60 protein-coding genes and 1 pseudogene (2 of these 61 cut by a window edge) are annotated in these 56702 nt (G+C 53.4%); 40 read left to right on the top strand and 21 right to left on the bottom strand.

Annotation, left to right across the window (positions count from 1 at the left end):
* From HB664_RS16335 to HB664_RS16280, 12 genes are all read left to right on the top strand, one after another.
* Positions 1-1167, top strand: partial view of a DUF2213 domain-containing protein gene (locus HB664_RS16335; protein ID WP_219939818.1) — the 3' portion only. Its footprint begins 222 nt before the window's first position; only the last 1167 of its 1389 coding nucleotides appear in the window; its start codon lies off the left edge, out of view; the stop codon is at positions 1165-1167.
* 3 nt (positions 1168-1170) lie between these two features.
* Positions 1171-1611, top strand: a complete 441-nt coding sequence (locus HB664_RS16330; protein ID WP_219939817.1) for a hypothetical protein — start codon at positions 1171-1173, stop codon at positions 1609-1611.
* A gap of 11 nt (positions 1612-1622) precedes the next feature.
* On the top strand, positions 1623-2699 hold the full coding sequence (locus tag HB664_RS16325) for a major capsid protein (RefSeq protein ID WP_219939816.1): 1077 nt from the start codon (positions 1623-1625) through the stop codon (positions 2697-2699).
* A 9-nt stretch (positions 2700-2708) separates the two neighbouring features.
* Positions 2709-3110 carry a hypothetical protein gene (locus HB664_RS16320; protein WP_219939815.1) on the top strand — a complete coding sequence of 134 codons (402 nt, stop codon included), beginning with the start codon at positions 2709-2711 and terminating at the stop codon, positions 3108-3110.
* A 2-nt stretch (positions 3111-3112) separates the two neighbouring features.
* Complete coding sequence (locus HB664_RS16315) at positions 3113-3493, top strand: hypothetical protein (RefSeq protein WP_049047691.1); 381 nt, start codon at positions 3113-3115, stop codon at positions 3491-3493.
* A complete protein-coding gene (locus tag HB664_RS16310; RefSeq protein ID WP_219939814.1) occupies positions 3493-3771 on the top strand; it encodes a hypothetical protein in 279 nt (92 codons plus the stop codon). The genes HB664_RS16315 and HB664_RS16310 overlap by 1 nt, the downstream gene beginning before the upstream one ends.
* Entirely contained in the window at positions 3768-3941 is a 174-nt protein-coding gene (locus HB664_RS16305) for a hypothetical protein (protein ID WP_219939813.1), read from the top strand. Before HB664_RS16310 ends, HB664_RS16305 begins: the two co-directional genes overlap by 4 nt.
* Positions 3941-4291 carry a hypothetical protein gene (locus HB664_RS16300; protein ID WP_219939812.1) on the top strand — a complete coding sequence of 117 codons (351 nt, stop codon included), beginning with the start codon at positions 3941-3943 and terminating at the stop codon, positions 4289-4291. The genes HB664_RS16305 and HB664_RS16300 overlap by 1 nt, the downstream gene beginning before the upstream one ends.
* Positions 4292-4687: 396 nt before the next feature.
* Complete coding sequence (locus HB664_RS16295; protein ID WP_219939811.1) at positions 4688-5128, top strand: HK97 gp10 family phage protein; 441 nt, start codon at positions 4688-4690, stop codon at positions 5126-5128.
* Complete coding sequence (locus HB664_RS16290; protein ID WP_213388953.1) at positions 5125-5508, top strand: hypothetical protein; 384 nt, start codon at positions 5125-5127, stop codon at positions 5506-5508. Before HB664_RS16295 ends, HB664_RS16290 begins: the two co-directional genes overlap by 4 nt.
* 63 nt (positions 5509-5571) lie before the next feature.
* Positions 5572-6315 (top strand): Ig-like domain-containing protein, encoded by a 744-nt coding sequence (locus HB664_RS16285; protein ID WP_219939810.1) that lies wholly within the window; start codon positions 5572-5574, stop codon positions 6313-6315.
* Positions 6316-6372: 57 nt separating this feature from the next.
* Positions 6373-7044, top strand: a complete 672-nt coding sequence (locus HB664_RS16280) for a DUF6246 family protein (protein WP_219939809.1) — start codon at positions 6373-6375, stop codon at positions 7042-7044.
* Between the two features lie 16 nt (positions 7045-7060).
* On the opposite strand, the gene HB664_RS16275 is transcribed toward HB664_RS16280, so the two are convergent.
* Entirely contained in the window at positions 7061-7351 is a 291-nt protein-coding gene (locus HB664_RS16275; protein WP_219939808.1) for a hypothetical protein, read from the bottom strand.
* A gap of 112 nt (positions 7352-7463) precedes the next feature.
* On the opposite strand from HB664_RS16275, the gene HB664_RS16270 reads away from it, so the two are divergent.
* From HB664_RS16270 to HB664_RS16240, 7 genes are read left to right on the top strand one after another with little or no spacing between them, the layout of a single operon-like run.
* Positions 7464-10406, top strand: coding sequence for a tail protein (tape measure) (locus tag HB664_RS16270; protein ID WP_219939807.1), 2943 nt, complete (start codon positions 7464-7466; stop codon positions 10404-10406).
* Between the two features lies 1 nt (position 10407).
* Positions 10408-10905, top strand: a complete 498-nt coding sequence (locus HB664_RS16265; protein WP_219939806.1) for a hypothetical protein — start codon at positions 10408-10410, stop codon at positions 10903-10905.
* Positions 10905-11375 (top strand): hypothetical protein, encoded by a 471-nt coding sequence (locus tag HB664_RS16260; protein ID WP_219939805.1) that lies wholly within the window; start codon positions 10905-10907, stop codon positions 11373-11375. Before HB664_RS16265 ends, HB664_RS16260 begins: the two co-directional genes overlap by 1 nt.
* Positions 11368-11805, top strand: a complete 438-nt coding sequence (locus HB664_RS16255) for an NlpC/P60 family protein (RefSeq protein ID WP_219939804.1) — start codon at positions 11368-11370, stop codon at positions 11803-11805. Before HB664_RS16260 ends, HB664_RS16255 begins: the two co-directional genes overlap by 8 nt.
* Positions 11747-14230 (top strand): host specificity factor TipJ family phage tail protein, encoded by a 2484-nt coding sequence (locus HB664_RS16250; protein ID WP_219939803.1) that lies wholly within the window; start codon positions 11747-11749, stop codon positions 14228-14230. Before HB664_RS16255 ends, HB664_RS16250 begins: the two co-directional genes overlap by 59 nt.
* A 57-nt stretch (positions 14231-14287) precedes the next feature.
* The gene (locus tag HB664_RS16245) at positions 14288-16255 is read left to right on the top strand and encodes a GDSL-type esterase/lipase family protein (RefSeq protein ID WP_219939802.1); all 1968 of its coding nucleotides are present in this window, start codon (positions 14288-14290) and stop codon (positions 16253-16255) included.
* A gap of 43 nt (positions 16256-16298) precedes the next feature.
* A complete protein-coding gene (locus HB664_RS16240; RefSeq protein ID WP_219939801.1) occupies positions 16299-18218 on the top strand; it encodes an acyltransferase family protein in 1920 nt (639 codons plus the stop codon).
* On the opposite strand, the gene HB664_RS16235 is transcribed toward HB664_RS16240, so the two are convergent.
* Positions 18212-18895 carry an SGNH/GDSL hydrolase family protein gene (locus HB664_RS16235; RefSeq protein ID WP_219939800.1) on the bottom strand — a complete coding sequence of 228 codons (684 nt, stop codon included), beginning with the start codon at positions 18893-18895 and terminating at the stop codon, positions 18212-18214. The genes HB664_RS16240 and HB664_RS16235 overlap by 7 nt on opposite strands.
* Before the next feature lie 116 nt (positions 18896-19011).
* On the opposite strand from HB664_RS16235, the gene HB664_RS16230 reads away from it, so the two are divergent.
* From HB664_RS16230 to HB664_RS16215, 4 genes are all read left to right on the top strand, one after another.
* Entirely contained in the window at positions 19012-19329 is a 318-nt protein-coding gene (locus tag HB664_RS16230) for a hypothetical protein (RefSeq protein WP_219940860.1), read from the top strand.
* A gap of 179 nt (positions 19330-19508) precedes the next feature.
* On the top strand, positions 19509-19928 hold the full coding sequence (locus HB664_RS16225; RefSeq protein ID WP_219939799.1) for a translesion error-prone DNA polymerase V autoproteolytic subunit: 420 nt from the start codon (positions 19509-19511) through the stop codon (positions 19926-19928).
* 2 nt (positions 19929-19930) lie between these two features.
* Positions 19931-21199, top strand: coding sequence for a Y-family DNA polymerase (locus tag HB664_RS16220; RefSeq protein WP_219939798.1), 1269 nt, complete (start codon positions 19931-19933; stop codon positions 21197-21199).
* Between the two features lie 128 nt (positions 21200-21327).
* Entirely contained in the window at positions 21328-21840 is a 513-nt protein-coding gene (locus tag HB664_RS16215) for a DUF4431 domain-containing protein (RefSeq protein WP_219939797.1), read from the top strand.
* 38 nt (positions 21841-21878) lie between these two features.
* Here the strand turns inward: HB664_RS16215 and HB664_RS16210 are convergent, their stop codons facing one another.
* The 3 genes from HB664_RS16210 to HB664_RS16200 all read right to left on the bottom strand — a co-directional run bounded on the left by HB664_RS16210 (position 21879) and on the right by HB664_RS16200 (position 25123).
* Positions 21879-22562: an SOS response-associated peptidase gene (locus HB664_RS16210; protein ID WP_219939796.1), complete on the bottom strand. Its 684-nt coding sequence runs from the start codon at positions 22560-22562 to the stop codon at positions 21879-21881.
* A 548-nt stretch (positions 22563-23110) separates the two neighbouring features.
* Positions 23111-24007, bottom strand: coding sequence for a benzoate transporter (locus HB664_RS16205; RefSeq protein ID WP_182383729.1), 897 nt, complete (start codon positions 24005-24007; stop codon positions 23111-23113).
* A 174-nt stretch (positions 24008-24181) separates the two neighbouring features.
* Entirely contained in the window at positions 24182-25123 is a 942-nt protein-coding gene (locus HB664_RS16200) for a VirK/YbjX family protein (RefSeq protein ID WP_064672718.1), read from the bottom strand.
* 166 nt (positions 25124-25289) lie between these two features.
* Between HB664_RS16200 and pphA the strand changes: the two genes are divergently transcribed.
* Positions 25290-25934: a protein-serine/threonine phosphatase gene (pphA, locus tag HB664_RS16195; protein ID WP_033145837.1), complete on the top strand. Its 645-nt coding sequence runs from the start codon at positions 25290-25292 to the stop codon at positions 25932-25934.
* A 34-nt stretch (positions 25935-25968) separates the two neighbouring features.
* Here the strand turns inward: pphA and HB664_RS16190 are convergent, their stop codons facing one another.
* The 4 genes from HB664_RS16190 to yebS form a co-directional block, all read right to left on the bottom strand.
* Positions 25969-26208: a YebV family protein gene (locus HB664_RS16190; RefSeq protein ID WP_008500472.1), complete on the bottom strand. Its 240-nt coding sequence runs from the start codon at positions 26206-26208 to the stop codon at positions 25969-25971.
* 106 nt (positions 26209-26314) lie between these two features.
* Positions 26315-27712: a 16S rRNA (cytosine(1407)-C(5))-methyltransferase RsmF gene (gene rsmF, locus HB664_RS16185; protein WP_375156388.1), complete on the bottom strand. Its 1398-nt coding sequence runs from the start codon at positions 27710-27712 to the stop codon at positions 26315-26317.
* Positions 27713-27834: 122 nt separating this feature from the next.
* The gene (locus HB664_RS16180; protein ID WP_219939794.1) at positions 27835-30468 is read right to left on the bottom strand and encodes a PqiB family protein; all 2634 of its coding nucleotides are present in this window, start codon (positions 30466-30468) and stop codon (positions 27835-27837) included.
* The gene (yebS, locus tag HB664_RS16175; protein ID WP_023312213.1) at positions 30437-31720 is read right to left on the bottom strand and encodes a membrane integrity lipid transport subunit YebS; all 1284 of its coding nucleotides are present in this window, start codon (positions 31718-31720) and stop codon (positions 30437-30439) included. The genes HB664_RS16180 and yebS overlap by 32 nt, the downstream gene beginning before the upstream one ends.
* Before the next feature lie 132 nt (positions 31721-31852).
* On the opposite strand from yebS, the gene HB664_RS16170 reads away from it, so the two are divergent.
* The 4 genes from HB664_RS16170 (at position 31853) to htpX (ending at position 36276) form a co-directional block, all read left to right on the top strand.
* Positions 31853-32350 carry a GAF domain-containing protein gene (locus HB664_RS16170; RefSeq protein WP_008500476.1) on the top strand — a complete coding sequence of 166 codons (498 nt, stop codon included), beginning with the start codon at positions 31853-31855 and terminating at the stop codon, positions 32348-32350.
* A gap of 96 nt (positions 32351-32446) precedes the next feature.
* Positions 32447-33133: an RNA chaperone ProQ gene (gene proQ / locus HB664_RS16165; protein ID WP_014884292.1), complete on the top strand. Its 687-nt coding sequence runs from the start codon at positions 32447-32449 to the stop codon at positions 33131-33133.
* A 19-nt stretch (positions 33134-33152) separates the two neighbouring features.
* A complete protein-coding gene (gene prc, locus HB664_RS16160; protein WP_029741991.1) occupies positions 33153-35201 on the top strand; it encodes a carboxy terminal-processing peptidase in 2049 nt (682 codons plus the stop codon).
* A 193-nt stretch (positions 35202-35394) separates the two neighbouring features.
* Positions 35395-36276 (top strand): protease HtpX, encoded by an 882-nt coding sequence (gene htpX / locus HB664_RS16155; RefSeq protein ID WP_014884290.1) that lies wholly within the window; start codon positions 35395-35397, stop codon positions 36274-36276.
* 50 nt (positions 36277-36326) lie between these two features.
* Here the strand turns inward: htpX and HB664_RS16150 are convergent, their stop codons facing one another.
* Positions 36327-37700 (bottom strand): MFS transporter, encoded by a 1374-nt coding sequence (locus HB664_RS16150; protein WP_219939793.1) that lies wholly within the window; start codon positions 37698-37700, stop codon positions 36327-36329.
* A 179-nt stretch (positions 37701-37879) separates the two neighbouring features.
* On the opposite strand from HB664_RS16150, the gene kdgR reads away from it, so the two are divergent.
* Positions 37880-38671, top strand: coding sequence for a DNA-binding transcriptional regulator KdgR (kdgR, locus tag HB664_RS16145; protein ID WP_023312208.1), 792 nt, complete (start codon positions 37880-37882; stop codon positions 38669-38671).
* Between the two features lie 67 nt (positions 38672-38738).
* On the opposite strand, the gene HB664_RS16140 is transcribed toward kdgR, so the two are convergent.
* Positions 38739-38978, bottom strand: coding sequence for a YobH family protein (locus HB664_RS16140; RefSeq protein ID WP_033145832.1), 240 nt, complete (start codon positions 38976-38978; stop codon positions 38739-38741).
* Between the two features lie 161 nt (positions 38979-39139).
* On the opposite strand from HB664_RS16140, the gene mgrB reads away from it, so the two are divergent.
* The 7 genes and pseudogenes from mgrB to rlmA all read left to right on the top strand — a co-directional run bounded on the left by mgrB (position 39140) and on the right by rlmA (position 44371).
* Entirely contained in the window at positions 39140-39283 is a 144-nt protein-coding gene (gene mgrB / locus HB664_RS16135) for a PhoP/PhoQ regulator MgrB (RefSeq protein WP_006175995.1), read from the top strand.
* Between the two features lie 74 nt (positions 39284-39357).
* On the top strand, positions 39358-39648 hold the full coding sequence (locus HB664_RS16130) for a YebO family protein (RefSeq protein ID WP_008500484.1): 291 nt from the start codon (positions 39358-39360) through the stop codon (positions 39646-39648).
* A 21-nt stretch (positions 39649-39669) separates the two neighbouring features.
* Entirely contained in the window at positions 39670-40659 is a 990-nt protein-coding gene (locus HB664_RS16125) for an MBL fold metallo-hydrolase (RefSeq protein WP_033145831.1), read from the top strand.
* A gap of 525 nt (positions 40660-41184) precedes the next feature.
* Positions 41185-41329, top strand: a pseudogene (locus HB664_RS16120) (DUF2627 domain-containing protein).
* 13 nt (positions 41330-41342) lie between these two features.
* Positions 41343-41552, top strand: coding sequence for a transcription antiterminator/RNA stability regulator CspE (gene cspE / locus HB664_RS16115; RefSeq protein ID WP_001062678.1), 210 nt, complete (start codon positions 41343-41345; stop codon positions 41550-41552).
* A gap of 219 nt (positions 41553-41771) precedes the next feature.
* Positions 41772-43490 (top strand): peptidoglycan glycosyltransferase FtsI, encoded by a 1719-nt coding sequence (gene ftsI / locus HB664_RS16110; protein ID WP_032658506.1) that lies wholly within the window; start codon positions 41772-41774, stop codon positions 43488-43490.
* A 65-nt stretch (positions 43491-43555) separates the two neighbouring features.
* The gene (rlmA, locus tag HB664_RS16105; protein WP_033145829.1) at positions 43556-44371 is read left to right on the top strand and encodes a 23S rRNA (guanine(745)-N(1))-methyltransferase; all 816 of its coding nucleotides are present in this window, start codon (positions 43556-43558) and stop codon (positions 44369-44371) included.
* Here rlmA and mntP read toward each other — a convergent pair.
* The 5 genes from mntP to manX form a co-directional block, all read right to left on the bottom strand.
* The gene (mntP, locus tag HB664_RS16100; RefSeq protein ID WP_196354253.1) at positions 44368-44934 is read right to left on the bottom strand and encodes a manganese efflux pump MntP; all 567 of its coding nucleotides are present in this window, start codon (positions 44932-44934) and stop codon (positions 44368-44370) included. The two genes, rlmA and mntP, sit on opposite strands and share 4 nt — an antisense overlap.
* Before the next feature lie 398 nt (positions 44935-45332).
* On the bottom strand, positions 45333-45791 hold the full coding sequence (locus HB664_RS16095; protein ID WP_219939792.1) for a DUF986 family protein: 459 nt from the start codon (positions 45789-45791) through the stop codon (positions 45333-45335).
* 54 nt (positions 45792-45845) lie between these two features.
* Positions 45846-46697 carry a PTS mannose transporter subunit IID gene (locus HB664_RS16090; protein ID WP_006810994.1) on the bottom strand — a complete coding sequence of 284 codons (852 nt, stop codon included), beginning with the start codon at positions 46695-46697 and terminating at the stop codon, positions 45846-45848.
* Positions 46698-46709: 12 nt separating this feature from the next.
* Positions 46710-47510 (bottom strand): PTS mannose transporter subunit IIC, encoded by an 801-nt coding sequence (manY, locus tag HB664_RS16085; protein WP_008500490.1) that lies wholly within the window; start codon positions 47508-47510, stop codon positions 46710-46712.
* A 46-nt stretch (positions 47511-47556) separates the two neighbouring features.
* Positions 47557-48522, bottom strand: coding sequence for a PTS mannose transporter subunit IIAB (manX, locus tag HB664_RS16080; RefSeq protein ID WP_039263635.1), 966 nt, complete (start codon positions 48520-48522; stop codon positions 47557-47559).
* A gap of 266 nt (positions 48523-48788) precedes the next feature.
* Here manX and HB664_RS23010 point away from each other — a divergent pair, with 266 nt between their 5' ends.
* Positions 48789-48998, top strand: coding sequence for a hypothetical protein (locus HB664_RS23010; protein ID WP_375156342.1), 210 nt, complete (start codon positions 48789-48791; stop codon positions 48996-48998).
* Positions 48986-50545 carry a CNNM family cation transport protein YoaE gene (gene yoaE, locus HB664_RS16075; protein WP_033145827.1) on the top strand — a complete coding sequence of 520 codons (1560 nt, stop codon included), beginning with the start codon at positions 48986-48988 and terminating at the stop codon, positions 50543-50545. The genes HB664_RS23010 and yoaE overlap by 13 nt, the downstream gene beginning before the upstream one ends.
* 6 nt (positions 50546-50551) lie before the next feature.
* Here the strand turns inward: yoaE and HB664_RS16070 are convergent, their stop codons facing one another.
* The 4 genes from HB664_RS16070 to pabB all read right to left on the bottom strand — a co-directional run bounded on the left by HB664_RS16070 (position 50552) and on the right by pabB (position 55740).
* A complete protein-coding gene (locus HB664_RS16070) occupies positions 50552-52150 on the bottom strand; it encodes a cyclic diguanylate phosphodiesterase (RefSeq protein ID WP_219939791.1) in 1599 nt (532 codons plus the stop codon).
* A 130-nt stretch (positions 52151-52280) separates the two neighbouring features.
* Positions 52281-53645, bottom strand: coding sequence for an L-serine ammonia-lyase (gene sdaA / locus HB664_RS16065; RefSeq protein ID WP_039263633.1), 1365 nt, complete (start codon positions 53643-53645; stop codon positions 52281-52283).
* 184 nt (positions 53646-53829) lie between these two features.
* Positions 53830-54408 carry a CoA pyrophosphatase gene (locus HB664_RS16060; protein WP_023312196.1) on the bottom strand — a complete coding sequence of 193 codons (579 nt, stop codon included), beginning with the start codon at positions 54406-54408 and terminating at the stop codon, positions 53830-53832.
* A 6-nt stretch (positions 54409-54414) separates the two neighbouring features.
* On the bottom strand, positions 54415-55740 hold the full coding sequence (gene pabB, locus HB664_RS16055; RefSeq protein WP_058841382.1) for an aminodeoxychorismate synthase component 1: 1326 nt from the start codon (positions 55738-55740) through the stop codon (positions 54415-54417).
* 61 nt (positions 55741-55801) lie between these two features.
* On the opposite strand from pabB, the gene HB664_RS16050 reads away from it, so the two are divergent.
* Positions 55802-55993 carry a YoaH family protein gene (locus tag HB664_RS16050; protein WP_033145823.1) on the top strand — a complete coding sequence of 64 codons (192 nt, stop codon included), beginning with the start codon at positions 55802-55804 and terminating at the stop codon, positions 55991-55993.
* A 6-nt stretch (positions 55994-55999) separates the two neighbouring features.
* On the opposite strand, the gene HB664_RS16045 is transcribed toward HB664_RS16050, so the two are convergent.
* On the bottom strand, positions 56000-56344 hold the full coding sequence (locus tag HB664_RS16045) for a RidA family protein (RefSeq protein ID WP_008500498.1): 345 nt from the start codon (positions 56342-56344) through the stop codon (positions 56000-56002).
* A gap of 133 nt (positions 56345-56477) precedes the next feature.
* Here HB664_RS16045 and HB664_RS16040 point away from each other — a divergent pair, with 133 nt between their 5' ends.
* Positions 56478-56702, top strand: the beginning of a protein-coding gene (locus tag HB664_RS16040; protein WP_039263631.1) for an ATP-dependent DNA helicase. 1686 nt of this gene lie beyond the right edge of the window; 225 of the gene's 1911 nt are visible here — the first part of the coding sequence; the start codon lies at positions 56478-56480; its stop codon lies beyond the right edge, outside the window.

Below are 56702 nucleotides of genomic sequence, written 5' to 3'. Positions count from 1 at the left end.
AAGCATGTATCGGCGCGCGATGTCCGGGCAGTGAATGAATACCACGTCGGGGCCTGGCTGCAGAACGTCAGCCACAAAGACGGGAAGGTGACGGGCGACATGTACGTTAACCGCCAGTACGCCGAGTCGAGCGACAAGGGCAAGCGCCTGATCAACCGCCTGGATGAAATGCTGGCCGGCACCAATTCCGACCCTATCCACATTTCCACCGGCCTGCTGTATTCCGGCATCGCTGCCAACGGCGAGTCGAAGGGCAAGAAGTACAACGAGATCGCCACCAACATGATGTTTGACCATGTGGCGGTGCTGCTCGATGAGCCTGGTGCCGGTACGCCGGAAGAGGGCGTGGGCATCTTCGTTAACTCAGAAGGTGATGAGCAACAGATTGAAGTTGCCCGCCTGGCTGACGGAATCGACTGCACCCGCGACGGGTTGCTCAACAAGACCAAATTTTTCTTCACCAATGCCTCCAACTTCTCTTTCGACGACATCTCCCGCGCTATCAGCGACAAGCTGCGCGAGGGCGACACGAAAGATAAGTGGCTTTGGCCTGAAACGGTGTGGCCGGACAGCTTCATCTACCGCAATGACACCAAATACCTGAAGCAGAAGTACCTCATCGATGACGACGGCAAGGCCGTGTTCGTCGGCGAACCTGTAGAAGTCGTGCGCAAACCCACTGAGTACGAGATTAAAACCAACGGAGAGAACGATCCGATGAAAGAACTGATTATCAATGCGCTGCAAGCCGCTGGTAAGCCGACTGAAGGCAAGTCCGACGCCGAGCTGATGGACGCATACAACCAGATGAAGGCCGAAGAGGCCACCGCCAAGAAAAAAGGCGATGAAGAAATCGACCCTGAAACCGGCAAGCCCAAGAAAAAAGAGCAGGCCACCAATAACGAAGAGATGCCAGCGTGGGCGCAGAAACTCGCCGATCGCGTGGATGTCGTTTTCAACAGCCTGAGCGCTAACGCCGACAAAGAGAAAGGCGAAAAGCGCGCCGCTGTGAAACTGGCGATGAACATGAGCGATGAAGAAGTCGCAGATCTGGACGGCAAGGCGCTCGATGCCATGTACGCCAAGTGCCAGACATCTTTCGGCCTGAACGGTGCATTCCGCCACCAGGCAACCAATACCCAATCAGTCAGCGAAATGCCGGAGTAAAAAATGGCTAAAGACGGAAAACACGTAATTCATGCGGGCGGTATCTTCGCAAATCCACAGCTTCACCGTGAAGGTGCTGCAGCCGCTGATACGCCTCCAGGTACGATTGGTTTCTTCGACAACACCACGAAGAAATTCACCGCCTCCGTGGATGGTAATGAAGCCGCGATCCTCTACGTAGCCAACTATGACTACCTGCGTTGCAAAACCGTAGACGACGTCATCAAGGCTGGCGACTGGGTTGTTGCTTTCCACCCAACCCCAGGCGTTTTCTTCAACGTTCCCGCTGCAGCAGGTACTTACACAAAAGGGCAGCCGCTCTCTGTGGCCAACGGTCGTGTTAAAGCTGTCGGTACTGATGAATCGGTCCGCTGCTTCGTAGAAGAAGACCGCTCATACACCATTGCAACGGCAGGTGACCTCCTGCGCGTGGTCATTAAATAAGGAGCACCTGAATGTTTGTATTTTCCACTAAGCAGGCGACCGAAACCGGGAACCTCGAAGCCAACATGGCTCAGTTCAATGAACTGACGTTCGCTCGTAATTCCAGCGCTCAGGCCGTGGCAGACTTTATTGCTCGTACCCGCGTTCGCGGTGAAGCGGCAAATGCCCCGGTACTGGATGCGGTAAACGCAGTCGACGATATCCGCCGTCTGTACAAGGCCTATGACCAGACTGTGCTGAAGCAGTTCGAGCCGAACACTGAGTTCACGCTGCTGAACGACCTGATGCCGCTGTCTCGCTCCGTTCGTCTTGAAGAGTCTGTGTACGAGTATGCTCGCACCGGCGGCCGTGGCTGGGCGCATACTTCCATGTCCGGTCAGATTGGTGCCGCGCTGGATGCGAAGTCTTACACCTTCGATGGCACCATGGTGCCGATCCACGACAGCGGCTTTAAGTTCAACTGGCGTGACCCGGTATTCAATAAAGGCTCCGCGCTCTCATCACTGGCTGATGCTCAGGCCGGATCTGTTGATGATGTGCGTCGCCAGTATGTCGACTACATCTGGGAAGGTTTCCGCGATGCGGCCGGTAACTACATCAAATTCGATGACAAGACCTGGAAGGGTTTACGTCACGATGAGCGTGTGGCGCAGGTGACACTGACCGTTAACTTCGCAACAAGCACCGACCCGAAAGCCATGCGTGCTGCGGCGATCGCCCTGCGTGACGTCCTCAAGCTGCAAAACATGCAGTACGGGCAGCAGACGTGGTACGTCTCCAGCGAAATCATGTCCAACTGGGAACAGTACTTCGATGTGAACTCTCTCCGCACAGTGCTGGAGGAGATCTCCAAACTGTCAGGCATCGAGGCAATCAAAGAAGATGCCGAGCTGACCGGAAACGAAATCGTAATCGTGCCGCTGCAGGCTGGCGTGATTGCTCCTATCGTCGGCCAGGCGTTCGGTACCGTCGCTGATCCGCGTCAGTTCTACAACTCAGATTACGTTTGGCGTACCTGGGGCGCTGCTGGCCTGATGGTCAAGCAGGACATCAACGGTCACTACTCTGTTATTCACGCTTCGAGCTAAGGAAACAACATGGCACTCGTAAAGGTATTGGTAGCAAACCTCTTTGCCGGTGCCAGCCTTCAAAAGCTGGAGGCTGGACAGGTTTATGATGTTGATGACTCGATCGCTGAAAAGTGGATTGAGCAGGGCAAGGTAGAGAAATCCACCGAGAAGAAGGGTGAAAAGCTCGTCTTTGAAGTGGCGACACCTTCTGTGCCTGTGGCATCCGGTGCATCCGATTTGCAGTCAAAACTCAATGATGCCCTTGAGCAGCTGAAGCATGCCCAGTCAGGCGCTGATGCAAAAGACAAAGAGCATGCTGATGCCATTGAGCAGCTGAAGCAGGCGCATGCTGCTGAGCTGGAATCGGCGAACAAACGCGCTGAAGAGGCAGAAAACGCACTGGCGGAAGCAATCAAGAAGGCGAAATAACCATGGCTGATCCAATCACAGCGGCAGACGTGCAGGCGTTCCTCGGTGAATTGGGTTACTCCATCCCGGGCGCGCTGCTGGATCCGATTCTCTGCGTGGTGAACAAGATTATCCCGTGCCTCGAGGGCGCGGGTTATGACGAGTGCACCGCTAAGCTGATCCTGATGTACGCGGCCGCGCTTATGGCTACGTCGTCCGGCGCGCGCCGCATCAAATCACAGGGTGCGCCGTCTGGCGCGTCCCGCTCGTTTGAATATGGTGACGACAGTATCACCTGGTTGCGCGACTCGCTGGCCCGTCTCGATACCAGCGGATGCACCGGTGAGTTGCCGATCAGCGCAGGTAATAGCGTCGGCCTGTTCATGGTTGTAGGAGGGTGTTGATGCTTGAAGCGAAACAAATTGTCGAACTGCTCAACCAGCTATTCACCACGGACCCTGTGGCTGCTGCTGGCCTGGTAAATCATCGAGTGGTATGCAACGACGCATTTCTCGAAAGCGATATTCCATTCGTCTGCTCTCAGTCTCGCGATGGCGTCATCACCATGGGTGTTGTCGGTTTTATGAATGCCATGACTAAGCCGGGAGCTGGGCGAGCCGCGACTGTGTATGACGATGACGGACAGCTTACCGGTTTCACAGTGGTAGGTGTATTGTCATGACGTACAAATCAGTTAAGCACGGCCTTCCGCGTGCGTTTACCCGCGTCTGGGTGATGACCGACACAGGGCGGGAGACTACCGGCTACGTTAAGTCGGACGGCGAGTGGCATATCAACTGCGAGCGCATCCGGGCGACTGGCGCGAAGGTGCTGCGCTGGAGGGATGGCTGATGTCATCGGTAGCGAACTGGAGCTATACAGCCACGGCGACCATCTGGCGAAAGCTGGAAGGCAATGACGAATACGGCGATCCGCTTGGCTATGCCGAGCCTCAGCAAATCCTCTGTGATTACGAGGGCGGGCTCAGTAAGAAGTTAGTCAGTTTGGGCGGTGAAATCGTCGTGAAAAATACCGTCTGGACGGAGTTCGCGCTGGCGGCCGCGGGGGATTACCTGCTGATTGGCGTCTCGACCGAAGCCGACCCGGTTGTAGCCGGTGCCGATGAGGTGCGGCAGGTTATCCGTTACGCCGACACGTTCGAGCGCCTCGCGGATGATTACGCCATCCTGACGGGAGTTTGATAAACCTGTGCAATAATGGCCCAAAACATTAAATGGAATGACAGGTGATGGGCTTTCAATTTTGGTTCACGGTGTGCGCAATTTTTCTGACATGCCCCTTTATGTTTGTTCAGTCGATAATCTTTTTGCGACGAGGTGTCTACACCAAAACCTTTAAGGGGACGATGCGGAAGGAGTATATCCGCAAAGACACTAAACCTATTGAATTCTGGTTCAGCGTTATTGCTCAAATGATGATGAGCGCTGCAGTGCTTGGATTAGGTTTCTGGTTTTTAGATGACCTACCTGTCTTTCATAGTTGGTACACAGAAATTCGCGCAATGCTCCCTTTTTGATTCATCATTAAATGATACTAAACCTCGCTCAGGCGGGGTTTTTTATTGCCTGGAGACAACCATGGGTATCAAAGTGAAGGGCATCAGCCGGGCGAAGAAGCACCTGAACGATGTCATCAACGACGTGAAGGGGCGCAAGGTAATTCGCGCATTGCAGTCGGCGATGATGCTTATCGGTACCCGTGCGGCCTATTACACCCCGATCGACACCTCTACGCTGATTAACAGCCAGTTCCGGGAGATCGACGCTGGCGGCGTTCTCATCACCGGGCGAATCGGCTACTCTGCCAACTATGCCGCGTACGTTCATGAGGCGTCAGGAAAGCTGAAAGGCCAGCCGCGCGCGCACTTTGGTACTACTCGTGCCGGGCAGCAGTTCGGCGGCGGGACCGGAACGGGCAACTACTGGGATCCGCACGGTGAACCGCAATTCCTGACCAAAGGCGCGATTGATGAGCGCGACAATGTCGACGCAGTGATGCGCAAGGAGCTTTCGCTATGACACCCATGATGCACGAGCGGGTGCGCAATATGTTCGGCGATGCCGGGCTAACGACAGGCTTCACGGTGCAGCAGTTGATGTACGACGACCCGGACGACCTGTCGAAGGCGATCATGGTATTCAGGCCAAATGGCGGGTCGAATATTCGAACTGACCTCGGATCTGAATATCACGTCCTGGTCGACGTCGTAGGCGCAAAAGATAAGCGCAAAGACGCACTCAATGCCGTGCAGCGCATCGTCGATTACGTCCAGGCCAACCCCATGGCTGACGAGTGCGTCGGCTACATCCAGAACATGGGCGCAATTCCCGCGCCGGTGCTCACAGAAGAAGGGCGAATAGTCTTCCGACTCCAGTTCGCCTGCACTTACGGCGAATAGCCATTCCCAACCAAATAACCCGCTTCGGCGGGTTTTCTTTTATACGTCAAAGAGGAGTTTCACATGGCTAATTGCCAGAACTCGAACGAGCGCCTGTTCGGCGGTGCGGTCGTGCTGGAAGTCGCCGATGGCTGCCCAGACGTCAAGCCACTCGAAGGTGAGTGGATGGCGCTGGCCGCTGGTACGTCGAAGGGCTTCGACTTCAACCCGAACTCGGTTACCTCTGATGCGGATGACGGCGGCGGCTATGTCGAGACCATCATCACCAACAGTGATTTCACCCTGAGCTTTGAGGGTGAAGTGCGCAAGAAGGACAAGCTGGATCAGTACGGTGTCGGCAAATTCATCAAGTATTTCGCTGACGAGCTGAAGGCCAAGCGCCAGCCTGGGATCTGGGTACGCATGGATTACGGTCCGGTCGAATTCGTCGGCTACATGAACATCACGGCGCTGAGCTCTGACGGCGGTACCAACGACATCGTCACTTTCTCCACCGAGTTCAAAGTCGGCGATGCAACCACCATTGAAGTGAACGAACTGATTGCTGTAGCAGTGACTGGCGTAACGGTAACTCCGGCGACCAGCACCGGTACGGCGGGCGGCACCAGCACCTTCACGGTGAATATCGCACCAACCGGCGCAACCAACAAAGACTTCACTGTAGCGACTACCGACGCGACCAAAGCAACGGCCACCGCCTCCGGCAACACCGTTACCGTGACGCGTGTTGCCACCGGCAGCGCGCAGATCATCATCAACACCGAAGATGGCAACTTTGTGGCCGTGCATACGGTTACCGTTACCTAACGGACATTCCAAAGGGCGGCGTGCTGCCCTTGATAATGACCGTTTACTGGAAGGCCTATGACCGCTTTAACCGATATTGGCGAACTCTCTATCAGCGACAGCCGAGAAGGCGGGATAGATTACCTGCTGCGACCTTCATTCGAGGCCATGACCAGGATCGGCACTCCGGAAGAGATTGTGCAGGCGTACGCCACCATCCACGGCAATGATTTCGCTCAGCTCATTGAGGTGTGCGCAGGCACGCTGGGGCGTTTTCCTGACTGGCTATCTCCATCATTCAACCGCGCTGCTGAGAAGCTGTTATCAACGAGCATGCTGGTGCTGCAGGCGTGCTGTGAAGAGGACCTGACGCCGATGATCGGAGAGTGGAAGGGTTGGCGGCATTGCGTCGTCTACCGACCCGGGCAAATGCCGAAGAACGACATCATCGTGCTGGCGCAGCACCTCATGCAGCACGGCGTCGTAGGCAAAGCTAAAGTTCGCCAGCTGCAGCGTCACGAAACAGGCGCCAGAACGAACGAATTTAAAGCCTTCGACTATATCAGTGCAGCGCGCAGTCACTTTGAAATGAACCGCGCCGAAGCCTCTCAGTTAACGATGACCGAATTCCAGATGCTGCTGGCCGCAAAATACCCGGACCAGAAAGGTTTCACTCGCGAAGAGTACGACGCTGTGGCAGATGCTTATCTTGCCCGAAGAGCTCAGAGGGCAAGACAAGTAACTCAATAGTAGTGAGGTTTGAAATCTATAGTCTTTTAGGTGGCAAGCTTTCCGCAAGATTATCATTAATTAACGAATCGCTTATTTCTTCATGTTGTTGAACTGATGTTAACATTCTATCTATTTTAACTATTAAATCTCTTACTATTGGGAAGTTTTTATCTTTTTTATCTACCTTCTTGAATTCTATTCTGGACTTAGAAAAGTCTTCGATTATTTGATCATAATCACCGCGCGAGAAACCAGCCCCATTGTTCTTGGTTAAGCTTATTCTATGTTCGATGTTCTTTAATTCATTAACTAAATTGTTAATCATGTTATGCCTCTCGTTGTATATCTTCTAACTTGAAATTGAAAACACTGATTACCACTCAAAATACTTTATAAAACATTCCATAAACAGGAAAGATAATTATCTGGAGAATGAAATGGCAGGTGAGAAGAACGCCGGTAGCATCGTTTATGAAATCAGCGCCGACGTTGAGCCGCTGCTGCAGGGTGGAAAGCAGGCCATTGATGCTCTGGACAAACTGGATGCTGCAGCCCAGCAGTCCGGAAAGGGGATGGACAACCTCGATCAGAGCGCGTCCCATACCGGGTCCGCGTTTACTGAACTGGCTGGTTATGCCAACTCCATGGACAACCAGCTTCGCAAGCTGAATACCAACGTTAGCGGCATCGCCCGCGCTATGGAAGAAGCACGCAGCGGTACCGGAGGCGCGAGCAGTGAATTCAGCCGTGCCGAATCCATCATCGAGGCGCTGGGTAACCAGCTGGCTGTGCTGGACGAAGCGCAGGAGAATGGCGCGCGTAGTGCCGCAGTCCTGGCTGCACAGTTGCGCGCAGGGTCGAAAGCGACAGACGAAGAAAAGCAAAAGATCGGCGAATTGACCGGGCGACTATTCGATATGAAAGGCGCTGCTGACACATCGATGGGCAGCAACAAGGGCTGGAAGTCCAGCATGCAGCAGGCCGGATATCAGGTTCAGGACTTCATCGTACAGGTGCAGGGTGGGCAGTCTGCGCTGGTGGCTTTCGCGCAGCAGGGATCACAGCTTGCTGGGGCGTTCGGGCCGGGCGGAGCTGTAGTTGGTGCGGTAATTGCGTTAAGCTCAGTTATCGCTGGCGTGCTGATTACTTCGCTGAATGGCGGTAAGAACGCCATGGATGCGCTAAAAGACGCAGCTGAAGCGATGGATAAGGTCATTACCGTCTCTCAGAATGGTGTAGCCGCCCTGTCAGATAAGTATGCCAACCTGGCAAGAACTAACGCAGAGGCAGCAACCATCCTGAGAAATCAGGCAATGATTGAATACAACGCTGCCATTGCGAAGATCCCTAAATCAATCAACGATGCGTCAAACTCTATTGTTGGCTTCACCGATAAGCTGAAAACGTCATTCGTAGGCGGTATCGCGTCGATTGACGAATTCAATAAAAACCTTTCGACCGTCGGCGTAACTGCAGACACCTATTCGAAAGCTATGGAGCAGGCAAGGAATGCAGGGGCGAAATTCACTGTCAATGCAAACGCCATTCAGAACACAGTAACAACGCTCGCAGATAAATTTGGCGTATCTGAGCAGCGCGCATTCGAGTTGAGCAAGCAACTCTCCGAGGTTGCGAAAAACCCAACGCCTGAAGCGCTCCAGAGACTGGTCCTTGAACTCCAGAGCACCGAAAGCTCGACTAAATCCGGTGCCGATGCAATCAGAACTTTCCTTGGGCCACTAACCGAACTCGTACGCGTTGCTGGTGAAGCACAGATCAATCTTTCTGGTATGAAAAAAGAGATCGACAACCTGACCTCCGGCCAGAAAAACCTGATCAAGCAGTCTGAGAGAAACCTTGCTCTGTCGAAACTACAGGGCGAGGCCCGCGCGCGGCTGCAGGCGCAATACGCCGCCGAAGATGCCGGGTTTGCGAAGGATGATCCGCACGCCAAGCAGATGGAAGATGATGCTGCCGCTACGTACAAAAATACGCAGGCGCAGAAGACGCTTCAGTCTGAGCAGAAGAAGGGAGCTTCCCAGGCTGATTCTATTGCCCAGAAGCTGGCGAACCTCAAACAGCAGTCAGAACTGGCGGCAGACTCAACGAACAAGCTGAGCCGAGAACAGGCCATTCTGGCTGCGCAGCAGTCGCTTGGGAAAGGCGCCACCAAAGAGCAAATAGCTCTGGCCGGTCAGTATGCGGCTAAAAAATGGGACACTGCCAACGCTATTAAGGCTGAAGCTGCAGCCCAGAAGCTTCTCCCTGAAGCGGCTGAGAACGCCAGTTACAAACAGGATGTTGAGGATCTGAATACGGCGCTGGCTGCGAAGAAAATCAGCCAGGAGCAGTATAACCAGACCTCAGAAAGACTGGCGGCAACGCACCAGGCTAACCTTGCGAAAATTCAGGCTCAACAAGCTGTAACGCCACAGCAGGAGGCTGTCGGCGGAGTTGACCCTGTCCAGCAACTGGCTAACGAGAACGCCAAGAAACTTGCGCTTATTCAGGCATACGAGCAGCAGGGACTGATAACTCACCAGAACGCCATGGCATTGCGTGCTGCAACTGACACGCAGTATGAGCAGGCGCGCATCGCTGCCCAGTGGGAGATTTTCCGCAACCAGAGTATGGGTAATGAGTTGCTGGCCGCGAGCTTTGACTCTCTCTCAGGCAATGCATCAAATGCCTTTACCGGCATTCTGACTGGAAGCATGTCGGCGCAGGAGGCTATGCAATCTCTCGCCAGCAACGCCCTGAATAGCCTGATAAACGGCTTCGTTCAGATGGGCGTCGACTGGGTTAAATCTGCTGTGATGGGTGCTGCGGCGCAAACCTCTGCGATTGCCACCACCACTGCGGCGCAAACTGCTGGTTTAGCGACAACTACTGCGGCAAGCACCGCGGCGGCAACTACCACGATGGCAGTCTGGACGCCGGCGGCAGCCGTTGCCTCAATCGGTTCTTTCGGTGGTGCCGCGGCGATCGGTATTGCGGCCCTGATTGCTGCTATGGCGATGGCTGGCGGGATTGCTGGGAAGCGCAAGAACGGCGGGCCGGTATCTGCGGGCCGTACGTATCAGGTAGGTGAGGGCGGAATGCCTGAAATCTACCAGGCGTCGAACGGCAGCCAGTACATGATCCCTGGCGACAACGGGAAGGTCATCAGCAACAAGCAGATGAATGCCGGTGCAGGCGGTAGTTCAGTGCCAGTCACTATCAACATTCAGAACTATACCGGTGCAACTGTCGACGCCCAGGCGACCCAGAACGGTAATGGCGTGACGATCGATATGATTGTTGCCGACATTAGCCAGGGTGGGCGCATCGGGCAGGCCATCCAGCAGAATCATCAGGCACCACGCAAAGCAAGGGGATAACATGCCAATTCCGTACCCTGACTGGCTGCCTTTGGCACAGAAAGGGAAATCACCCACTACAGATACCGGGTTTCGCGTCGACCAGCCGACGGTCGGCGCGCCGGTATTCCAGAAATTAACCGACGACCTGAAGACGTCATTCTCGTTGACGTGGATTTTCAAAACCAGAGACCAGCACCGGGCCTTCATGCAATGGGTGCGTAGCCCCAACTATCTCGACAACTGCAATCAGTGGTTCACGATGCCGCTTGGCACCGGGACCGGCGATACAGGAGTTGAGGTGCAGGAATTACACTTTATCTCCTGGCCGTCATGGTCACAGTCCGGGTCCATTTTCACGTGGAGCGGTGATGTCGTTGCTCGCGAGCTGGTTAACTCAGATGACGAGTTTGACGACATCATCATTGAGCTGCCGCCACCATGGGCCTCATGGCTGGATATCGTTGTCACTGGCTATCCTGACGGGCGAGACCCGGAGAGCTTACCGAAGGTGCCATAATGCCGACGCTCAGAGAATTTCAGAGCCGAAGGCCAAACCGAATCCTGTATGAAACTATCACGTTTTACAGCCCGGTCTTTGGCTATATCAGGCTCGTTAATAACCAGATTTTCCCCAAAACGCTCGGCGGGCAGGTCTTCACGCCTTGCCGCATGGAGTTAACCGAAAGCCAGCAGAGCAACACGCCGATCCTCGACAGCACCGTCAAATTTGGCCGGCTGGCGCAGGACTTCAAGCAACAGCTCAAGCAGTGGAAAGCCTACTCGCGCGTCACGCCCATATCCGCAACCTATCAGCAATTTGACGCAGCCGATATGTCCACGGCCATCAAGTCGTGGACGCTCTACGTCAGCGACTGTTCGATGGACGACAAGGACGTGACCTGCAGCCTGACGCGCGTGAACCCGCTTAATCGTAACGTCGGGCGGCTGTACACAGTCGAAGAATATCCGGGGCTCCAGAATGCTTAAAGACGAATTCATCTCGCGGGTTGAGGGCATCCCCTGGAGTAACCGCGCCTGCAGCTTTGACGCTGCTGACTGCTGGGGCCTGGTGGTCCTCTATTACCGCCACGTTCTGGGGATCGAAATTCACCAGACGGTGGATTACGAATCCGGTCGCGACTTCATGACGTGCTATGACGCTGATGTCGTCTTTTGGCGGCGTGCTGACACGTTCACCGATGACGGGATCTTCGTCGCCTGGGTTGGCAGCCAGCCTGTGCATGTCGGCCTGATTGTTGACGGCCGTGCGCTGCACAGTCGCGGGGAAAATGGACACGTCCGGTTCGACGCCATCCGGACAATTCAGAAGCTATTCACCAGAGTGGAGTTTTACACCTATGCCGGTAATCGAGATTCAGCGCGTTCCGGGGATGCCAAAGGACCGGGCGATTGTTAAAGCAGGCACGGTATTTTCAGAATGGCTCGAGCAGGAAAGTTTTCACCGAGATATCCGCATTAACGTTAACGGCAAAGAACTGCAGCCAGATGATGAGCTGCAGTTTGCACTTCAGGACGACGACAGGGTAATCATTTTCGACCAGCCAAAAGGTGGGGGTCTTGTCGGCACTCTGCTAAACCCGCTCGAGCATCTGAATCCGATCAAGTTCACACAAAAAGTATTGTCTTCGCTGATGCCGAAGCCAAACACTAACGCCGGCGGCGGGAACAGTAAGACCTCACCGAATAACAGCCTGAAGGGGCAGACTAACATCGCGCGCAATGGCGAGGCGAAGCCGGACAATTTCGGCCAGGTCCGCTCTTTCCCTGATCTGGCTCAGGAGTCGCTCTTTGAATACATCAGCAACCTGAAATACATCACTGAGCTGATGGTGTTTGGCCTGGGGAAGTACGATGTAACGTCTGTTCGTTTCTCGGAGTCGAATCTTGGTTCTATGGCCGGTGCCAGCTACACCATTTACCAGCCAGGTGATGTCATACCGGTGGTGAATGAGGGATATCAGTTCGACGATGTCGACGGGCAGGAAGTACCTGGCCTGAACGAAAGCAGCGATTTCCCGATTGAAACAGCAACGGCAAACACTGTCATTAGTGGCGTTTATGCCGGTGGACAGATTGCGATGAAAATCCTTAAACAGGCAGACTTCGACTATTTCGCCGATCTGACTTTCCCTTATCCGGTAACGTTCACCATTAACGTGACGTATCCGATCACCGGCGGAACCCGCACTGAAGACGTCACGCTTTCCGGTAGACTCATCAGTTTTGCTGAGACGAACGACGGCGCCGTTGTTAACCCGAAATATTACTACACGTTCACATTCGACAACCTGAATGGCCCATCCATTCCGATCCAGGATGCTACTATCAACACGACGAAGTTCATTCTGAACGATAATGCCGCGCTGATCGTCGGTCCGTTCTTCTCGCCGATACCATCAAGCCAGCTGTGGCTGCATACCCAGTCCGGGCTCGGCGGTAACAGCGAAACGAACTGGGTGGTCAACATCTGGAAAGTCGACAATGACAACAACATGATCCCCGGAACAGAGCAGACGTTCACGTACCGGCAGACGACGCCACACGACTACATGTCGGAGACGTTTAACAGAACTGACAAGCTCACCCCGGCTGGTGGCTTTGGGCGCTATGCGATTACCTTTAAGAGGACAGATAACAGCAGCGACGCGAGCAAACTGCAGGTCGAAGAGATTCATGCGGTAAACGTCAGGACTAACGTCGTTCACGCTGAAGATTCTCTGGTAATGGTGAAGGTCCGGGCTACCGAGAACGCCACGAGCGGGCGTGACAGAAAGTACAACGCGCTGATCACCCGCCACGTCATCAGCTACAACATGACGACGCAGCAGGTCGACTACACGCTCAGGCCATCACGTAAATTCGCTGATATCGCGCTGTTTAACTGGCTGGTCGTCGGGCAGCAGCCTGAGTCGAGCATTGATATTTATGGCCTGTACCAGCTCCAGGCTCAAATCGACGCTATTGACCCGCGGCTGGGGTATTTCGATTACACCTTTGACGATGAGGATGTGTCGCTCGGTTCGCGCATGGAGACCATCTGTGACGCTGCCAGCGTCTCGGTTTACGATGACAACGGCGTGCTGTCATTCACCAGAGACAGCAAAAAGTCATCTGCGGCCACGATATTCAACCGCTCAAACACCAAACCTGATGGTTACTCGCTCTCCTACGACATGACGCTACCTGGCGGCTATGACGGCGTTGAAGTGCAGTATCGCAACCCTGACACCAATAAGCAGGACTTTGTCCGGTACCGGATATCCGGCAATTCCATCATTGAAGGGTCTCCAGCCAAAGCGAAGAAGTTCGAAATGCTTTACATCAGGAATCGCTTTCAGGCCGACGAGCGCGCGCTGCGCGAGTGCAAGCGGCTTATCTACTCCCGCATGACCATGCAGGTTATGGCCATGGCTGACGGAGAGTGGGTAAACATTGGCGATATGGTTCAGGTGCCAGACACATACGACACCAACCAGCAGGCAGGTTATATCGTGTCGCGGGTCGGGAATGACTTCGAGACGAGTGAACGCATCAACTTCTCCGGAACCATGTTTGTGCAGGTCACGGACTCATCCGGCGCCACCACTGCGCGATACCCGGCTTCTCCGCGTGCTGATACTGCGTTCGGCTTTATAGCTGCTATTCCTAATATCGATCTCAACCTGTTTGATGGTGTCGACGTCCAGTCTCCTTCACGGTACGTCATCGCCACCTCTCAGGAGCTCGATGCAGGGCAGTGGACTATCACGGCAAAGCAACCAGACGGAAAGGGCAGCACTGCATTAACCCTCGCTGAGTATAGCGATCTGATTTATCAATAAGACCCATCCCGATCACCTCAACCCGGCCATTGCGCCGGGTTTTTTTATGGAATCAATATGGCTACGCAACCAACCAATCTCCCTGTTCCAAGTGAATCACCTCGCGACCTGAAATTTAACGCGGGGAAAATTGACGAATACGTCACCTCAATGGGCTGGACATACACCGATCGCTTTGGGCAAAAACACTACACCATTGAGGGAATGAACTATCTTTCTCAGCAGGCAATGGCGGCGTACGGTTACGTGATCCTGACCGGGAAGACATTTACCACCGGCGCGACCCTCAACAACCCTAACGAAGTGCTGCTCAATACTGCCGACGGAGAATATTACAAATGGACCGGTTCGTTTGCTTCTGGTGGGAAGGTCGTACCTGCTAACTCAACGCCAGCAGGTACCGGTGGCATCGGACCAGGTGCGTGGATTGGTGTTGGTGACGCATCATTAAGGGCTGCGCTTGCTGCACCTGGCGGCGTCAATCTGGTGAATGGGGCGGCAAAACAATCTGATTTACTGGCCCTCACAGGCAGAGTCACGGCCGTTGAGAATATTGTCTATTATCGCGGGAAAACCGCAGCCACATTAGGGAAGATCCTCCAGGCTGGAACGGCATTAAAAATTAAGGGGTTTGGTGACTCAACAATGAAAGGTGCACGTTCAGGCGATGTTAACAACGTCAGCCCTAACGAACCGATGAAAATGCTGAAAGAAGCGTTGCTGCTAATCACAGGCGTTAATTGCACCGTCACTAATTATGGCATTAATAGTACAACTCTTTACGACATGATGAGAGGAACGGATAACCCGGATGGGAAGACCTATGAGCAAAGACTGACTGAATCAGCATGCGATATTGTTTATTGCAACCATGGGATCAACGATAACCAGACGGGAAAAGATATTTTAACCTATCGACTAGACCTCATCGATTTTGTAAATATTTCAAGAAAAAATAATGCTGTCCCTGTTCTTGTAACGCCAAACCCGAACGTTCCAATACTAACCGGCACTCCAGCAAACAATAGAAGGCTTAAATTATTTGTGGATGTGATGCGTCAGGTTGCGAGGGATATGTGCGTAGACCTGGTTGATCAGCATGAGTTGTTCAATCAGTCGACCAATGTTATCAGCCCAAGCGTGTCTTTCCCGGACGGCGTGCACCCATCCGATGCCGCATATCGGCAGGCTGGTTATAACCTCGCGATGCCTTTGACTACCTATCACGAGATTTCCAATGCTGGCGATAATGCAGGACTCGACGGAAGCCAGTTTTTTACGAACTCAACGAATTACACGATTACAGAGCATGGATCGAGATGTGGTCCCACCATGACAATGACCAAGGAATCGTCAGTGACCGGGTTGAACTATCCGGTTAAATTCGTTAAGGGTCAGAAGGCAATTCAATTAAATCAGCTGCAATGGACAGGCGCATGCATTGCATCTGTTACAGACAATTCTGATTCAATGGGGATTATTTATCCTCAGAAGCAGTACGGCGGACCGGACTTCAACTGGGATTCAACCACTAAGTTTTACCGTCCAATGTATGCAGGGTTGCATGTAATAGGCATTAACTTACAGCAAAGCGCATCCATTGGTAATGACATGACATTTTCAGGAGTAATATTACCAACGCTTAATATTGCCTCAACCACGACTCGGAATAATAAAAATTATTCCTCAGAAATGATCGGTCTTGGCGATGCTATTTGTTTCAATGCTGCAATGAGTGATGGAACAGAAATCATTCTCAGCGACTTCAATGGGGTTAAGGCCGCATCAGTCAAGCTTACGTCAGGAACATTGAGGCTAGGCCTGTTTTTAAATGGATCTGAGACGCAGGGTGTTAATCTTGGTACTGGCGTTACGGCGGGTACATTTGCCATTCAGTTCATAGTAAATTCAACAGGGATTCAGTGTGATGTTGGCATCTTGACGGCTACTTTAACAACAGTCACCAACCTGCCAAATCTCAAACTTTTCAACTCAGGGATTCCGTTTGTAATAAGCAAGGCTTAATGTGGTAATATTCACTCACCACAAATAATCTAAGCCTGATTTCATGAATTTTCGTTATGATATCAACGGACTGCGTGCGTTTGCAGTATTCGCTGTAGTCCTTTTCCATTTTAACCCAACTTGGTTGCCTGGCGGATTTGCGGGCGTCGATGTGTTTTTTGTTATATCTGGTTATTTAATGACCAGAATAATTGTTGGCAGATATGATACAGGAAAGTTATCAGTCTGGGGATTTTACCTTGATCGAGGTCGACGAATAATTCCTGCGCTGGCATTTCTGTGTGCTGTGTTGATGGCTTATGGCATCTGGAAGTTGTCACCGATTGGCCTGACACAGTTAGCTAAACACACAGTTGGTAGCCTGTTGTTTATCTCTAACGGAATGTATTGGCTGGAGTCAGGATACTTTGATGCCTCCTCACACACAAAATGGCTGCTTCATACCTGGTCTTTGTCGGTGGAGTGGCAATTTTATCTTATTTATCCTTTCATCATTCTCGGTCTTGTCAGATATTTAGGTCGGAATCGTCTCGGTGTAGGGTTAATAGGCGTATGTGGATTGTCGTACGCATTGTCCATTCTAACCCCTGAATCGCATCAAAGTTCGGCGTTTTATCTGATCCATACGCGTGCGTGGGAGATGGTGGCAGGTGGGCTGGTTTGCCTTTACCCTTTGGGCCTAACCGCAAAACGAGCAAAATTTGTCGAGTTGACAGGGTTTATTCTGGTTTTGGCGTCTTATCTTTTAATGAGCGAGCGTGTTGCGTGGCCGGGGTATATGGCACTGATTCCTGTTCTCGGTGCCAGCATGATTCTTGCTGCAAATAGGCATGACTCCATCCTCACCAATAACAGGTTTGCGCAGTTCCTCGGAACGACATCGTATTCTATTTACCTGTGGCATTGGCCCGTCGTCGTATACATGCTTCAGAATGAAATTTCTGGCGCTTCGGCTTCGCTATGCGGCATCGTAGTATCCATTATGCTTGGATGGATATCGTATACACTGGTAGAAAACAGACTTCGCGGCGACAAATCTCTCAAATTGAAGGCGTCTTTCGCTCGTCGGCACGTTCTGGCAGCAGCATTCAGTGTTGTTCTGGCATCAGGTTTATTTGTTTATCAATCTGAAGGTCTTCCATCTCGCTACGATGGAAAAATTAATGAACTGACCAAGATTAAGGATGTTTACTCCTTCTTTGAGATACCTGCTGTCTGGAGAAATGGCGTGTGTCATTCATCTCCTATCGGTATGAGTGAGCAGGAAAGGATCCGCCAGTGTGCAGAGACAGGTAAACACAAAATATTCTTGTGGGGTGACTCGTATGCAGCGGCCCTATACCCTGGACTGAAAGCTCTTCAGAAAGAAACCAAGAAATCATTCTCCATCGAACAGTTTACCGACGGTAATGGTTCACCATTCTTTACTAACCTGTCGCTGGCCGATAACAAGAAAGACCTGATTACAACGAACGAGGAAAAACTACAGATTCTGGCTGCCATCAAACCGGAGAAAGTTGTAATCACATGGATGGTTTTAGGAAGTAACACTATTCAGGACCCAGCGCAGGCTGTCGCAGGAATAAAAGACACTATTGCCAGAATTCGCCGGGCTTCACCGGCAACAGAGATCATAGTTATCGGACCGGTACCTCAGTGGAACGAGAATCTTGTAGCAATTATGTTGAAGTACTGGGACCAGTTTGGCACATACCCTCCAAAATACATGGAGTATGGACTCAATAAAGGTATGTTTGCTTGGGATGAACTGCTCAGTAAAGAACTAAAAGCGGATGGGGTCGAGTATATCTCAGCGATGAAAGAGCTTTGCAATGACCAAGGCTGCGTTACTCGAGTGGGAGAAGATGCTCATTCTTTAGCTGCAGCTGACTGGGGCCATCTAACCCCAGCCGCCTCACGATACTTCATCGAGCGTATAAAGGATAAGTTACTGCCTCAATAGGGGGCGCGATAGTAATAGTTGACAGGGAAGTCAGCCATTTTCTTATTAATTTCTATCTTCCATAAGGTGTAACCCACGGCATTCAGATGGATGCCATCGCTGATCGAGAATTCCTTCTTAAGACCTTCCTTCCCGACCATTCCCTCTGGCATGGGAATCACCTGACAGTTTATATATTTTGCGCAAGCAGTATGGATTTTTGCATTAGCGGATGCGAAGTCAGATGAAACGGTAAGGTTCATAGTCCTGTTAGGGACGAACGTCTCCATAACAAATAGTTTCTTTGCTTTGGGGGCCGCATAGTCGATAACCTCCATTAACTCATCACCAAGGTCCCATCCAGACTCTCCTTGCAAGAAGTTATTGGCTCCCACTGAAACGAGAATTCCATCGTAACTTTCGATAGGCGTCTCCCGTATTCTTTTGAAAACGCCATGGACAGTATCGCCACCGATCCCCAGGTTAACGTAACTCATATGCATTCCATTAGGGTTTAAGCCCTGAATGATGGAGTCACCAAAAAATAAATAATTCTTTGGTGTTGCCTGCGATAATCTCATGTTATTGATTTTATTTGTTATACCGAAAAAACTAAGCTGTCCCTCATCAATTCTGTATGCAGATTCTGCGTGACTGAAAAATGGCATAAGCGCCAGTAATAATGCTGTTTTTTTCACGGTAACCCCTTTTTTTGAGGGAGATTTTAGCATCCGCAGCGTAGCAATACGACAGTTGATAAAAATGCATCCCGCAAATATGCTGTATGCATATGCAGTATTTTCAGGGGTGAACTATGCGACTCCAATCTTCAACAGTAGACACGCATGCCGCCGTTGTTGAGACAGCAGAGCCTTTTCTTGCCGCATCAGCGAGCATTGTTGAAACGCAGGAAGGCTATGATGTAGTTGAGATTGCAACGCGTTTTGAGTGCGGAGACACATTGCTAATTTGGTTTTGCGGCCGCCAGCAGCACGCGTATTGGGCAGGTGACGCTCTCATTACTGATGATGGAGAGGTCATAGAAGGCGAGGCGCTTGATGATGTTCGCCTTGTTGGTGTAGTTACGCACACCATTCACCCAGTATCTTTAGACGAAAACCCCTTCATGTAGTATCCAAAGTGAGCGATCGACACTCATCCTTCTGAAATTTACAAATACCAAAAAACTAATAGCGTTGCAGGCTTAGGAACGAAGCGGCTAGGAAGTAGCCAAACATAAACAAGAGGCCATCTTGATCAGCACCTCAGTTAAAACTACTGTATATAAAAACAGTATTAGAGGTATGCATCATGGAGTTCATCAGACCGGCAGAATTACGCGAAATTATTGCTATCCCGCTGTTCAGCGATTTAGTGCAATGCGGGTTCCCGAGCCCTGCCGCTGATTACGTTGAGCAGCGTATCGATCTCAATGAGTTGCTGGTGTCCCATCCCAGCTCGACGTATTTCGTAAAAGCCGCTGGCGACTCGATGATTGAGGCTGGGATCAGCGACGGCGATCTGCTGGTGGTGGATAGTTCCAGGACCGCTGAGCACGGTGACATTATCATCGCCGCGGTTGAAGGGGAGTTCACTGTTAAACGCCTGCAGCTGCGCCCGACAGTCCAGCTCATTCCAATGAACAGTGCTTATTCACCGATCATCGTTGGCAGCGAGGATACGCTTGATGTGTTCGGTGTCGTGACTTTCATCGTCAAATCGGCGAGCTGAATATGTTTGCGCTCTGTGATGTGAATTCGTTCTACGCATCATGCGAGACGGTGTTCAGGCCAGATCTGAGAGGACGGCCGGTTGTCGTTCTCTCGAATAACGATGGCTGTGTAATCGCACGCAGCGCCGAGGCCAAGGCCGCCGGAATTACAATGGGTGAGCCGTTCTTCAAGCAAAAGGAGCTTTTCCGGCGCGCAGGAGTTGTGTGCTTCAGCAGCAACTATGAGCTGTATGCTGATATGTCGAACCGGGTGATGACCACGCTGGAGGAGATGAGTCCAAGAGTCGAAATTTACAGTATCGACGAAGCTTTTTGCGATCTGACAGGCGTTCGCAACTGCCGTGATCTAACAGAGTTCGGCAAGGAGATCCGCGCTACCGTTCTGAAGCGCACGCACCTGACTGTCGGGGTTGGAATCGCGCAGACGAAAACCCTCGCTAAGTTGGCAAACCACGCCGCCAAGAAATGGCAGCGCCAGACCGACGGGGTGGTCGATTTGTCCAATATCGATCGCCAGCGTCGCTTGTTGGCTATCGTCCCTGTAGAAGACGTCTGGGGCGTGGGCAGGCGCATCAGCAAGAAGCTCAAAGCTATGGGCATCAAAACAGCTCTGGACCTCTCTGAGCAGAGTACCTGGATTATCCGCAAACACTTCAACGTTGTGCTGGAAAGAACAGTGCGCGAGCTGCGCGGCGAGCCATGCCTCGATCTGGAGGAGTTTGCACCGGCAAAACAGGAAATCGTCTGTAGTCGTTCGTTCGGCGAACGCGTTACTGAGTACGAACAGATGCGCCAGGCCATTTGCAGCTATGCGGCACGTGGCGCCGAAAAGCTTCGCGGCGAGCATCAGTACTGCCGCTTTATCTCTGCGTTCGTGAAAACATCACCCTTTGCCCTGAATGAGCCATATTACGGCAACAGTGCCTCAATGAAACTTCTCACTCCTACACAGGATTCTCGCGACATCATCAACGCCGCAGTAAAGTGCCTGGACAAAATCTGGAAAGACGGACACCGTTACCAGAAAGCCGGCATTATGCTGGGTGACTTTTTCAGCCTGGGCGTGGCCCAGCTAAACTTGTTTGACGAGAATGCTCCGCGGGCCGATAGCGAAAAATTGATGGAGGTTCTCGATCATCTCAACGCGAAAGACGGGAAAGGAACGCTTTATTTTGCCGGGCAGGGCATACAGCAGCAGTGGCAGATGAAGCGTGAAATGCTTTCGCCGCGATACACCACACGTTACAAAGACTTGCTTGTCGTTAGGTAAAAACTTTAATTTTGTTAAAATCGCATTTTTTCCAAATGTGATTTTCATCTTGGATACACAATATAGTGTTGTTAAGATGAAGTTACCTAAAAAAATTTAGTAATTCTTTTCGACGGACTGTGATAGAGATGAAAGTAGTCGATTTTTTATCAAGTGACATTTGGCAAGGACTGAGTGTTTTAGTCCCTATAGCCATTTCGTTAGGTGCGATTCTATACTCAAAATTTCTTTTCAGAAGAGGTTTTCGAACTAAAAATTCTCGCTTTAAAGGCAAACAAAATCTTCCAAAAGATTTGTATGAAGGCCAAAATACAACGCTTTACGGTAAGGTTAGGGAAGAGGTTTTTCCAGGCCCTCCAAATTATGAGTCTATTAATGATGGCGATGAGCCACAGTTTTACTGGATTCTGTATGTAAATGAACCTATTAAGCTGGCGGGGCGAAGCATGGAAGATGATTCGCTTTATGAAAAAGGATCATCTTGTATGTTCCAGTTATGTCTTACACGCGAAATTTATGATAAACGATTAGATATCCTTAACAAATATGTTAGTGTTCAAGGAGAGATTTTTTTAGGTCATACAGGCCATCATAAAACCAAAGCACTTTTGGATGTAAACACTATAAAAGTTATTAAATAATCAGCATCGCAGTTGGGCTTTTTTTTAAATTCTTGGTATTAGCGATTGTCCCTTATTTGATGTTGTATTAATTCAACTCCTTGGTTGTTTGGATTTCCCACGGCACGCGACACTGCGTGCCAGATAAACTTGTCGGCAGGCACCGTACCGTCGGCTGCTACCTCTTCAGCCTCTTTCCCGCCAATATCCTGCCGCATCCATTCGCGCGCCGCTTCAGGTGACAGAACCAGCGGCTGGCGGTCGTGAATATCAACCAGGCCTTTGTCGGCTGCGGACGTCACAATGAGAAACCCCTCAGCTTCATCACCTCGTTCGAAAGGCGTGCTGCCGATTGCTGCCATGAATATTGGCTGGCCGTCGGCGCGGTGAATGAAGTAGGGCTGTTTTTTGTCGCCTTCCTTCTTCCATTCGAACCATCCGTCGGCAAAGCATATTGCCCGGCCATGCTGCCAGAGAGGCTTAAACATTCGGCTTGTGGCTGCCGTCTCGACACGCGCGTTAATCAGTGGCTGCTTATCCCACCACCCGGGCGCGTAGGACCAGAGAACCGGATCGAGATGCAGCTGCTCGTCTCGTTCGCTTAAAAGCAAAACTTTGGTACCTGGCGCGACGTTGTACCGGCCAATAGGTTCCGGGTCGTATGAGATGTCGCGATCGGCTTCATCGGCCAGGTAGGCCAGATATTCTTCACGGGGTTGGGCTTGTGCAAAACGTCCACACATAGAAACCTCCAGTCAGTCAGACTGAAAGTATAGGGTAGGGAGAAAAAACAGGTGCGCACCGAAACGTTATGATTTTGAAACAGGGGCATGATGATGGAAGTCATCGAGGCGGTAAAGTGGGGCGTTGCGAAACTGGAAGGAGCTACGCAAAGTTGGGGGTGGGTATGGATCGAACCGATCCCGAAGTTCACTCGTCGCCCACTCGAAAAACGTGGCAACGGTTTGATCTTGAATGGATGTATTGGTAAGCATTGAAACCCGTATTTAACGGGTTTCTGATGTGTAAGTGCTTGAATGGTATCAAGAAAGACTGATTGTAGCGGAAACAGGAATCGTATTCGGTCTCTTTTTATCTGTATGTTTTTCAAAGCATTGTTCGGTGTTGATTCTAAATCACCCGAAACTTTCTCGAACATTCCATATCCTGTCTAAACCATAACATACTCAGGACCGCGTGCGTCCAGGGTTTTTTGGGATCTTTGTTAAAATTTTGTGGCCGAGCGACCGCTGAGCAAACGCCTTCTGGCGAGCAAAAGGGCAGCTCTAAGCTAAATAATGAACGCGCTGAATTTGTCTTTGTGGCGGACAATGTACTCCGGGAAGTTATCAACCGTTAGCTCTTGCTTGATTAACGTCCTGTCCCGCCCCCAGATATCTTCCGCATTTTTAATGACCTTCATGATGTGTTCCGGGTTGTTAAACTCAGGAAGATCGTATTCAGTATGGGATATGGTCGACATTTTTTCTGAGATGCGCTCGGGTGTCATTACCCACGAGAAGTGCCAGCCACCATTGTCAATAATGCTGTTGTTAATCTTGAACCAGTTCCACTTTAGCCAGGACCAGTTTTTAACGCTTCGGGTGCGTTTAAGGTTCCTGAATGATTCAGGTTCGCCGCCAAAGAAACTAACGAGATTTTTATATTGTGTGGCTCGCGGTAATTTACATTTTCTTGGCGTGTTGTCAGTATTAAAAACCTGCAGGTTGAACTGATAATTATAGAAATTCTGATAAATAGTGGTGCAGAGCTTTTTGGGATTTATCGATGCTACCACCTGTGGTGAAAATATCTCATCGACATCGGAAACTAAAATCAAATCATCATCGTTGGCATGCGTCAAACCCTGCATGATGGCATTCCTCTGCGCGGCTTCATTTGCCCACGCATCCACCACCATTCCCTCTGGCAGACCCGGAATCACCTCCCGAGCAGGGTGTGATTCTTCAGCGGCTTTCGTAATCGGTTCTTTATCATGAACAACGTAGATAATTTTATCTTTAAACTGGCTGTATTTATTAATGTCAAAATGCAGCGGCCTCTTTTTACCGGTAAAAGTATGCGTTGACTCAACGATAACGAAGCGATCGACAACGTCCGCTAACGTGTTTAGCCTGATTTCGAGAAGCATATCTTCATCGTAATATAAGAAGCAGTCATAGATCATTACCAAAGTCCCTCATTTTTGCGCCCGCATTGCGCTTTTCCCAACGCATTCGCCGGTTTCATTTCGCGCAATGCTAACTGAGCGCCCTCGCCCTGTGCAATAGTGGGCTGCTTTATCATTCCTCTTTTAAACAGAATACATCCACTACGCAGTGAGCGAAAACGCCAGCCTGGCTTAAAAGTGGGACTTCACGGACGCCTCTATTTCATCGAGCAGCTCAAAGCGACGGCGGTATTCGGCACGTTTTTTACTGGCAATCTCTTCCAGGGATTTACGCTCCATGTGCAGCGGCAACTGCCAGCAGAAGGCTGACAGCTTTTTACCGTCCAGAGATCCCCAAAACTCATCGTAGCTGGCATGGAAATGGCGGCCTTTGCTCAGGCGATATCGCAGCGCGCGGAAAACGTGCCCTTCATCGCTGACGGCAAAAATCGCCCGGACAGATGACTGTGCAGCCAGCTGGAAGAGGACTTCCATCAACACTCGTTTGGGGAACAGGCCGTGGCAGGCGCGGGTGGCCTGTTTAATGACGTCTCGCGATACGCTGCGACGGGGTCCCTGAAGGCCGCCGATGACCATCACTTGCTGACCATTGCTGCGCGCGACGCTGAAGGTCAGGCTGGCCAGCAGCGTATCCTCGTTGTCGCGTAGCCACAAGGTGCTTTCGCCCTCGCGCTCGGCTTTCCCCGCAGAGGAAGCATTGACCGTATAGGTTACGCCGTCTTTGGCGTGGAACTGCACAACGGTTTGCTCCTGCGGGCTGCTCAGGGCCTGAGCGAGACCGCTCTCTCTCAGGCTATCAATCCAGTAGTAATGGTTGACGATAGCGTCGGCGCGATCGTTAGCCGTCAGGCCGCGCATCAGATACTGTCGGTGGGTCTTGCTGGGCAACGTAATTTGAGAGGCCAGCAGCCTGTCGAAATCGTCGCGACCCGAAAGGGCTTCCAGCATGCGATGGGTAGAAGACCAGAACAGAAGCGAGCGTAAAAGGAACTTCAGGCGATATTCGCGTTTACGCCAGATTGGACCCGGCACGCGTTTGCCGTTCACCAGCTCGGAAATAATATTTGTGCGATGCGGATAGAAAACATCGTTATGCAGGTGCGTATTAGACACGTGAAGACCCCTCTTTTTTTATACCCTTATTCTAAAGAGCCAATAAAAAGGGATTAATAGCGCGAGGATCTTTATTTCTGTTTGGTTTACCGTTTGTTTCACTTCGTGACGACCGCGCCGGTCTGTCGCCTTTTCTGCGGCGGCTATACTGTTTAAAGGAGGTTCTATGTATCAGCGAATTGAAGGTGGGATGTGGCGTCACGTCTGGGTTGTCAGCGATATACACGGTTGTTACCAGTGGCTTATGGATGAACTTAAACGCCGTCACTTTAACCCGTATGAGGATTTACTTATTTCGGTCGGGGATGTGATCGATCGTGGCCCTGATAGCGTTAAATGCCTGCAGTTAATTCATGAAAAATGGTTTCGTGCCGTGCGGGGAAACCATGAGCAAATGGCTCTCGACAGTCTGGATAATAACGATTTTTCTCTCTGGACGATGAATGGCGGAATATGGTTTTCGCATCTTGAACGCGACCAGCAACAGCTGGCCCTGTCGTTGCTCGACGCCTGTCGCGATTTACCGCATATCATCGAGATAACCTGTGCGAACGGTCTGAATGTGATTGCCCATGCGGATTATCCGGCCGCGGAATACCGGTGGCAAAAACCGGTTAGCGCCCAGCGCGTCTTATGGAACCGCGACAGGCTGATGGGATTTATGGTGGGCAAAGGAGAGGGCATCAGCGGCGCGGATCATTTCTGGTTTGGACATACGCCTCTCGACAGAAGGTATGATTTTAATAATCTTCACTACATTGATACGGGGGCTGTTTTCGACGGTTACTTCACGCTGGCGCAGCTGCAGTAATAAATAACCCGCCTTCGGGCGGGTTCTCTTTAGGTCAGGCAAGACGCATGACCCAGGCATCGGTTTTACTATCGTAATGCTCGCGGTAAAGGACAGAATGTTCGCCATCAAGTATTGCCGGGACGCTGGTGTCTGCATCCCATGCATCAAGCTGCATGCACAAATCCGGGTCGGATTTGCAGGGAATACTTAACGTTCGATCGCCTTGTGCTTCGCCGCGCAGCTCTGCGTCGTCGATCTCAAAAGCGCCAATACGCACGCTGGTTTTCGTCATAGTGCTCTCCGGGTCGGTTGTCAAAATCTGGTATGACCAGTGCGATCACCCATTTTTGATCGTAGACAAGGAGAGCAAAATCGCCAGTAAAAAAATGCGCTTTTTTTCAGGCTGTGCGATCGTTACCGGTAAACAGACGGCCATCCCGAACCAGCTCGCGCGGATAGCTGTTTTTCAGCCTTGAGCCGACCTTTTTTGCCACCCCCAGCGGATATCCCTGATACGTCACTATCACTTCATCGCCTGATGGCGTGCTGTCCGGATAGACATCGCGGCCACGGTACCACTCTTCGGCTTCCTGATGCGTCAGGGCAAAGGTATTCTCGCGTCCGGCAAGGGCGATAACGGCCTCATGCTGCCAGCGATACCCTTTATTATGCACTTCCGCCAGGCGGATCCCGATTCGCGAAAAACGGACCTTTCCGATGAGCGACTCGATCTGTGCCGGGAACAGCCATATCTCTTTATCACGCATCCAGGGGTGCAGGCTCTTATCCCAGACCAGCCCAACCTTTTTGGCGGCGGCTTCAAGCTGTGCTGCATCGCGGCCTTTAAGAGGGGAAAACGGGAAGTTGCCGACCTTGAATTTAGGTGCGGGCAGGGGAGCAACCGCCTGCGTTTTACGCAAACGCGCCACAAAAAAACCTTCGCAGTCGTAAATCTGTGGGAACACGTGAAGGAAACCCTCCGGCGTGACCGCCTCCTGTGCCGAGGCGAACAGGCCGTTAAGCGGCAGGAACTCAACTGCCTCCGGGTAGTTCGCTTTCAGCCACAGGCAGACGTCTTCGTTTTCATCGCGGTTTAAGGTGCATGTTGAATAGACCAGCGTGCCGCCAGGGCGCAACGCGTGAAATGCGCTGTCGATCAGCTCGCGCTGCGTGGCGGCGATCTCCAGGTTGCTCTCAACTGACCAGTTTTTTAACGCGTCGGGATCTTTACGCACCACCCCTTCGCCGGAGCAGGGCGCGTCCAGCAGAATGGCATCGAAGGCTTCCGGTAAAGCGGCGCCAAACACGCGTCCGTCGAAGTGCGTCAGGGCAACATTATGAATACCGCAGCGGCTGATGTTGGCATGCAGCACCTTCACGCGGCTGGCGGAAAACTCGTTGGCGAGGATCGCCCCGTGGTTACCCATTCGGGCGGCAATTTGCGTGGTTTTTGAGCCAGGAGCGGCGGCAACATCCATCACGCGTTCAGGCGCATTGCCATCGGCGAACAGGGCGGCCACCGGCAGCATCGAGCTGGCTTCCTGAATATAGAACAGGCCGCTCAGATGTTCAGCGGTACTGCCCAGCGGCAGCGAGGCTTCGTCATCGCGTTCGATCCAGAACCCCTCGGCGCACCACGGGACCGGCGTAAGCTGCCAGCCGTACGGCGAGACCAGCGCCAGAAAATCATCGACGCTGATTTTCAGCGTGTTGACGCGAATACTTCGGCGTAACGGACGCTGGCAGGCGGCGATAAAATCATCTAACGACAGGTGAGAAGGAAGCGCCTCGCGCATCTGCGCCAGGAATTGTTCAGGAAGAAATACGGAGTTTTGAGCCACGGGCACACCACAGGGAAAAGTTCAGGTGCGCAGTGTAACATAAAGGCTCCGGTGCGTTGACACCGGAGCCTGTCAGATTAACGCGGCAGGGCGGTTCCCCATTCGCGCCACTCTTTCGGTTCGCTTTCGAGCAGCAGGAAGTGTTTACCCGGCTGCGCTTTCGGCGCCAGCGGCGTGCCCGGCGGCGTGGCAAACGCGATACCGCCGCGAATGAACTGGTTGAAGGTGCCGGTTTTCACCACGCCTCCCGTCAGGCCAAAGTCCAGCGAATAGCCGGATGCCAGCCAGAATACCGAGTTATTACGGACCAGGTGCTGGTAACGTTCGCTGATGCGTAACGCCACCATCACGCGGTCGGAGAGCGTACCGAGCGTCAGGCCCGTGACCGTACCCACTTCAATGCCGCGGAACAGAACCGGGGTGCCGATGCTCAGCGAGCCCGCTTCCGGCACTTCCACCACGATGCTCAGGCCGCCAAGGTAGCGCGAGTCGGTGATTGTGGCTTCCTGAAGCTCGAAATCACGACGGGCATTGCCCTGGCCCGGCTCAACGTTGATGTACGGCTGCAAAATGGTGTCGAGATGCTCAACGCCCGCGGCCGAGATCTGCGGCGTCACCACCGAGAAGCGCGAACCCGTGCGGGCGAAGGTCTGCACATATTCCGGGTACAGCACGGCGGTGGCCTGCACCTCGTTGCGCGAGGTAATCAGCGTCAGCTTCTGGATTTGTCCAATATCAATGCCCAGATAGCGGATTGGCATGCCTTCCGCCAGCTTACCGGCATCAAACGCGTGCAGGGTAATCTGTCCACCCACGGCACGCGCGGCGGTTTCGGCCGGGAAGAGAATACGCTTATCGCCTTTACGCAGATTCGCCCCCGCGCCGCTGAGATTATCGAAGCTTATCGCGCCGCGCAGCGCGCGTGAGAGCGGGGAGGCCTGCACGGTCAGCCCGTTACCGTTAAGCTGAACTTTTGCGCCGCCTTCGGCCCAGAAGACGCTGTTTGGCGTCAGCAGCTTGCGGTACTCCGGCTTGATATGCAGTTCGATATCAAACGCGTCCGCACGCGGGCGAACGGCGATCACTTCCCCAACTTCAAACTTGCGATACAGCACCACGGATCCTGCCTGTACGTCCGGCAGCGTCTCGGCGCTTAATGTCAGCGTGGTGGTAGGGAGATCGCTCAGGCTGTTTTCAACCGCTTTCTCCAGGTTGGCATACAGCGGATAGCTGTCGCGAACGGGGCCTTTATCACCGGGCAGAATGCGGATGCCGCCGTTAACCCATTCGCTGGCGCTGGCGCCGAGGAATTCCACACCGTCCAGTCCCACCTTCACATCGACGCGACTGTTCACCACGAATTTGCTGTCGCCGTGCACCAGGTCGCTGTACTGCGGATCGATGGCGACCGAGAAGGTCACGCCATTCGCGGAGAGCTTACGCTCCAGCACCTGGCCGACCTGCACGCCGTGTAAAATTAACGGCTGGCCGGCTTCGATTCCGTAACTTTCTGGCGCATTCAGCGTGACGGTTACTACGCCCGGCTTTTGCAGCAGGGATTTATCCGCCGGGGCAATCACGAAGCTATTGCTGGGCTCACCTTCACCGGGGATGAGCTCAAACGTATTGCCGGTCAACAGCGTGCTGAGGCTGGCATCGTTCAGGGAGAGCTTTGGACTGCGCATTTCGATACGCGTTTTCTCGCGCAGGAGGTCGACCACGCTCGGATCGACAGTCATTTCTCCAGTGACCGAGCCGCCCGGGTTGAGCGTCATTTTGGTGAGCTGACCAACCTGCAATCCCTGATACATCAGCGGCGTTGAACCCGCTTTTAGCCCCTTAGCATCGGGCAGAGCGAGTTTGACGATCACGCCGCGCTGGCTGTGCGCCAGGTCTGCGTACAATCCAAATGAGTCATCCGCGGTGGCAGGGCTTGAGTTTTCCGGGGAGTCAAAAGCAATGGCACCATTCACCAGCGCGGCCAGACTCTCCAGCTTCACTTTCGCACCGCTCAGGCTGACGTCCGCATCCACGCCGGAGACGTTCCAGAAGCGGCTGCCTTTTTTCACCAGATTGGTGAAGCGACGCTCGATCAGCACGTCGATGGTGACGCCCTGTTTATTCGGGTTGATCGCGTAATCGTACACGCGGCCAACCGGGATTTTGCGGAAATAGACCAGCGAACCGCTGTTCAGAGAACCGAGATCCGGCGCCTGCAGATGGATCATTAAATCGCCGTTGTTGAGGCGGTACTTGGGCTGTGTATCCAGGGCAACAAAGTGATCCTGCGGCTCTCCTTTACCCGGCATCATGCCGATATAGTTACCGCCCACGAGCGCATCCAGCCCTGACACGCCGGCCAGAGACGCTTTTGGCGTGACCAGCCAGAACTGCGTTTCGCTGCGCAGGGCATCCTGCATGTCAGATTTAATACTGACCCGCACCTGAATCTTGTTCAGCCCTTTTCCAAGGGAGATGTCCTGAACCGTACCCACTTCAACCCCCTGGAAGCGAACGGGCGTTCGCCCGGCGACGATGCCGTCGGCGGTCTGGAAATCAATGGTGACGGTACTCCCGCGATCTTCATAGCTCGTCCAGATCAGCCAGCCTGCAATCATCAGGGCGATGACGGGCAGCAACCAGAATGGCGAAATGCGGCGTTTTGTTTTAATTCTCGCTTCAGTCGGCGAAGCGGGGGTTTCCTGACTCATGTGCATCCCAAAGTAAGCGGCTATCCAGCCATTCCACAGCAAGAATAGTCAATATCACCGCAGAGCCGAAATAAAAAGCCGCGGGTCCCATTGTAAAAGCAAGTAGCTGGTCGCGATTGATGAGCGACATCATCAGCGAAATCACGAACAGATCTAACATTGACCAGCGGCCAATCCAGGTGACGAACCGCAGCAGCAGAATGCGGGTCCGTAAGCCTTGTTCACACTTAAAGTGAATGCTGATGAGCAGGGTAAACATCACCACCACTTTGGTAAAGGGAACCAGGATACTGGCAATAAAGACGATCGCCGCCACCCCGACGTTGCTGTGCGCAAGGGAGATAATCCCGGAGAGGATAGTATCCTCCTGACGCCCGCCATTCACGTAAATGATGGAGATCGGCAGCATATTGGCTGGGATCAGAAACACCAGGGAGGCGATCAGCGCGGCCCAGCATTTTTGCAGGCTGTTGTTGCGCCGCAGTCTCAACGGAATGTGACACCGCGGGCAGCGCCCACGCGCGTCGGGCAAGCCGGTATAGTGGCATCCCAGACAGACGCGTAGATTTTCATCAGGACGCGTGGCGGGGCGCTGAGGGTAAAATCGCTCCCAGAGCTGTTCAACGTTCAGGTGGATCAGCGTCAGGATGCTCAGCAATACCAGGCTGATGAAAGCAAAAAGTCCGATGCCGGGCTGCAAAAAGGCGTAGTCCTGCACCTTTATTGACGCAACGCCCACGCCCACCAGATAAATATCCAGCATCACCCACTCTTTGAGCTTATCCAGCATCAGCAGCACCGGGCGAAGGTTCATGCCGAGAATATTGCCAAACCACAGATAGGCAATGGCGGCTACCAGCACCAGCGGCGCGCCAACGGTGCAGAACAGCACCATGGCAGCGGTGATGGGATCGCCCTGACGGGTCATCTGCCAGATACCCTGCAGCACGTTGGCGTCAATGCGTACGCCAAGCAGGTAGAGTTTCAGCAGCGGTTCGCTCCAGGCGAAGGGCATCAGCAGCAGCATGGTGACGGCCATGGCGGCGAGGCGGGTGAGCGACCAGTCGCGGCCGTCGCGAATTTTGGCGTCGCAGCGGGGACAAAAGGCACTTTGGTGCGATTTCATCTTCGGCAACATAAAAAGCGTATCGCACTGGGGGCAACGCTGATAATGTGCACGTGGCAAAGCTTCGCTTACCGTATGGACAGTTATCTTTCTTGTCGGCGTAATTTTGGTTGTTTTTAAGGCCATCAGCTGCGCACAAATAAGTATTGTTGAAAGTTATAATAACTCATGAACGGATTCATCTTGAGCATGAGCGCATTTAATGCTTATTTTAATAGGCTATGCGGTAAATTTGTAAGACAACTAAGTGATTGAATAATGAACAAAACAGAATTCTACGCGGATCTGAACCGCGATTTTAAGGCATTGATGGCGGGTGAGACCAGCTTCTTAGCCACTCTGGCAAATACTAGCGCATTGCTGTTTGAACGTCTCTCTGACGTGAACTGGGCCGGCTTTTACCTCCTGGAAGGTGAAACGCTGGTGCTCGGTCCGTTCCAGGGCAAACTGGCCTGCGTGCGTATTCCGGTAGGGCGTGGCGTATGCGGCACGGCGGTGGCCGAAAATCAGGTCCAGCGTGTGGAAGACGTTCATGCGTTTGACGGGCACATTGCCTGTGACGCCGCCAGTAATTCTGAAATCGTTCTGCCGCTGGTGGTCAAAAATCAGATTATTGGCGTTCTGGATATCGACAGTACGGTCTTCAGTCGCTTTACAACCGAGGACGAACAGGGGCTGCGCGAGCTGGTGGCGAATCTGGAAAACGTACTCGCCGCAACCGATTATCAAAAATTCTTTGCGAGCGTCGCAGGATAATCAACGGATAACGTAGCATTTACTGATAGCGTCATTATAATGACGCCTGTTCATGCCTGCGCTTGTTGGCAACGTCCGTTGTAATCAGGAAATTTCATGGAAAATCAACCTAAGTTGAATAGCAGTAAAGAAGTTATCGCATTTCTGGCCGAGCGTTTCCCGCAGTGCTTCAGCGCGGAAGGTGAAGCTCGTCCCCTGAAAGTCGGTATTTTTCAGGATCTGGTGGCGCGTGTTGAAGGGGAAATGAACCTCAGCAAAACTCAGCTGCGTTCCGCCTTACGTCTTTATACTTCGAGCTGGCGCTACCTGTACGGTATCAAACCTGGCGCGACCCGCGTGGATCTCGACGGCAACCCGTGTGGTGAGCTGGACGAGCAGCACGTTGAGCACGCGCGTAAGCAGCTTGAAGAAGCCAAAGCACGCGTTCAGGCACAACGTGCAGAACAGCAGGCGAAAAAACGCGAAGCCGCAGCGGCAAACGGCCAGGAAGAAGCGCCTCGTCGTGAGCGTAAACCACGCCCTGCGCCGCGCCGTCACGATAATAACGATCGCAAACCGCGTGCAGACAAACCAGCAGCAAAAGCCCCGCGCGCCCCTCGTGAAGAGCCGCGCCATACGCCGGTTTCTGACATTAACGCCCTGAGCGTAGGTCAGGCGCTGAAGGTAAAAGCGGGTAACAATGCTATGGACGCCACCGTACTGGAAATCACCAAAGATGGCGTTCGTGTACAGCTGACTTCTGGTATGTCAATGATTGTACGCGCAGAACACTTGTTGTTCTGAAACGGAGGCCAAGCCTGGCATGAACACTTTTTTTAAGCTCACCGCGCTGGCGGGCCTGTTTGCCATAACAGGTCACGCTTTTGCAGTGGACGATATCACGCGTGTTGATCAAATTCCGGTTCTCAAGGAAGAGACGCAGCACGCGACGGTGAGCGAGCGCGTGACCTCACGTTTTACCCGCTCGCACTATCGTCAGTTCGATCTCGATCAGGCCTTTTCGGCCAAAATCTTTGACCGCTATCTGAACTTGCTGGATTACAGCCATAACGTTTTGCTCGCCAGCGATGTCGAGCAGTTCGCTAAGCGCAAATCCGAGGTGGGTGACGAGTTGCGTTCTGGCAAGCTGGATCTGTTCTACGATCTCTACAACCTGTCGCAAAAGCGCCGCTTTGAACGCTATCAGTACGCGCTGAAAGTGCTGGAACGTCCGATGGACTTCACCGGTACTGACACCTTTAATCTGGATCGCAGTAAAGCACCTTGGCCGAAAGATGAAGCCGAGTTGAATGCGCTGTGGGACGGTAAAGTTAAATACGACGAACTGAGTCTTAAGCTGACCGGCAAAGACGAAAAAGAGATCCGTGACACGCTGACGCGTCGTTACAAATTCGCCATTCGTCGTCTGGCGCAGACCAACAGTGAGGATGTTTTCTCACTCGCGATGACCGCCTTTGCGCACGAAATCGATCCGCACACCAACTATCTCTCTCCACGCAACACCGAACAGTTCAATACCGAGATGAGCCTGTCTCTGGAAGGTATCGGCGCGGTGCTGCAGATGGATGATGATTACACGGTGATCAATTCCATGGTCGCGGGTGGCCCGGCATCCAAAAGCAAAGCGATTAGCGTAGGCGATCGCATTGTGGGTGTAGGACAAACAGGCCAGAACATGGTCGACGTGATCGGCTGGCGTCTCGATGACGTGGTTGCGCTGATCAAAGGTCCGAAAGGCAGCAAGGTTCGTCTGGAAATTCTGCCTGCCGGTAAAGGCACCAAAACCCGTATCGTTACCCTGACCCGCGAGCGTATCCGTCTGGAAGACCGCGCGGTGAAAATGTCGGTGAAAACCGTGGGTAAAGAGAAGGTGGGTGTTCTGGATATTCCTGGCTTCTACGTGGGCCTGACTGACGATGTTAAGGTTCAGCTGCAGAAGCTTGAAAAGCAGAACGTCAGCAGCATTATCATCGACCTGCGCAGTAACGGCGGCGGGGCGCTGACGGAAGCGGTTTCACTCTCCGGTCTGTTCATTCCATCTGGTCCGGTGGTTCAGGTGCGCGATAACAACGGTAAAGTGCGTGAAGATGCCGACAACGACGGTGTGGTCTACTACAAAGGCCCGCTGGTGGTCCTGGTTGACCGCTTCAGTGCTTCCGCGTCTGAAATCTTTGCCGCTGCAATGCAGGACTATGGCCGCGCGCTGATCGTCGGTGAGCCAACCTTCGGTAAAGGTACCGTTCAGCAGTATCGCTCTTTGAATCGTATTTACGATCAGATGCTGCGTCCGGAATGGCCTGCGCTGGGCTCGGTTCAGTACACCATTCAGAAATTCTACCGCGTGAACGGCGGCAGTACGCAGCGTAAGGGCGTAACGCCGGACATCATGATGCCGACAGGCACGGAAGAGACCGAAACCGGCGAGAAGTTTGAAGATAACGCCTTGCCGTGGGACAGCATCAATGCCGCGACCTACGTGAAAGCGGGTGATATGACGCAATTTGGCCCTGAACTGCTGAAAGCGCATAACGACCGCATCGCGAAAGATCCGGAGTTCCAGTACATCATGAAGGACATTGCACGATTCAATGCCCTGAAAGATAAGCGGAATATCGTTTCTCTGAACTACGCACAGCGTGAGAAAGAGAACAACGAAGACGATGCAACCCGCCTGGCGCGTATCAACGATCGCTTCAAGCGCGAAGGCAAGCCTCTGCTCAAGAAACTGGACGATCTGCCAAAAGATTACCAGGAGCCGGATCCGTATCTGGACGAGACGGTGCATATCGCTCTCGACCTGGCGAATCAGGAAAAAGAGAAACCTGCCGTACAGCCCGCTCCGGCAAAATAACCTCCCAACAGGCACAAGAAATTGTGCCTGTTTCTTTTTGTTCTTCATCCTTCCGTCAGCCAGATTTCCAATTGTGTAAAGTTGTGTCTTTCTGGTGACTTACGCCCGCCGGATGCTTGAAAATAGCCGCAATACCCATACGATGTGGGTAATCGCATAGTGCGTTTTGTTAAACTGAGGTAAAAAGAAAATTATGATGCGAATCGCGCTCTTCCTGCTCACCAACCTGGCGGTCATGGTGGTTTTCGGGCTCGTGCTAAGCCTGACAGGAATTCAGTCGAGCAGCGTTCAGGGTCTGTTGATTATGGCGCTGCTGTTTGGTTTTGGTGGCTCGTTCATCTCCCTGCTGATGTCGAAGTGGATGGCACTGAAATCGGTGGGTGGTGAGGTTATTGAACAGCCGCGTAACGATATGGAACAGTGGCTGATGAATACGGTGGCTCAGCAATCCCGTCAGGCCGGGATCGCCATGCCGCAGGTGGCGATTTACCATGCCCCGGACATCAACGCTTTCGCCACGGGCGCCCGTCGCGATGCGTCACTGGTTGCCGTCAGCACCGGATTGCTGCAGAACATGAGCCGTGACGAAGCCGAAGCGGTTATTGCCCACGAAATCAGCCATATCGCCAACGGTGACATGGTGACCATGACCCTGATTCAGGGCGTGGTGAACACCTTCGTAATCTTCATCTCCCGTATTCTGGCGCAGATCGCGGCTGGCTTTATGGGCGGAAACCGTGACGAAGGTGAAGAGAGCAACGGCAACCCGCTGATCTACTTCGCCGTTTCGATGGTTCTGGAACTGGTATTCGGTATTCTGGCCAGCATCATCACCATGTGGTTCTCCCGCCACCGTGAATTCCACGCGGATGCCGGCTCGGCGAAGCTTGTTGGTCGTGAGAAGATGATTGCCGCGCTGCAGCGTCTGAAAACCAGCTACGAGCCGCAGGAAGCGAACAGCATGATGGCCTTCTGCATTAACGGTAAATCAAAATCGCTGAGCGAGCTGTTTATGTCTCACCCGCCGCTGGATAAACGTATCGAAGCGCTGCGCAGTGGGGAATACCTGAAGTAACGCTAAGAACCCTAATAAGCCGGGCAGGAGAACACTCCGCCCGGTTTTTTTTATGCCTGAACTTTGGGCTGGGTCACCCGCAGGCCGCTGATGACCGCCGCGAGGGAAGCAAGGGCTCCCGCGGTGAGAAGCGCAACGTGGTTGCCGTTTTGTCCGGCGAGGTTAAACATCAGGGCAACCAGTGCCGCACCTGTGCTTTGCCCCAGAAGGCGCGCGGTCCCCAGCATGCCGCTGGCACCACCGCTGCGATGGCGCGGCGCGGAGGTGATAATGGTGTGATTGTTAGGAGACTGGAACAGGCCAAACCCTGCGCCGCACAGGATCATGCGCCAGATGATGTCCAGATCGGTTGGCGATGACGGTAGCAGAGCCAGCGCGAACAGGCCTGTCGCCATCACCGCCAGCCCCAACGCTCCCAATAAACCGGCATGGACGCGTTCAATTAAGTAACCTGCCAGCGGAGCCATCACCATGGTCGCCAGCGGCCAGGGGGTTAACAGCAGGCCGGTCTCCACTTCTGAACGGCCGATCGCGCTCTGCAGAAAGAAGGGCAGAGAAACCAGAGCCAGCATCTGGGCGCAGAACGAGCAGACGGACGTGCAAATGGAGAGGGAAAAGAGGGGAATACGCAGCAGATCGACCGGCAGCAAAGGCACGGGGAGAGTGAGCTGGCGGCGAACAAAGAAGAAGCCGATCGCCAGCAGGGCGATGAGCTCCGCGGCGGTAAGCATCAGAGACTGCCCCTGCGCAAAGCCGCTCAGCGCCGTAATCAGCAGGCCAAAGGTCAGGGCATTCATCACCGCACTCGCCACATCGAAGCGCGGCATGGTGCTTTTAGGGCCGTTAGCGGGAAGAAAGCGCAGGGCAAAGAATATAGCGACAATGCCCAGCGGCACGTTAATAGCAAACAGCCATTGCCATGACGCAACGGAAAGGATCGCCGCCGCAATAGTTGGCCCGGCGGCGGAAGAGACGGCGACAATAAACGAGTTTATCCCCATGCCGCGACCCAGATGACGCTGCGGATAAATTAAGCGGATCAACGCCGTGTTTACGCTCATGAGCGCCGCGCCGCCAAAACCCTGCGCGATGCGGGCAAGCGTCAGGGTATGCAGTGAAACTGAAAGGGCGCATAGCAAGGACGTGAAGGTGAAAACCACTAGACCGCACTGATACACCCGACGGTAACCGAACATATCGCCCAGGAAAGAGAACGAGAGCAGGGAAACCACAATCGCAATCTGATAGGCGTTAACGATCCATATCGAACTGGCGGGAGAGGCATGCAGGTCGCTGGCGATGGTTGGCAGGGCAACGTTCGCGATTGCGCCGTCAAGGACGGCCATTGAGATACCGATAATGATGGTCGCTATAGCGCCATACCGCTGGGGTAAAGGCAGGCCATCGGAAAGGGTCTTTTCCATTAGGATTAAAAAAGCTCAGCGTGAAATTATTCTCAGGGTAACTATTTTAGCATTGTTACAGCCGCGATATGTCGCAGATTTGTAACGAAGTAAACGCGGATTGATTGCAGGTGACATGACGGGAACTTATAATAAAAACCGGTTCTGATTTTTATAAAACACTCTCTATGAGGTGGTAAATGGCTATTGCGGATTTGGATAAACAGCCAGATTCTGTTTCTTCCGTGCTGAAGGTGTTTGGTATCTTACAGGCGCTGGGGGAAGAGCGTGAAATAGGTATTACAGAGTTGTCGCAGCGCGTGATGATGTCTAAAAGCACCGTATATCGCTTTTTGCAAACCATGAAGTCGCTGGGCTACGTAGCTCAGGAAGGCGAATCTGAAAAATACTCTCTGACGCTGAAGCTGTTTGAGCTGGGCGCCCGTGCGCTACAAAATGTTGACCTGATCCGCAGCGCTGATATTCAGATGCGTGAAATCTCTCGCCTGACTAAAGAGACCATCCATCTCGGCGCGCTGGATGAAGACAGCATTGTTTACATCCATAAAATCGACTCCATGTACAATCTGCGCATGTATTCGCGCATTGGTCGTCGCAACCCGCTCTACAGTACCGCGATTGGTAAGGTTCTGCTGGCGTGGCGCGATCGTGAAGAAGTGAAGCAGATCCTCGAAGGCGTGGAATACAAGCAAAGTACCTCACGAACCATTACCAGCACGGACGCGCTGTTAACGGTGCTCGATCGCGTACGCGAACAGGGGTATGGCGAAGATAACGAGGAGCAGGAAGAAGGGCTTCGCTGCATCGGCGTTCCGGTGTTTGACCGCTTTGGCGTGGTGATCGCGGGCTTAAGTATCTCCTTCCCAACCTTACGCTTCTCCGAAGAGCGCCTGCATGAATATGTGGCTATTCTGCACACTGCCGCACGTAAGATTTCTGAACAGATGGGTTACCACGACTACCCGTTTTAACCTCTGCTCGTATAAAAAAACGCCGCATCTGTTGCGGCGTTTTTTTGCCAGTCATTTCACCGGCCGATTAGCCATTATCAATCACGACGGATGTCTTACGCAGGACCGGACAGTGGGTCAAGCCAACGATCCCGCTGTCAGTATGCAAATATTGCGCAGTGCTCACGCCCTGTGCTGTTAAATATTTACATTGAATCCCTAACCCGGCTGCGTTCTCGGTGCTTCCCACGAGCACACCGTAACCCGTGAGCAGAAGGCCAATCCAGACGATGGCCAGCGCAATAATTGTACGAATGATGAAGCGCATCATTAACCTCTTTTGTCGTTGTTATCATAAAGCTAGCGTAAAGGGTTTACACGATGAAACAAGGGCAGGATTCTGAAAAAAGCGCGATGGCGGTACAGTTAGCCCTTGTTTAAGATAAGCGTGATAACCTCGTTACATCAGGTTTTTAGACGGAGTGTGGAGTGAAAAAAATACGCTGGGTAATTCTGATTATCGTGCTGATAGCGTGCGTGGTGTTATGGACGCAGACGATCAATGTGATGTGCGATCAGGATGTACAGTTTTTTAGCGGCGTCTGCGCAATCAATAAGTTTATTCCGTGGTAATACGCATTTTTTCTCAAGGTGATTTCCTTCCTTCGCGCCAGTGGTAAAATAGACGTTTTTATTGAGGTGGTGAAATGGGTGAGTTACTGAATTCAGGGCTGCTGAATATGGCATCCCTGATGATTTCTTTGGTTGTTCTGCTTGTGGGCCTGGTCATTTGGTTTTTCGTGAACCGCGCCAGTTCCCGTACTAACGAGCAGATTGAACTGCTGGAAGCGCTGCTCGATCAGCAAAAACGTCAGAATGCGCTGCTGCGCCGTCTGTGTGAGGCTAACGAACCGGAAGAAAAAGACGCGCCGAAAGACGCGGTCGCTGAAGATAACAAAGACGAAGACGACTTTATCCGCCTGGTGGCTGAGCGTTAATCTTTTGTCCGGGAGGTGGCTGTGGTCTGGAAAAATCCCTGGTATGACCCCTCCCTGAAACATCACACTCCGAATGGTTTTCGTAATACCGATCCTGTTGGACATCAACCCGGCGACCTTGACCGTTGGCGCAAAGCGCGTAAAGAGGCCGGTTTACCGAAGCCACCCGCGCTGGGTTATGAAGACTTTATCCAACAGTGGTGGCAACCGGTTGAGCTTACGCAACCTCATGAAGATGGGGTATGGTGGCTGGGACACGCGAGCGTGATGCTGCAGCTGGACGGCAATATCATCCTTACCGATCCGGTTTTTTCACGGCGCGCTTCTCCACTCCCTTTCCTGGGACCACAGCGCAAAACGCCTCCCGCTCTGTCAGTCGATCAACTCCATCAGCTTGATGCGGTCGTCATCTCCCATAATCATTACGATCATCTTGATGACGCGACCATTCGCCGTATTCTCAAACGCTTCCCCGAGGTCAGTTTTTTTGTTCCGCTGGGCCTGGCCGCCTGGTTTCGCCGCCGGGGGGCAAAATGCGTGGTTGAGCTCGACTGGTGGCAGAGCTTCACCTGGCAGGGGATGACGCTAACCGCCGTACCGGCACAGCACTGGAGTATGCGCACGCCATGGAACCGCAATCGCTCATTATGGTGCGGCTGGGTTATGGAAGGTCGACATCATCGTTTCTGGTTCAGCGGAGATACGGGGTATTCGCCCGAGCTGCTGTTGATACCTGAGCGTCTGGGCCATATAGATGCTGCCGCATTACCGATTGGAGCTTATGCCCCACGCTGGTTCATGGCTGTCCATCATATGGATCCGCAATCTGCGGTGGCATTGTGGCAGCAGCTGGGCTGCCCTCTGGCGTTTCCCATTCACTGGGGCGTGTTTGAACTGGCAGATGAATCCCTGGATGAACCTGTGCGGGAGTTAACTGACGCGCTAGATAATTTAGCACCAGTTAATCATTCTTTCAGGATACTGAAAGTTGGTGAATATTTATCCTTATAAACGAAGCGATAACGTAGTGCATATATTCTGTCTGTAAACGCGTTCAGGAATGTTTTATTTTTATCGAAACGTTTTGCTTGCCTTCTTTTGATGCAGAGTCATAAAAATTTCATTATTTTGGTGCATAACACTGTTTATTAGTTGGTGCATTTTAATACAGGTCGGCGCGGGTTATTAACAGTGTTTTTTGTCTGAAACAATTTGGTCGCGTTACAATGATTTAAGCATAAGTTTTCACAAATTGTTCTAACTCAATCAGGACGTAAGATTTCTTTTCCCGGTTGCTGGACGCTTCGTAATGATTGAGCTATGTTAAAAAAGTCTTAGATTACAGCGCTTGTGAAAGCAACGCTGGGTCTTTGTTACGCAGCAGAGCTGTCTGTAAGTGATGCGCATAATTGTGCAAAACCTGACAGGCACTGTTCGAATTTGTGCGGCGGATCGAGACATGTTTAAAAATGGCTTGCCATATTAAACATAGTGTGTGATAACACGTTTTGGGTCAAACGAGGTACAGTTCTGTTTATGTGTGGCATTTTCAGTAAAGAAGTCCTGAGTAAACACGTTGTCGTTGAATACCGCTTCTCTGCCGAACCTTATATTAGTGCCTCATGCAGTAATGTCTCAGTTTTATCTCAGTTAATGCCTGCGGGCTAAGAAAACACTCTAAGGAATTTTGCAAAATGGCAAAGATTAAAGGTCAAGTTAAGTGGTTCAACGAGTCTAAAGGTTTTGGTTTCATTACTCCTGCTGACGGCAGCAAAGACGTGTTCGTACACTTCTCTGCAATCCAGGGTAACGGCTTCAAAACTCTGGCTGAAGGCCAGAACGTTGAGTTCGAAATTCAGGACGGCCAGAAAGGCCCAGCTGCAGTTAACGTAACTGCTATCTGATCGAACCGCTGCTGACTGAAGCGCTTAGCACTTCAATCTCAGACATAAAGCCTCGCATAACGCGGGGCTTTTTTATGTCCTTTATCTTTCAAAATATTACCATTTGCGGTCTTATTAGTAACTTGTTGCAAAGCTGCGAGGTTAGTAGCACTGTTTTGCCACCTTAACCCCATCTTTTCCCGTTAAATCAGGGCGTTGTTTAACAGTCCTGGGGTTCAGGTGAAGAAGAAATTGATAACGACCGCTGGCAATTTCACGCCGGCGCGTTTTGTGCTGCTCTGTTTAGCTATTTTTTGTAGTCTGGCTTTTTTGCTGGGTCGCGTTGCCTGGCTGCAAATCATCAAGCCTGACAACCTGGTGAAGCAGGAAGATATGCGATCCCTCCGCCAGCTGGCGATTGATGCGCCGCGGGGCATGATAATGGATCGCGAAGGTCGCCCCCTGGCGGTGAGCGTGCCCGTCCGGGCCGTCTGGGCCGACCCTAAAACGGTGCTGGCAAAAGGGGGCGTTGGCATTGACGAACGCTGGCAGGCGTTGGCAAATGCGCTGCATCTCTCCCTGGGCACACTTTCGGCGCGAATCAACGCCAACCCGCAGGGGCGTTTTATTTATCTTGCCCGTCAGGTCGATCCTGCTCAGGCGAAGTGGATCGATAAGCTGAATCTGCCCGGCATCAATTTACGCGACGAGTCCCGCCGTTTTTATCCTGCCGGCCATGTGGCAGCGAACCTGATTGGCTTCACCAATATTGACGGCCAGGGCATTGAAGGCGTGGAAAAAAGCTTTAACGCGCAGCTGACCGGCAAGCCGGGTGTGCGGCAGGTAAGGGAAGACCGATACGGTCGCGTGGTTGAAAACCTGACGGAAGTGGCGCCTGCACCGGCGCATAACATCCAGTTAAGTATCGACGAGAGGCTGCAAACCATCACCGAAGATGCGCTCGATAATGCCGTGGCCTGGAACAAGGCCGAGTCTGGTGCATCGGTGCTAATTAATATCCCAACCGGGGAAATACTCGCCATGGCGAGCTATCCGGATTTCAATCCCAATAATCGGGAAGGCGCGACGATAAACGATTTCCGCAATCGCGCCATCAGCGATACGTTCGAGCCCGGTTCGACGGTCAAGCCGCTGGTGCTGATGACGGCCCTGCAGCAGGGCCTGGTCCAGCCGGACAGCGTGATTGACACTCACCCGTATACCCTTGACGGGCATCGTATCCGCGACGTGGGCTATTATCCTGAACTGACGATGACCGGGATCCTGCAAAAATCGAGCGACACCGGCGTGTCACGACTGTCCCTGGCAATGCCTGTCCAGCATCTTATTGATACCTATCGAAACTTTGGGTTTGGCACGAATACGGGGCTTGGCTTAACGGGCGAGAGCGCGGGGCTGTTGCCAAATCGTAAATACTGGAGCCAGCTCGATCGTGCGACCTTTGCCTTCGGCTACGGGCTGATGGTGACGCCGCTCCAGCTGGCGCACGTCTACGCCACGATCGGCGGCTTCGGGCTCGAGCGACCTCTCTCGATTACGCGTATCGATCCACCCGTTATCGGGCACCGCGTCATGCCGGAAGAGATCGCACACGAGGTGGAACACATGATGGAGAGCGTTGCGCTGCCCGGCGGCGGGGGCGTTAAGGCCGCCGTTCGCGATTACCGGGTGGCGGTGAAAACCGGTACGGCGAAGAAAATTGACGACAGCGGGAAGTACGTCGATAAATACGTTGCGTATACGGCCGGCGTTGCGCCCGCCAGCGATCCGCGCTTTGCCTTGGTGGTGGTGATTAACGATCCGCAAAATGGCGCCTATTACGGCGGTGCCGTTTCCGCACCTGTCTTCAGCGAGATTATGGGCAACGTGCTGCGTCTGGAGAATGTGAAACCTGACGGGTTACCGGCGGGTTCCGATCACCTTATCGTTATGCGTTAACCGGGCGTTTATAACCAGGGCGAATAGCGGTACACTTCGCCCTTTGATTATGCTCCGGAGTCACCATGTCCTTCAGCTGTCCCCTTTGCCACGCCCCCCTGACGCACTCAGATAAAAGCTATACCTGTCCGCAGGGGCATCAGTTTGATATGGCAAAAGAAGGCTACGTGAATCTTCTGCCGGTGCAGCATAAGCGCTCCCGCGATCCAGGCGACAGTGCAGAGATGATGCAGGCGCGTCGTGCGTTTCTGGATGCCGGGCACTATCTGCCGCTGCGGGAGACCGTCGCGCAGATGCTGAATGACATCCTGCCGGGTTCAGCCACCGCCATGCTCGATATCGGCTGCGGGGAAGGGTACTACACCGCACGCTTTGCCCAGATCGCCCGTGAGAAGGGCGCGTTGACATTCGGTCTGGACGTGTCGAAAGTGGCCATTCGCGCGGCGGCAAAGCGTTACGCTGACGTGACGTTCTGCGTGGCATCCAGCCACCGGCTGCCGTTTGACGATGCCAGCATGGATGCGGTTATCCGTATTTACGCGCCCTGCAAGGCGGAAGAGCTGGCTCGCGTGGTGAAACCGGGCGGATGGGTAGTCACCGTAACACCGGGCCCGCGTCATCTGATGGAGCTGAAAGGGCTGATCTACGACGAAGTGCGACTGCATGCCCTTCATTCTGAACAGCTGGCCGGTTTTACCCTGAAGCAGGAGCAAACCGTGGCGTATGAAATGACGCTGAAAGGCGAAGAGGCCACCGCGCTGCTGCAGATGACGCCGTTCGCGTGGCGGGCAAAACCGGAAGTGTGGGAAGCGTTAGCTGTACAATCAATATTTAACTGCCAGACGGATTTCAGTATCCACGTCTGGCAGCGCGAAGATTAACCGGCGAAGTGTGCCCAGAGGATCTGGGCTCCAATGCCAATCAGCACAATTCCCCCCAGGATCTCGGCGCGTTTACCCAGCAGCGGGCCGATAAACCGCCCGACCATCATGCCCAGCGTGGACATGATCAGCGTTGCGCAGCCGATGGCCAACGCGGTGGCGATAATATTGACCTGCAGGAATGCCAGACCGACGCCGACGGCCATTGCATCAAGGCTGGTGGCAATCGCCGTGGTGACCAGCAGCCAGAACCCGTGGCGGTGCTGCGGCTCTTCGTCTTCATCATCACCGCCGCGAAAACCTTCAATCACCATTCGGCCGCCGAGAAACGCCAGCAGTACGAAGGCAATCCAGTGGTTCCACTCCAGCACGAACTGGCTGGCGAGCATGCCAAGTCCCCAACCGATAAGCGGCGTCAGCGTTTCGATAGCGCCAAAAATGAGGCCGGTACGCAGGGCTTCTGAGAACTTAGGTTTGTGGAGCGTGGCGCCTTTTCCGATGGAAGCCGCAAAAGCGTCCATGGACATGCCAAAAGCGAGAAGGATCGTAGCGGAGATATTCATAACAGCGTCCAGACCGGGGATATCCATATGACACATCACTGCCCCCAGTAAACAGCAGTTGATGTATCTATGGTCTCGCCTGATCGCACCGCACATAAGATGTGCGGTCAGCGAACCGTACGCGCCACGTTTTTCAACGAGTATGTTGACACGTACATTTCCTGCGAGCAGGAAATCGGCTACTCCCCAACGACGGGCGCAACCTTAACATATTTTGAGAATATAAAACAACAATGGATAAGCATTATTTAAAATGCTTGTTGATAACGATTTTCATTTGTCTTTAAGCGTGAAATTATCGTTAAAAAATAGAAAGCAAATTAACGAAAAGGATATAGCTTAGGCTATATTTCTTGCGCAAGATAAACACAGAATATAGCCATTGCTATATATCCAAGTCATTGATTTTTAAGAAGTAAATTGTATATCTTTTCCAGGCCGTCAATATTCTTCACCCGAATAAGCAGGCGGCGTTGTTCTAATTGCATCACCAGCACACCGTCTTCGGATAAATTTATCTCTTTAATACGGTTATATTCTATCCACACATTGGCGAAGAAAAATCCGCGGGATTTAAAAATGATTTTCGGCGTGCGGATCCAGAACAGATAAACCGCCATTAATGCCAGCGCACATAATAACCATGTGGTTAATATTGCACCATGACTGGTGACGTTATTGTAAATAAGAATAACGATGAGACCCGCGAAGATAAACGCATCTACGCGCCCGCGTCGCAGAAGGGGAAGGGAGAGCAGCGTCTCGCCGTGACGGCGGGGCATGATGAACTCGTCATAGATCGCGTAAGCCAGAAGGGCAGCAATAAATAAAACCAGTACGATGTCCGTGACAGCCATTCATCCTCCAGATAAAAAAACCGGGGGCAAGCCCCCGGCCTATAGCATTGAAACTTACAGACCCAGCAGGCCGACTGCGTAGCCCGCGATACCGATGACGAAGAAGCCAACGATAATCCACAGCGGGTTTACTTTCTTACGCAGCAGCCACATGCAGGCGAAGGTCAACAGCAGCGGTACCAGGCCCGGCATCAGCTGGTCCAGAATCGTTTGTACAGTGGTGACGCGCGTCTGACCATCCTGCCCGGTGATGGTCGATACCACCAGCGGGATGTTCACGTGCGTCCACTTGTTAACCAGCGCCCCCATGACAAACAGGCCGAGGATTGACGCCCCCTCAGTCAGTTTCTGCAGGAAGCCGCCGCCCATGTCCTTAACGATGTCCACCCCTTTACGGTAGCCGTAGGCCACACCGTAGTAACGGGTCAGCAGGCGCACGGCGTTGAACAGGATGAAGAACAGCAGCGGGCCAAGCAGGCTGCCGCTCATCGCGATACCGGCACCCAGCGCCGCGAAGACCGGACGCACGGTACCCCAGAAGATTGGGTCACCGACACCGGCCAGCGGACCCATCAGGCCGACTTTGATACCGTTGATGGCACCGTCGTCAATCTCTGCGCCGTTCGCACGTTGTTCTTCCATCGCCAGCGTTACGCCCAGAACCGGAGCCGCTACGTAAGGATGGGTGTTAAAGAATTCCAGGTGACGCTTGATCGCCTGACGGCGCGCTTCGTTGTTTTCCGGGTACAGGCGCTTGATCGCCGGCACCATGGAGAAGCAGAAGCCCAGCGCCTGCATACGTTCGAAGTTCCATGAACCCTGAAACAGGTTAGAACGGATGAACACGCCACGAATATCACCCGGAGTGAGTTTTTTCTCGGTGGTAGTTTTTGTCATATCAACCATTTCGCTCACCTGCTAGTCCAGTTCGTTATCGAGATCGTTGTTACCAGCAGCCTGCGCTGGGGCACCCGCGACGCGGTTATATTTCGGGCTGAGCTGGATGTAGAGAATCGCCATTACCGCACCAATCACACCCAGTGCAACCAGGTTGAAGTTGGTGAAGGCAGCGGTCACGAAGCCGAGGTAGAAGAACGGCATCAGATAGCCTGCGCGCATCATGTTGATGACCATCGCATAACCGACGACCACGATCATGCCGCCCGCGATGTTCAGACCGCCGGTGACCACTTCTGGAATGGCGTTCAGCATGCTCTGCACTTCACTGGTACCAACAGAGATCGCCACGATAACCGCCGGGATCGCGATACGCATCGCCTGCAGGAACAGGGATGAAACGTGGATCCACGACAGTGCCGTGAGGTTGCCGTTTTCGGCCGCCTTATCCGCCGCGTGCTGGAAGGCAACGGTGATAGTACGAACGATGATGGTCAGAACCTGGCCTGCTGCAGCCAGCGGTATCGCCAGGGCGATACCGGCACCAATACTCTGGTGACCAGCAATAACCAGAACGGTCGAAATGATAGAGGCCAGCGCCGCATCGGGCGCAACCGCTGCGCCGATGTTCATCCAGCCCAGGGCGATCATTTCCAGGGTACCACCGATGATGATACCGGTTTTCATGTCACCCAGAACGGCCCCAATCAGCGTACAGGCCACCAGAGGGCGGTGGAACTGAAATTCATCAAGTACGGATTCCATACCCGCAATACATGCGACGACGAACACCAGCACAATCTGAAGAGTGGTAATCTCCATTGCACTTCTCCTATTACATAAACTTTATATGAGAACCGGCGCGGGCTTATTTCCCAACTTTGCCGATCAAATCCATCATTTTCAGTTTTTGATCCGTAGAAACCTTACGGGCTTCCAGTTCAATACCGCGCGCATTCAGCTTGTTGAATGCCTCGATATCTTTCGCATCGACTGAAATGGCGTTGTTGACCTGCGTTTTGCCCTGACGGAATGCCATACCACCGATGTTCACGGAGGTGATTTTCACGCCGCCTTCAACAATGCGCTCAACGTCTGTCGGGTTAGTGAACAGGAGCATCACGCGTTCACCGGCATATTTCGGGTTGTTGTAAACGCGGATCATCTTGGCGACATCCACGACGTGCGCGGTAACGCCAGGAGGAGCAACCTGAGTCAGAAGGGTTTTACGAACGGTATCGGCGGCAACTTCGTCGCTGACCACGATAATGCGTCGAACGTTGGTCTCTTTGGTCCAGCGCGTGGCGACCTGGCCGTGGATTAAGCGGTCATCAATACGCGCAAGGCCGATGACCATGTAATCGTTCGGGCCCATCGGTTTTGCCGGTGCTGCCGCTTTAGGTGCCGCTGCAGATGCAGGGGCAGGTTTTTCAACCGGCTGCGCTTTCAGGGCTTTTACCCCTTCGCGACCGGTTTCAACGGCCAGCGCCACCAGCTCATCGAACGCCGGATTGTCGTCGCGCGCCATGAAGGTTTCCACCAGCATGGGAATATTAACCCCGGCGACAACTTCATAGTGCTCTTTATCGACGACAATGCGGCTGGCGGCATTGAACGGGCTGCCGCCCCATGTATCAACGAGAAACAGCACGCCTTTGCTGGTATCCAGCTTCGCGAGTTGAGCGTTGTACTTCTCTATCAGCGTCTCGGCGTTTTCACCGGGAACGAAATCGATCCAGCCGACGTTTTCCTGCTCGCCCAACAGCATCTCTGCCGTTTTGAGTAGCTGCTCAGCAGCCCAACCATGTGTGCCTATGACAATAGCAATGGTCACTTGCTACCTCCTTTTATTATCATTAATACGCCTGCCAGGCAGCCGTACTGAGAATCGTATTGGCGAACCGAATCGATTCAGATAAGGGTTAGAGTTCAAAAAAACTAAGACTTCCGCGAATTATTTTAGATAGTGAAAAAATAATTTATGTGATGAAGATCCGTAATTTAGCCACGCGTTACAGATTTATCTGTAGCGTAAAGCAGCTGTGTTACAGAACTTTGCAAAGGAACGTAAATCTTTGCTAAAAACACAGTGTCTCTGATATGTTTAGCCTCCGTTTAATCGTTCAGGAGTATAGGGTTACACCCCACTATATGGACCGTCACCGACGTCAGTCATCAACCAGGCCATTTCGCGCCTTATTCACCGGCGATCCTCGCCACGTATCGACTCTGTTTACCTCTGTTTTGCCCACGTTGATTGGGGCACCGTTTCGTCATTCCTTTAGCAGGAGCTTGTCATGGAATTCTTAATGGACCCGTCAATCTGGGTGGGATTGCTCACGCTGGTGGTGCTGGAGATTGTTCTCGGCATTGATAACCTGGTGTTTATCGCCATCCTTGCGGACAAACTGCCGCCAAAACAGCGTGATAAAGCGCGTCTGATTGGTCTCTCGCTGGCGCTGGTTATGCGACTGGGGCTGCTCTCCGTCATCTCCTGGATGGTCACGCTGACCAAACCGCTGTTCTCCGTCATGGATTACACCTTCTCCGGGCGTGATTTAATCATGCTGATCGGGGGGATATTCCTGCTTTTCAAAGCGACGACGGAGCTACACGAGCGGCTGGAAAACCGTCAGCACGATGATGGGCACGGTAAAGGCTATGCCAGCTTCTGGGTGGTGGTGCTGCAGATCGTGGTGCTTGATGCAGTCTTCTCGCTGGATGCGGTGATCACGGCGGTCGGCATGGTGAATCATCTGCCGGTAATGATGGCGGCTGTTGTCATTGCGATGGCGGTCATGCTGCTGGCCTCGAAGCCGCTGACGCGCTTCGTCAACCAGCATCCGACTGTGGTCGTGCTGTGTCTGAGCTTCCTGCTGATGATTGGTCTGAGCCTGGTGGCGGAAGGTTTTGGCTTCCATATTCCGAAAGGCTACCTGTACGCCGCGATTGGCTTCTCGATTCTGATCGAGCTGTTCAACCAGATTGCGCGCCGTAACTTTATTAAGCAGCAGTCGAATCAGCCGCTGCGCGCCCGTACCGCAGACGCGATTCTGCGCCTGATGGGCGGTCGTCGTCAGGTGAACGTCCAGTCTGATTCCGAAAACCATAACCCGGTTCCGGTCCCGGAAGGGGCGTTTGTGGAACAAGAGCGCTACATGATCAACGGCGTGCTCTCCCTGGCCTCCCGTTCGCTGCGCGGCATCATGACGCCGCGCGGGGAGATCAGCTGGGTTGATGCAAATCTAAGCGTCGATGAAATTCGCCAGCAGCTGCTCTCTTCTCCGCACAGCCTGTTCCCGGTGTGTCGCGGAGAGCTGGATGAGATCATCGGCGTCGTGCGGGCAAAAGAGATGCTGGTGGCCCTGGAAGAGGGCGTGAACGTGGAAGCCGTTGCTGCCGCGTCGCCTGCGATTGTCGTGCCGGAAACGCTGGATCCTATCAACCTGCTCGGGGTGCTGCGCCGCGCTCGCGGTAGCTTTGTTATCGTCACCAACGAGTTTGGCGTGGTGCAGGGGCTGGTCACGCCGCTGGACGTACTGGAAGCGATTGCCGGTGAATTCCCGGATGCCGACGAAACGCCTGAGATCGTTGCCGACGGTGAAGGCTGGCTGGTTAAAGGTACCACCGACCTGCACGCGCTCTCGCACACGCTGGGGCTGGAAAACGTGATCAACGATGAAGAAGACATCGCGACCGTTGCCGGTCTGGTGATCGCCGTTAACGGGCAAATCCCGCGCGTCGGCGATGTGATCGAGCTGGCGCCGCTGCACATTACAATCGTTGAAGCCAACGACTATCGCGTTGATATGGTTCGCATTGTTAAAGAACAATCTGCCCACGACGAAGATGAGTAAGCCGGCTTAGCGCAGCGGCATTAACGGCACGATGTGCCCGTTATGATGCGCTGGCGGGGATGAACTTCCCGCCAGCCACTTCGGAAAATCCCGTAGCGGCATGGGCCGCGCATAGAAAAACCCCTGCAGGACAGGCACGCCATGGCGGCGCAAGTAGCGCGCCTGCTCCTCCGTCTCGACCCCTTCAGCAACCAGTTCGATATTCAGCCGCTGACCCAGCGCAATAATCATATCCGTCACCGTCGAGTTCACGGCGTCGGTACCGATGGCGGTGGTAAACGACTGGTCGATTTTCAGCACGTCCGGGTGCAGCTTTTCAAGCCAGGAGAGGGAGCTGTTCCCGGTACCAAAATCGTCGATGGCGAGCTTCACCCCTTTGCGATGCAGTTCGCGCACGATGCGATAATCCGCATCCAGCAGCGCATCCCGTTCCGTGAGTTCAATCACCAGCTGCTGGCGCGGACCGGCGCTGAACCAGAGGCGGTTCAGGTCCTGTATCAATGCCGCGTGACGAAAATGGCTGGCGGCGACGTTAATACCAATGTGAAAACCGGCGCTGGAAGGGAAGTAGCCTATCTGGCGCACCGTTTCGGCGATGACATAGCGGGTCAGGGGGACAATCTGGTTATGTTCTTCTGCCAGCGGGATAAACACCTCCGGGGTGATCCAACCCTGACGGGGGTTATTCCAGCGCAGCAGGATCTCCACGCCGGTGCACGCCCGGGTACGGGCATTCACCAGCGGCTGGCAGAAAAGCTCAAATTCCCGCGCCGCAATGCCCATATCGATCTCCCACGTAAAGCTCATCCGGTTTGCCGTTGCCAGCCAGGCGAGATAGCCCAGCAGCAGGCTGAGCATCAGCCCCAGCGGCAGCTGGGCTGGCAGGCTTTTTAAAGCTAATTCTCCAGGGCCTGGCCCGCTGACCGTAATGGTAAAAGGGTTTCGGGTTGACGATTGCTGGAAAAGAGAGCCCCCCTCATCAAACGTCATGCTGTCGCTGACGCGTTGTCCATAGCGCAGAAAGCGATCGCCTACGGTCAGCGCCACGTCATTGATGAGCGGGCGCTGGGGCTCGAGGATCATTTTGGCGATCAGGTCGATATTGATGATCTCGATAACGCCTGCTTCACCGTCCTGTGAGACGGGATACCACTGGATCAATATCGGGCTACCCTTAAGCAGCCACTGATCGCTCGATAAAATCAGCTTCGCCGTGCTGGCGGGTAATTCTTTCAGGAAGTCGCGAACGGGCACATTGCGGCTCCCGAAAATACTTGAGCAATACAGGATACCCTCGTTAATCAGGGCGATGGAGCGTACCGTCTGCAAAATGGCGGCCTGCTTTCGCAGCGCCAGGTGCGCCTGCGGGCAGGGCTGCCCTACCAGGGGCTGCAGCACGCTGCGGCGGTTCTCTAAAGAAAGCAGGACGTTATCAAGGGCGCGAACGGTATGGCTGGTAAAATCGAAGATCCGCTGTTGGTTAACATTGCGCTGTGAAATAAAGCGAATGCCTAACGTCAGGATGAGAGTGAGGAGCGCAACCGTGACACAGACGATAACGCGTTTTCGGCGATAGTTTTTAATGATCGTTTGTGCAGTTTGCATGAACGGTCGCCTGATAAGCCACCAGCCACAAAAGCCGGACGCAACAGTAAAAGTGTAGTGGGGAAAGCAGAAGGAGACGAGAAAGAAGAGGGAAATTCGCCCATCCGTTGCAGATGGGCGAAAGGCAGTATTAGTCGCACTGCACCTTAATGGCCAGGCCACCGCGGGACGTCTCGCGGTATTTCGCGTTCATGTCCTTGCCGGTTTCGTACATGGTTTCAATCACCTTATCCAGCGATACGCGAGGTTCGCTGGTACGGCGCATCGCCATACGTGAGGCGTTGATGGCTTTCACAGAGGCAATCGCGTTACGCTCGATGCACGGCACCTGCACCTGGCCCGCGACCGGGTCACAGGTCAGACCGAGGTTATGTTCCATACCGATTTCCGCCGCCACGCAGACCTGCTCAGGGCTTGCGCCCAGCAGCTCTGCCAGACCTGCCGCCGCCATGGAGCAGGCAACGCCCACTTCACCCTGACAGCCCACTTCCGCACCGGAGATGGAGGCGTTCATTTTGTACAGCGCACCGATGGCACCTGCCGCAAGGAAATAGCGGATGTAGATGTCCGGCGTCACGGGTTCAATAAAGTGATCGTAATACGCCAGCACTGCCGGAACGATACCGCACGCACCGTTGGTTGGCGCCGTCACGACGCGGCCACCGGCGGCGTTCTCTTCGTTAACCGCCAGGGCAAACATGTTTACCCAGTCGACCACGTTCATCGGGTCGTTGGAGAACTTGTCCGTGGTCACCAGCATACGGCGCAGGGCAGAGGCACGACGCGGTACGCGCAGTGGACCCGGCAGAACGCCTTCGGTGTTCATCCCGCGGTCGATACAGGCGCGCATGGTTTGCCAGACGTTCGCAAAATAGTCTTCAATCTCTTTTTTGCTGTGCAGGGCCAGTTCGTTCTGCATCACCATGCCGGACAGTGAAAGACCGGTCTCTTTGCAGTAGCCCAGCATTTCTGTAGCCGATTTGAACGGGTAAGGTACGCTGACGTCGCCGACGCTGTCTTTGCCAAAATGCTCTTCATCCACGATGAAGCCACCGCCGATGGAGTAGTACGTTTTGCTGTAAATCTCTTTTTCACTGCTGTAAGCGTGAATGGTCATGCCGTTTTCATGCAGCGGCAGGTTGTCGCTGCGAAAACGCATGCCGTCATCCTGCGGGAAATCGACTTCCTGCTGGCCGTTTGCCAGCAGCAGGCGGCCGCGTGTTTCCACGTCGCGGATGAATGCCGGGATGGCATCAATATCTACGGTATCCGGCATATTGCCTGCCAGACCCATAATAATGGCGATATCGGTGTGGTGGCCTTTACCCGTTAATGACAGCGAGCCGTAAACATCCACGGCGACACGGGTAACGCTTTCCAGTAATCCTTTTTCGACCAGATCATCGACGAACTGTTTACCGGCCTTCATCGGGCCAACAGTATGGGAAGACGAAGGGCCAATTCCCACTTTGAACATGTCGAATATACTAATCACTTTCACACTCCTGACAGGGTTACCGGGGTTCCAGTAACGATGTTATAACTGCGCATAGTGTAAGAGGGAACACCGACCTCGGCTTAACTATTCACATGAATTAAACTAATGGTTAACGATGGGTTTTGCTAATAGCGCGACGCGGATCGCAAACCTGCGAAAAAGGGTGGAATGTAAAGTATAGTCAAGGTTTCAGGCCGATTTGCAGCGCCAGTTCGCGAATGATGCCCGCCGTCATGCCCCAGACAAAATAATGCTGATACCAGGACAACCAGACCCGATGGTCATGCCCGCGACGATGGATATCGAGCGGATGATAACGGCTGAGCCGGAGCGCCTCTTCGAGCGGCATTTCAAACACCGCAGAGACTTCATCGACGCTGGCATGATACTGCAGGCCAGGCGGGATAATGCCGACCACCGGCGTGACCTGAAAACCGGTAACGCTGTCGACGGGCGGCAGCACGCCAATGACCTCAACGGCCTCCGGCGGAATGGCAACCTCTTCCTGCGCTTCCCGCAGCGCGGCGGCAATCAGCGAGGCGTCGGAGCTGTCTACTGCGCCACCCGGAAAGGCGACCTGACCCGCGTGCTTGCGTAGATGGGGAGAACGCTGGGTGAGCAGCAGGCCCGGCTGCGCGCGACGCACGACCGGGATCAGCACGGCCGCCTGACGCTGGTTCAGCGCTTCGCGGTTGACCTGCGGTCGTAATAGCTGAAAGCGAGATAAAAAATCGTCCAGCGTCAGGTTCTCTTTTTCCACCCGTGATTACTCCAGTTGTTTCAGGATACGGTTAACTTTATCAAAGGTTTCCTGATATTCCGCATCGACCTGGCTATCGGCAACAATGCCGCCCCCGGCCGAGCAGTAAAGGTTTCCGTCGCAGGCCGTCAGCGTGCGTATGGTAATGCTGGTATCCATGGTGCCGCACAGGCTGATATAGCCGATGCTGCCGCACCAGGCGTTGCGGCGGTGCGGCTCCAGCTCGTCAATGATCTCCATCGCCCGCACCTTTGGCGCGCCGGTGATGGAGCCACCCGGGAACGCGGCGCGGAGCAGATCGCAGGCGGTGCGAGAGGCGGGTAGACGCGCGGTTATGGTACTGACCAGATGATGCACCGCCGGGAAAGGCTCGACGACAAACAGTTCCGGCACGCGCACGCTGCCCGGTTCGGCGACGCGGCCAATGTCGTTACGCATCAGATCGACAATCATCAGGTTCTCGGCGCGGTCTTTCGGCGAGGCGGCGAGCTTTTCCGCCTGCTGGCGATCGGCATCGGGGTCCGCAAGACGCGGTAACGTGCCTTTAATCGGACGGGTTTGAATCGTACCCTCGGCCAGATGGATAAAGCGCTCGGGTGACAGGCTGAGTATGGCCCCCTGTTCCAGACGGACAAACGCGCTGAACGGCGCCTTGTTGCTGGCGTTAAGACGGGTAAACGCCTGCCACTCATCTCCCCGGTATGTCGACTGGAAGCGCTGGGCGAGGTTAACCTGGTAGCAGTCACCGCTTTGCAGGTACGCCTGAACGCGCGCGAATTTTTCGGCATACTCCGCTGCGGTCATGTTCGAGCGCCAGCCAGAGGTAAGGGTAAACGTCTCTGCCGGGGCAGGCCGTTGCGCCTCCAGCCACGCCAGACGCGCCTGCACGTCATGATGGCTCAGCAGGGAAACCGTTTTTTTCTGATGATCGACAATTAACGCCCAGTCATACAGCCCCACGGCCATGTCTGGCAGGGAAATATCAGCCTGCGCATGCTCCGGCAGCGTTTCGAAACGGCGACCCAGATCGTAGCCAAACAGACCCAGCGCGCCCCCCTGAAAAGGGAGGTCCGGGTTCGGCGCGGCAGATAAGCCCAGCGCGTTAATGGCCTGCTGCAGCTGCTTCAGGGGATCGTCCGTTAACGACAGGTCATCGGTTGTCAGCGTCTTTAGCGGATCGGCCACCAGAATATCGAAGCGGCTATAGGGATGGTCCGCATGGCCAGAATGCAGCAGCATCGCAAACGGAAGATGGCTCAGGCGGGCAAACCAGAATTCAGCGGCGTCTGCACGCCAGGGCAAGGTAATAACAGTGGGGAAGCGCATGTTCATGTGTGGCATACTACCGGGCAGCGTGAAATAATTAGCGCGAATAATTTAGCAGGAGTTGACGATGTTTGCAGGTTTACCTTCTCTGAGCCATGAACAGCAGCAGAAAGCGGTTGAGCGAATTCAGGAACTGATGTCCCAGGGGATGAGCAGCGGACAGGCGATTACGGTTGTCGCCGAGGAGATTCGCGCCAGTCATTCCGGCGAGCGGATCGTGGCGCGATTCGAAGATGAAGATGAAGATCCAGAAGAGTAATCGGGCTTACACCGCCGCGATAATCTTAATCTCTACCTTATATTCCGGCTTCATCAGCGTGGCCTGGACGGTACAGCGTACAGGCGCGTGACCCGCCACCACCCATGCATCCCAGGCTTTGTTCATCGCCGCGAAATCATCTTTGTTTGCCAGGAAAATCGTCGCATCCAGAATGCGGGATTTGTCGCTGCCCTGTTTTTCCAGCACCGCGTCAATCTGCGCCAGGGTGTTAGCCGTCTGCTCGAACGCATCCGCATCCAGGTTAGCCGGTACGCCGGTGTAGTAGAGCGTCTGGTTATGGATCACCACATCAGACCAGCGTGCTTCGGCATCAATGCGCACAATTGTCATAAACGTTTCCTCGTTATTTTTCGTCGTCAGGCGGCAAGACTGCCATATTGTTCTCCTGTCGTCACTATTTGGGGTGGCACAGGAGAGGTTGGGCTGACATAATCCCTGTGCAAAAATACAGTGAGAGAGCACCGTGGCAGACGATTTTTCCCCTGAAGGTCAATTAGCGCAGGCTATTCCCGGCTTCAAGCCCCGTGAACCTCAGCGCCAGATGGCGCACGCCGTTGCACGCGCCATCGATAAGGCTCAGCCGCTGGTGGTCGAAGCCGGAACCGGCACGGGTAAAACGTATGCTTACCTTGCTCCGGCGCTGCGCGCGAAGAAGAAGGTGATTATTTCCACCGGTTCGAAGGCGCTG

The sequence above is a fragment of the Enterobacter sp. DNB-S2 genome (genome assembly GCF_019443845.1).
Taxonomy (GTDB): Bacteria; Pseudomonadota; Gammaproteobacteria; order Enterobacterales; family Enterobacteriaceae; genus Enterobacter; species Enterobacter asburiae_B.
Note: the sequence above shows the minus strand (reverse complement) of the source record. Positions and strands in the feature narration are given on the sequence as shown.

Excerpts from the sequence above, each read along its gene's own strand:
- HB664_RS16215 (WP_219939797.1), top strand. The coding sequence starts at position 21,328 with ATGAAAGTAGTCGATTTTTTATCAAGTGACATTTGGCAAGGACTGAGT.
- HB664_RS16320 (WP_219939815.1), top strand. The coding sequence starts at position 2,709 with ATGGCACTCGTAAAGGTATTGGTAGCAAACCTCTTTGCCGGTGCCAGC.
- pabB (WP_058841382.1), bottom strand. The coding sequence starts at position 55,740 with ATGAACATGCGCTTCCCCACTGTTATTACCTTGCCCTGGCGTGCAGAC.
- cspE (WP_001062678.1), top strand. The coding sequence starts at position 41,343 with ATGGCAAAGATTAAAGGTCAAGTTAAGTGGTTCAACGAGTCTAAAGGT.
- HB664_RS16285 (WP_219939810.1), top strand. The coding sequence starts at position 5,572 with ATGGCTAATTGCCAGAACTCGAACGAGCGCCTGTTCGGCGGTGCGGTC.
- rsmF (WP_375156388.1), bottom strand. The coding sequence starts at position 27,712 with ATGCGCGAGGCGCTTCCTTCTCACCTGTCGTTAGATGATTTTATCGCC.
- HB664_RS16305 (WP_219939813.1), top strand. The coding sequence starts at position 3,768 with ATGACGTACAAATCAGTTAAGCACGGCCTTCCGCGTGCGTTTACCCGC.
- HB664_RS16260 (WP_219939805.1), top strand. The coding sequence starts at position 10,905 with ATGCCGACGCTCAGAGAATTTCAGAGCCGAAGGCCAAACCGAATCCTG.
- HB664_RS16070 (WP_219939791.1), bottom strand. The coding sequence starts at position 52,150 with ATGCAAACTGCACAAACGATCATTAAAAACTATCGCCGAAAACGCGTT.
- HB664_RS16220 (WP_219939798.1), top strand. The coding sequence starts at position 19,931 with ATGTTTGCGCTCTGTGATGTGAATTCGTTCTACGCATCATGCGAGACG.
- HB664_RS16310 (WP_219939814.1), top strand. The coding sequence starts at position 3,493 with ATGCTTGAAGCGAAACAAATTGTCGAACTGCTCAACCAGCTATTCACC.
- HB664_RS16095 (WP_219939792.1), bottom strand. The coding sequence starts at position 45,791 with ATGGCTGTCACGGACATCGTACTGGTTTTATTTATTGCTGCCCTTCTG.
- yoaE (WP_033145827.1), top strand. The coding sequence starts at position 48,986 with ATGGAATTCTTAATGGACCCGTCAATCTGGGTGGGATTGCTCACGCTG.
- proQ (WP_014884292.1), top strand. The coding sequence starts at position 32,447 with ATGGAAAATCAACCTAAGTTGAATAGCAGTAAAGAAGTTATCGCATTT.
- HB664_RS16230 (WP_219940860.1), top strand. The coding sequence starts at position 19,012 with ATGCGACTCCAATCTTCAACAGTAGACACGCATGCCGCCGTTGTTGAG.
- HB664_RS16245 (WP_219939802.1), top strand. The coding sequence starts at position 14,288 with ATGGCTACGCAACCAACCAATCTCCCTGTTCCAAGTGAATCACCTCGC.
- HB664_RS16240 (WP_219939801.1), top strand. The coding sequence starts at position 16,299 with ATGAATTTTCGTTATGATATCAACGGACTGCGTGCGTTTGCAGTATTC.
- yebS (WP_023312213.1), bottom strand. The coding sequence starts at position 31,720 with ATGGCCTTAAAAACAACCAAAATTACGCCGACAAGAAAGATAACTGTC.
- HB664_RS16275 (WP_219939808.1), bottom strand. The coding sequence starts at position 7,351 with ATGATTAACAATTTAGTTAATGAATTAAAGAACATCGAACATAGAATA.
- HB664_RS16190 (WP_008500472.1), bottom strand. The coding sequence starts at position 26,208 with ATGACGAAAACCAGCGTGCGTATTGGCGCTTTTGAGATCGACGACGCA.
- HB664_RS16225 (WP_219939799.1), top strand. The coding sequence starts at position 19,509 with ATGGAGTTCATCAGACCGGCAGAATTACGCGAAATTATTGCTATCCCG.
- HB664_RS16300 (WP_219939812.1), top strand. The coding sequence starts at position 3,941 with ATGTCATCGGTAGCGAACTGGAGCTATACAGCCACGGCGACCATCTGG.
- HB664_RS16050 (WP_033145823.1), top strand. The coding sequence starts at position 55,802 with ATGTTTGCAGGTTTACCTTCTCTGAGCCATGAACAGCAGCAGAAAGCG.
- HB664_RS16140 (WP_033145832.1), bottom strand. The coding sequence starts at position 38,978 with ATGCGCTTCATCATTCGTACAATTATTGCGCTGGCCATCGTCTGGATT.
- HB664_RS16295 (WP_219939811.1), top strand. The coding sequence starts at position 4,688 with ATGGGTATCAAAGTGAAGGGCATCAGCCGGGCGAAGAAGCACCTGAAC.
- kdgR (WP_023312208.1), top strand. The coding sequence starts at position 37,880 with ATGGCTATTGCGGATTTGGATAAACAGCCAGATTCTGTTTCTTCCGTG.
- HB664_RS16250 (WP_219939803.1), top strand. The coding sequence starts at position 11,747 with ATGCCGGTAATCGAGATTCAGCGCGTTCCGGGGATGCCAAAGGACCGG.
- HB664_RS16315 (WP_049047691.1), top strand. The coding sequence starts at position 3,113 with ATGGCTGATCCAATCACAGCGGCAGACGTGCAGGCGTTCCTCGGTGAA.
- HB664_RS16330 (WP_219939817.1), top strand. The coding sequence starts at position 1,171 with ATGGCTAAAGACGGAAAACACGTAATTCATGCGGGCGGTATCTTCGCA.
- HB664_RS16265 (WP_219939806.1), top strand. The coding sequence starts at position 10,408 with ATGCCAATTCCGTACCCTGACTGGCTGCCTTTGGCACAGAAAGGGAAA.
- HB664_RS23010 (WP_375156342.1), top strand. The coding sequence starts at position 48,789 with ATGTTTAGCCTCCGTTTAATCGTTCAGGAGTATAGGGTTACACCCCAC.
- HB664_RS16290 (WP_213388953.1), top strand. The coding sequence starts at position 5,125 with ATGACACCCATGATGCACGAGCGGGTGCGCAATATGTTCGGCGATGCC.
- HB664_RS16210 (WP_219939796.1), bottom strand. The coding sequence starts at position 22,562 with ATGTGTGGACGTTTTGCACAAGCCCAACCCCGTGAAGAATATCTGGCC.
- htpX (WP_014884290.1), top strand. The coding sequence starts at position 35,395 with ATGATGCGAATCGCGCTCTTCCTGCTCACCAACCTGGCGGTCATGGTG.
- HB664_RS16205 (WP_182383729.1), bottom strand. The coding sequence starts at position 24,007 with ATGATCTATGACTGCTTCTTATATTACGATGAAGATATGCTTCTCGAA.
- HB664_RS16150 (WP_219939793.1), bottom strand. The coding sequence starts at position 37,700 with ATGGAAAAGACCCTTTCCGATGGCCTGCCTTTACCCCAGCGGTATGGC.
- HB664_RS16280 (WP_219939809.1), top strand. The coding sequence starts at position 6,373 with ATGACCGCTTTAACCGATATTGGCGAACTCTCTATCAGCGACAGCCGA.
- HB664_RS16325 (WP_219939816.1), top strand. The coding sequence starts at position 1,623 with ATGTTTGTATTTTCCACTAAGCAGGCGACCGAAACCGGGAACCTCGAA.
- mntP (WP_196354253.1), bottom strand. The coding sequence starts at position 44,934 with ATGAATATCTCCGCTACGATCCTTCTCGCTTTTGGCATGTCCATGGAC.
- rlmA (WP_033145829.1), top strand. The coding sequence starts at position 43,556 with ATGTCCTTCAGCTGTCCCCTTTGCCACGCCCCCCTGACGCACTCAGAT.
- HB664_RS16180 (WP_219939794.1), bottom strand. The coding sequence starts at position 30,468 with ATGAGTCAGGAAACCCCCGCTTCGCCGACTGAAGCGAGAATTAAAACA.
- HB664_RS16270 (WP_219939807.1), top strand. The coding sequence starts at position 7,464 with ATGGCAGGTGAGAAGAACGCCGGTAGCATCGTTTATGAAATCAGCGCC.
- pphA (WP_033145837.1), top strand. The coding sequence starts at position 25,290 with ATGTATCAGCGAATTGAAGGTGGGATGTGGCGTCACGTCTGGGTTGTC.
- HB664_RS16130 (WP_008500484.1), top strand. The coding sequence starts at position 39,358 with ATGGGTGAGTTACTGAATTCAGGGCTGCTGAATATGGCATCCCTGATG.
- HB664_RS16045 (WP_008500498.1), bottom strand. The coding sequence starts at position 56,344 with ATGACAATTGTGCGCATTGATGCCGAAGCACGCTGGTCTGATGTGGTG.
- prc (WP_029741991.1), top strand. The coding sequence starts at position 33,153 with ATGAACACTTTTTTTAAGCTCACCGCGCTGGCGGGCCTGTTTGCCATA.
- HB664_RS16090 (WP_006810994.1), bottom strand. The coding sequence starts at position 46,697 with ATGGTTGATATGACAAAAACTACCACCGAGAAAAAACTCACTCCGGGT.
- HB664_RS16255 (WP_219939804.1), top strand. The coding sequence starts at position 11,368 with ATGCTTAAAGACGAATTCATCTCGCGGGTTGAGGGCATCCCCTGGAGT.
- manY (WP_008500490.1), bottom strand. The coding sequence starts at position 47,510 with ATGGAGATTACCACTCTTCAGATTGTGCTGGTGTTCGTCGTCGCATGT.
- HB664_RS16170 (WP_008500476.1), top strand. The coding sequence starts at position 31,853 with ATGAACAAAACAGAATTCTACGCGGATCTGAACCGCGATTTTAAGGCA.